Consider the following 57,671-nt stretch of genomic DNA (forward strand, 5'->3'; position numbering starts at 1 on the left):
CCCACCAGCTGTGCACCTATTCAAGGCCGGTGATACCCCTGTGGGAGCCGGCTTGCCGGCGATGAGGCCGGGGCAGGTCTGTCACCGTTCCCGCAACGCCTCGGTCCGCGCTTTCAGCACCGGTTTGAGCAGGTAATCCAGCACACTCTTCTGCCCAGTGATGATATCCACCGTCGCCACCATCCCCGGGATGATCAACAGCGGTTTGTTATCCCCACCCAGGTGGTTTTTCTCGGTGCGCACCTGGATCAGGTAAAACGCATTGCCTTTTTCATCCGTCACGGTATCGGCACTGATCAACTCAAGCTTGGCCTTCAGCCCGCCATAGATGGTGTAGTCGTAGGCACTGAACTTCACCATCGCCGGCTGCCCCGGGTGTAGAAACGCGACATCCTGCGGGCGCACCTTGGCCTCGATCAGCAGGTTGTCCTCGATCGGCACGATCTCCACCAGGTCGCTGCCCGGCTGCACCACGCCGCCGATGGTGTTGACCTTCAGCAGCTTGACGATACCGCGTACCGGCGACACCACCGTGGTGCGGTTGACCCGGTCGTCGATGGCGATGCTGGTGGCGGTGATCTTGGAAAGCTCGGTGCGTTTGTCATTCAGCTCCTTGGCGGCATCCGAGCGGAAGCTGGCGTCGGACTCCTGGATCTTGCTTCTGATCTCGGCCACGGCCGCATCGGCGCGGGGGATCGCCAGGCTGGTGGCGTTGAGCTGGCCGCGGGCTTCGACCGTGCGTTGCTTGAGGCGCAGGATTTCCACCGGCGAAATCGCGCCCTTGCTCACCAGCGGCGCCGACATGTCCAGCTCTTGCTGCAGCAAGCCGACGGCCGAGCGGTACTGGTCGACCTTGGAGCGGAATTCGGCCAGTTCTTGAGTCTTCTGGCGCAACTGCTCGTTGAGGGTCTGCTTTTCACTGGCCAGGCGGCGCTGACGCGAGTCGTACAGCGCCAACTCGTCGTTAGCCACCTGCGGCGCCTTGGCGCGGACTTCTTCGGACAGCACGAACGGCCGCCCCTCGGCCTCGGCCGACAGGCGCTCGACCTGGGCGGTCAGGGCATAACGGTCCGCTTCGCTTTCACCTTTGTTGGACTTGAACCGCGTATCGTCCAGGCGCAGCAGGGTGGCGCCTTTCTCCACCATCTGGCCTTCGCGCACGAAGATTTCGGTGACGATGCCGCCTTCAAGGTTCTGGATCACCTGCACTTTGCTCGACGGGATCGCCTTGCCTTCGCCGACGGTCACTTCGTCCAGCACCGCCAGGCTGGCCCAGGCCAGGGCTACCAGCAGTAACGCCGCCGCCAGCCACACCGTCAGGCGTGACAGGCGCGGCGAGTCCTGCAAGGTGGCGCTGGCCAGCTCCGGCATGTAGTCGCGCTCGGTGCGCTTGTCGGAACCGCTGTGGGTACTGCGCACGCTGTGGCCGATGGGCATGGCTTACCTCTCACGGGACGTGACGCTGTAGGAGCGGGCTTGCCCGCGAACACGGGCATGGCCCGTGCCAGGCACCGAGGTGTCATCTTCGCGGGCAAGCCCGCTCCTACAGTGATCGTAGTGTCTTGGGGTTCTACAACGCCGCGCCGATACGGCCCTTGCGCAGGGCGTCGATGACCGCATCCTTCGGCCCGTCGGCAACGACTTTGCCGTTGTCCAGTACCAGCAACCGGTCCACCAGGCTCAGCATCGAGGTGCGGTGGGTGACCAGCAGCAGGGTCTTGCCTGGCACCCAGTTGAGCAGGCGCTGGCGCAGTTGCTCTTCGCTGCTGTTGTCCATGTGGCTGGTGGGTTCATCGAGGATCAGGATCGGCGGCTCGAGCAACAGCGCACGGGCCAGCAATACGGCCTGGCGCTGGCCGCCGGACAGCAGCTGGCCCCGCTCGCCCACCGGGCGGTCAAACCCGTGCGGGTGCTGCCGGGCCAGGTCGCTGACGCCGGTCAGTTCGGCCACTTCGAGCATGCGCGCATCGCTGATGTGGCGGGCGCCGAGGGTCAGGTTGTCGCGCAGGCTGCCGGCCAGCAGGGGCAGGTCGTGGGCCACGTAACCCAGCTGGCTGCGCAGGTCGGCGATGTCCAGCTGGCGCAGGTCGAGGTTGTCCAGCAGCACCTGGCCTTCGTCCGGGTGATGAAAGCCCATCAGCAGCCGGCCCAGGGTGCTCTTGCCCGAGCCGCTGCGGCCGATGATGCCGATGCGCTCGCCGGGCTTGATGGTTACGCTCACGTCCTGCAGCGCCGGGCTGGTCTGCGCCGGGTAACGGAAGCTGACATGGCTGAGGGTCAGGCCGCCCTTGAGCGTGGTGTGCTCCAGCGCTTGCTGTTCGGCCTGGCGCTCTTGCGGCAGGGCCATCAGCGCATCGGTGCTGCGCATGGTCAACTGCGCCTGCTGGTAGCGGGTGATCAGCCCGGCGATCTGGCCAAGCGGTGCCAGCACGCGGCTGCCGAGCATGTAGCTGGCGACCAGGGCGCCGACGCTGAGGTTGCCGGCAATGATGCTGTATACCCCGGCGACGATAGTCGCCATGCCGCAGAACTGCTGGATGAACAGCGTGCCGTTGCTGGCCAGCGACGACAGGTTGCGGGCGTGGGCGTCGAGGCGGGCCATGGCGCCGTTGGTGTGTTCCCACTGGTATTGGCGCTCGCTCTCGGCGCCACAGGCCTTGAGGGTTTCCAGGCCACCGAGGGTTTCGATCAGCAAGGCCTGGCGCACTGCGCCGAGGCTGAGGCTTTTTTGCACGGTGTCGCGCAGGCGCGCCTGGATCACCAGCGCAAAACCCACCGCCAGCGGGAAGGCGATCAACGGGATCAGCACCAGCCAGCCGCCGAGCAGGCCGATCACCAGCAGCATCAGGGCGACGAAGGGCAGGTCGATGATGCTGGTCAGGGTGACTGCCGTGAGGAATTCGCGCAGGCCTTGAAAGTCGTGGATGCTCTGGGCAAAACCGCCAATGCTGGCGGGCTTGGCCTTCATGGCCATGCCGGTGATCCGCTCGAACAGGGTGGCGGAGAGGATCAGGTCGGTCTTCTTGCCGGCCTGGTCCAGCAGGTGGGCGCGGACCATGCGCAGCACCAGCTCGAAGGCCGTGCCGAGGAACAGGCCGGCGACCAGCACCCACAAGGTCGACAACGCCTGGTTGGGCACCACGCGGTCGTAGGTCTGCATGACGAACAACGGCACCATCAGGCCCAGGACGTTGATCAGCAAGCTGGCCAGCAAGGCGTCGCCGTACAGCCAGCGGGAATGGCGCAGGGTGTCGCGGAACCAGGCATCGACCCGCGGCAGCAGCGGCGAGCGTACTTCCTCCAGGGTGTGCCGGGGGCGTGCGAACAGCGCGTGGCCGCTATAGGCCTGCACCAGCGTTTCGCGTTCGACCCACTGCTCGCCGCCCTCGGCCTCGCAGGGCAAAATCAGCGCCCGGCCATCGTCGCCCCAGCGCTGCAGCACGGCGCTGCGGCCGTCGTTCAGCAACAGCAGCACCGGCAGGTTGAGGGGCGAGATGGCCTCCAGCTCACGCTGCAGCACGCGGCCCTGCAAGCCGGCGCGCGCTGCGGCGCGGGGCAGCAGGTCGGCACCCAGGCGCTGCTGCTGCAGGGGCAGGCCGCTGCTCAGGCTGGCACGGCTGGCCGGCCGGCCGTGCAGGCGGCAGAGGATCAGCAGGCCATCGAGCAGCGGGTCATCGACATCGGGGCGCGGTTGCGCGCTTTGCATACTGGTCACTGTGGACTACTCCCGCCGCGGTGGAAGGGGTGATGCCTGGCGCTCCCTGCCCGTTGCCAACCTGGCTCAACGCATGTCGGGCAACCGCGCTTCGGTACGCACTTCGTTGTTGGCAATGGCTTCCGGCGGCAGGGAGATGCGCTGCTTGCTCAGCAATTCACCCATGGTCGCCAGCACGCGGTACATCGAGTACTCCTCGGTGTAACGCACTTCGGTGTAACGACGGTTGGCGTTGTACAGCTCGTTCTCACTGTCGAGCACGTCGAGCAGGGTGCGCTGGCCGAGGCCGAACTGGTCGGCGTAGGCGGCGCGTACGCGTTGGGTGGTTTCGGCATATTCACGGGCAGTCGGGGTCTGCTTGCGCGCGTTGTTCATGGCGTTCCAGGCCAGGCTGAGGTTCTCGGTCAGCTCGCGCAGGGCATTGTTGCGGATGTCCAGGGCCTGGTTGATCTTGTGGGCGTCGGACTGCAGGCGGGCCTTGTCGCTGCCGCCGCGGAACAGGTTGTAGCTGAGCTCGACGCCGGCTTGCCAGTCGTTGTTGCTGTGGCCTTTCTCGCCGCCCAGGTTGTTGTTGGCGCCGGTGGCCAGTACCGCGTCCAGGCGCGGGTAGAAGGGCGACTTGGCCACTTCGTATTGCTGTTCGGCGGCGTTCACATCGGCTTGGGCCGACTTCAGGTAAGGGTTGTTCTGACGCATGCCTTCGCGCGCGGCATCGAGGGTTTCGGGCACTTCCACCTTGATCGATTGAGGCCCTTCGAGCTCATCGGGCAGGCGGCCGACCACGCTGTAGAAGTTGGCTTCGGCATCGGCCAGGTCGACTTCGGCGGTGTCCAGGTTGTTTTCTGCCAGGGCGCGGCGGGCGCGCGACTGGTCGAGGTCGGCGGTGCTGCCCACGCCCCGCTCGCTGCGCAGGCCGATCTGGTCGTTGACCCGCAGGTGGGCCTGCAGGTTGTTCTTGGCCAGGGTCACCAGCTCACGGCGCTTGAGCACTTCGAGGTACACCTCGATGGCGCGCAAGGCGACATCCTGGGCGACCGCCTGGGTGTAGTAGGCGCGGGAGGTGGCGACTGCCTGGGTACGGCCGACTTCGTTGGCGGTGTTGAAGCCGTCGAAGATCATTTGCCGAAGACGCAATTCCGACTGGGTGTAGTTGAGCGTCTCTTTGTTGTGGTTGCGTGTGCCGTCGGGGTTCAGGCCGCGGGTGTTGACGTTGTCCGAACGCTGCCGCCCGTAGCCGGCCACCAGGTCAACGGTCGGGTAGTACCCACCACGGGCGAATTTCACGTCTTCGTCAGCCGACAACCTGCTGTTGCGGTTGGAGCTGATTTCGGGGTGATAGTCCACGGCGCTCTGGACGGCCTCGTTAAGTGACATCGCCTGAACGTTGGCGCACGCCATGGCCAACAGAATTGCACTGGTGATGGGGTTGAAAACGCGCATGGGGTACTTCTCCCTGGTCTCAAAATGGTCCTGCTTCTCGCCAAAAAAATGACGATTTTTATAGTTCAAACCGTTTCATGTTTGTAACAACAGAGCTAAGAACATTTAACGCGCGAGCTAAGAAGATTTTTTCATAAGCCCTATGCGAAAAAAAACTTATGCGGTCTATCAAAAGCGAGACATTGTTTCCTTCAAGCGATTTCGGAAGCCGCCGCAGCATGCGAGTTTCCGGGTTCGCGGTGAGTTCCAGATTTTTTCCAGCTAAGGACGCGGAAAGGACAGGTGAAAGCGGAATTTGGCGACAATATTTTGGCATCTAATGATGGCAATTTAGGTTCTCACTATCGCCAACGTGGTATTCCGAGAGAACGAATCTCACCCCTGAGACAGTCGGACTCCAAGCCTTTGCCTCACCGCCATGTCGTTGGTTGAGTAACCAATCGGTAAGGGGAGGCGTGCGCTCATGGCGAAGTTAGTCGGTGTGGTCAGCAAGGTAGTGGGTGAGGTGTTCGCCGTTGGCAGTGACGGTAGCCGTCGCCCCTTGATCGAAGGTGACCGCCTGTTTGCGGGCGAGCAGTTGGAAACCGGTGCCGCGGGCGCCGTGGCCGTGCACCTGCAGAATGGCGCGGAACTGACATTGGGGCGCGACAGCAGCCTGGCCATGACCACGGACCTGCTGGCCAACCTGGCGCCCCCTGTGCAGGCACACGACGGGGCGCCGAGCGATGCGCAACTGAGCGATGTGGAGCGCATTCAGCGGGCGATTGCCGCCGGTGACGACCCCAGTACAACCGCCGAAGCACCAGCGGCCGGCCCTAACGGCAGCAGCGCACCGGGCGCCTTGGGCGGTGGCCACAGCTTTGTCTTGCTGACCGAAGTGGCCGACCGTGTCGACCCGCAAATCGGCTTCCCGACGGCAGGCTTCAATGGCATCCCTGAGCTGGCCAACCGATATGTAGGCGACCTGGGCAACACGCGGGGGCGCGACACGCTGGGAGCAGGCGACGGTGGTAGCGGGGGTGACAATGGCACCAACGGTGGCCTGCCACCTGGCCAACCCAACCCTCCAGGGCAGCCTAACCCGCCTGACCAGCCCAACCCGCCCGAGCAACCCAACCCACCGATCACCCCCATCGACCGCCCGGTCGAACTGCGCGGGCTGGATGTGAACCCGGGCGAGCTCGTGCTGGACGAGGCCAATTTGCCCTTGGGCTCGGTCAACAACCCGCCGGCATTGACCCAACACGGCGCCTTCACCGTGGTAGCACCGGACGGCGTGTTCAATCTCAGCGTCGGTGGGATCAACGTGGTGACCGCAGGTGTCGTCACCGGTGTCGGCCAATCGATCACCACCGGCTTGGGCAACACGCTGACCATCACCGCCTACAACCCGACCACCGGCGAGGTCAGCTACAGCTACACCCTGACGGGTGCCGAGCAGCATGCGGACGGCGCGGGGACCAACGCGCTGAGCGAGCACTTGCCGGTGCTGGTCAGCGACAGTGACGGCGATGTGGCCCAAGGCTCGCTGGATGTGATCATCCGTGACGACGTGCCCAGGGCAGTGGATGACAGCAACCCCATCACCGCCACCGAGCAGCACACCGAGCTGACTGGCAATGTGCTCGGCAACGACGTGCAGGGCGCCGACCGTGTGCCGGGTGGGCCGGTAATCGCCGGCACCTTCACCGGCACCTACGGCACACTGGTGCTCGCTGCAGACGGTTCCTACACCTACACACTCAACACCAACGACCCGGACTTCAAGAACCTGGGCGGTGGCGGCCAAGCGGTGGAGACCTTCGCCTACACGATCAAGGACGCCGATGGCGACACCAGCAGCGCGACGCTGACCTTGAACATCAGCAACCTCGACGACCCGGTGACGCTCGATGGCCTCGGCACTCAAGGCGGCGAGCTGACGGTTTACGAGAAAAACCTGCACGACGGCAGCGCCCCGGATGCTGCTGCCCTGACCCAGCAAGGCAGCTTCAAGGTTACCGCGCCTGACGGCCTGCAAAGCCTTACCGTTGGCGGCATCAGTGTGGTCAGTGGCGGTGTGGCGGTGGGCTTCCCGCAGTCGGTCGTCACGCCCGAAGGCAACACCCTGACCATCCTCGGTTACAACCCAGGCACCGGCGTGGTGAGCTACAGCTACACCCTGGTCGACAACGAGAACCACCCCAGCGGCCAAGGCAGCAACAGCATCAGCGAGCAGTTCACGGTGATCGCCAAAGATGCCGATGGCAGCACCGCCACCGGCAGCCTGGGCATAACCATCGTCGACGATGTGCCGCAGGCGCATGACGACTACACCAGCGTGGCCAAGGGCGACGTGGTGCGCGGCAACGTGATGTACAACGACGTGGTGGGCGCCGACACCCGTGGCGACGGCCAGTATGTGGTCGGCGTGCGCGCCGGCAGCGACACCTCCAGCTCGGCCATCGGCCAGTTGAACACCCAGGTGCATGGCCAGTACGGTTACCTGATCATCGACGCCCAGGGTAACGCCGAGTATCACTCCGACCCGACCATCGCTTCGCCCAGGGATGCCCTGGAAACCTTCGTCTACACCATCCGCGATGCCGATGGCGACGAGAGCACTACCACCCTCACCATCAACGTGCACAACGGCTTGATGGCCTGTGCCGACAGTGACGTCACCGTGTACGAAAAAGCGCTGGACGTGCACCAGGATGGCAATGACCTGGCGCCCGGTACTGTCACTGGCAGCGCGCCGGGCTCGACGCAGGAAACGGCCTCCGGAACGTTGGTCGGCTCGGCCAGTGGCGGTGTCGGTACACTTACCTACACGCTGGTCGGCAATGCCGTAGGCCAATACGGGCAGATTCAGCTGAGCGCAGATGGTTCCTACACCTACACCCTGACGTCACCGGCCAATTCGCCGACCCATGCCAACGATGGGCCGAACACGGTGACCGAAACCTTTACCTACCAGGTGCAGGACTCGCTGGGCAACGCCACCACCAGCACCATCGTCATCACCATCGTCGACGATGTGCCCACCGCCAACAGCGATTTCGTCAGCGTCTTCAAAGGCGACGTGGTCCGTGGCAATGTGATGTACAACGACGTGGTGGGCGCCGATACCCGCGGCGACGGCCAGTATGTGGTGGGTGTGCGTGCTGGCAGCGATACCTCCAGCTCGGCCATCGGCCAGCTCGATACGCAGGTCAACGGCCAGTACGGCTACCTGACCATCGATGCCTACGGTAACGCGCAGTACCACTCCAACCCCGCTATCGCCTCGCCTCGGGATGCCATCGACACCTTCGTCTACACCATCCGTGACGCCGACGGTGACGAAAGCACCACGACCATTACCGTCAATGTGCACAACGGCCTGATCGTCTGTGCGGACCGTGATGTGACGGTGTATGAAAATGCGCTGGATTTGCACAAGGACGGTAACGACCTGGCGGCAGGCACCGTCACCGGCAGCAACCCTGGCTCGAGCCACGAAACCGCCTCCGGCACGCTGACGGTCGGTGGCGTGGGTGCGTTGACCTTCACCTTGGTGGGCAATGCCGTAGGCCAATACGGCCAGATCCAGCTGAACGCGGATGGCTCCTACACCTACACGCTGACGTCGCCCGTCAATTCGCCCACCCATGCCAACGATGGGGCCAATACCGTGACCGAAACCTTTACCTACCAGGTGCAGGATTCGCTGGGCAATTCGGCCATCAATACCATCGTCATCACCATCGTCGACGACGTACCCACCGCCAACAGCGATTTCGTCAGCGTTGACAAAGGCGATGTGGTACGCGGCAACGTCATGTACAACGACGTGGTCGGCGCTGACACCCGTGGCGACGGCCAGTACGTGGTCGGCGTGCGCGCCGGCAGCGATACTTCGAGCTCTGCCATCGGCCAGCTCAACACCCAGGTCAATGGCCAGTTCGGCTACCTGACCCTCGATGCCTACGGCAATGCCGAGTACCACTCCAACCCCAACGTTGCCTCGCCGCGTGATGCCGTCGACACCTTCGTCTACACCCTCCGCGATGCCGACGGCGACGAAAGCACCACTACCCTCACCATCAACGTGCACAGTGCGCTGATGACCTGTGAGGACCGCGATGTGACGGTGTACGAGAAGGCCCTGGACCTGCACAAGGACGGCAACGATCTCGCGGCAGGCACCGTTACGGGTAGCGACCCTGGCTCGCCTCAGGAAACAGCTGCCGGCACGTTGGCCGGTTCGACCAGCGGCGGCGTTGGCGCGCTGACCTACACCTTGGTCGGCAATGCGGTAGGCCAATACGGGCAGATCCACCTGAACGCAGATGGCTCCTACACTTACACGCTGACTTCACCGGCGAATTCGCCGACCCACGCCAACGATGGCGCGAATACCGTGACGGAAAGTTTCACCTACCAGGTGCAGGATTCCGCCGGCCATTCGACCACCAGCACCATCGTCATCACCATCGTCGACGACGTACCCACCGCCAACAGCGACTTCGTCAGTGTGTACAAAGGCGACGTGGTGAGCGGCAACGTGATGTACAACGACGTGGTCGGTGCCGACACCCGTGGCGATGGCCAGTACGTGGTCGGCGTGCGCGCCGGCAGTGACACCTCCATGTCTGCCATCGGCCAGCTCAACAGCCAGGTGCATGGCCAGTATGGTTACCTGACCATCGATGCCCAGGGCAATGCCCAGTACCACTCCAACCCGGATGCCGTGGCGCCGCGTGATGCGCTCGACACCTTCGTCTACACCATTCGCGATGCCGATGGCGACGAGAGCACCACCACCCTCACCATCAATGTGCACAACCCGGCGCTGCAGCCGTGCGGCGACGGTGGCGTTTGGGTGTACGAGAACGCGCTGGACCTGCACAAGGATGGCAACGACCTGGCGGCCGGCAGCGTTATTGGCAGTGACCCCAGTTCAACCCGCGAGACGGCCTCCGGCAGCCTGGTTGGGCAGGTCGCTGGTGGCGTGGGGGCGTTGACCTACACCCTGGTCGGCAATGCCGTCGGCCAGTTCGGCCAGTTGCACCTGAACGCTGACGGCTCCTACACCTACACGCTGACCTCGCCGGCGAATTCGCCGACCCATGCCAACGACGGCGCCAATACCGTCAGCGAATCCTTCACCTACCGGGTGGAGGACACGGTGGGCAACTGGACCACCAGCACGGTCAATATCACCATCGTCGACGACGTACCGCAGGCTCATTGCGACTTCGTCAGCGTGGCCAAGGGCGACATCGTGCGCGGCAACGTGATGTACAACGACGTGGTCGGGGCCGACACGCTGGGCGACGGCGCCTACGTGGTCGGGGTGCGCGCCGGTCATGACACCTCCAGTTCGGCGGTTGGCCAGCTCGGCAGCCACGTCTACGGCCAGTACGGCTACCTGACCCTCGATGCCCAGGGCAACGCGGAGTACCACGCCAACCCCAATGCCGTGGCACCGCGCGATGCGATCGACACCTTCGTCTACACCCTCCGCGATGGCGACGGGGATGAAAGCACCGCCACCGTAACCATCAACGTGCACGACCAATCGCTGCATCCGTGCGGCGATGGCGGCGTCACCGTGTTCGAAAAAGCCTTGGACCTGAACAAGGACGGCCATGACCTGGCGGCCGCTAGCGTCAACGGCAGTGACCCAGGCTCGACGGCAGAAACCGCCTCCGGCAGCCTGGTCGGGCAGGTGGGGGGTGGCGTGGGGGCATTGACCTACACCTTGATCGGGAATGCCGTCGGCCAGTACGGGCAGATCCATCTGAACGCAGACGGTTCCTACACCTACACGCTGACCTCGCCAGCCCATTCGCAACCTCACGCCAACGATGGCGCCAATACCGTGAGCGAATCCTTCACCTACAGGGTCGAGGACACGGTCGGTAACTGGACCACCAGCACGGTCAACATCACCATCGTCGACGACGTACCACAGGCCCATTGCGACACCGTGAGTGTCAGCAAAGGCGATGAGGTGCGGGGCAACGTGCTGTACAACGACGCCATCGGTGCCGATGTGCCCGCCGACTGCGGCTACGTGGTGGGCGTGCGCGCCGGCCATGACACGTCCACCTCGGCCATCGGCCAGCTCGGCAGCCATGTGGCAGGCCAGTTCGGCTACCTCACCCTGGATGCCCAGGGCAATGCGGTGTACCACTCCGACCCGAACGTTGCGGCGCCGCGGGATGCCATCGACACGTTCGTCTACACCATCCGCGATGGCGACGGCGACGAGAGCACCGCGACCATTACCATCAATGTGCACGACAACTCGATGTCCGAATGTGGTGACGGTTATGGCAGGGCGCAGGAGCAGCGGGTGGTCGATCGCGGCGCGTTCACCCTCGATGCCAGCAGCATGACGGCAGCGTTGGTGGTGCTTGGCTACCTCGGGGCCACAGGCGCGGCTGCGGCGCCAGGCAATGCCGAAGAGGTGATCAACGTCAGCCTGCGCACAGGTGAAACCCTGCAGCTTAACCATGACCAGCACGATGGCAACTTGGCGCTTGAGTGGAAAGACGCCGGTGGCAGCTACCAGCCCATTGCCGCCGGGGACAGCTTCACGGCCAGCCATGACGGGGTGTACAGCATCCATGCAAGCGACCCGACGGGGGCGGGCAAGGCGGGTGAAAGCTACAAGCTGAGCCTGGTCTTGGACTACACCAATGCGCAGGCTGCGGCGCCGCACAGCAATGGCGCCAGTGAACACTCCGCTGCGGCCCTTTCCAGCCCGCTCGACATTGCTTCGCTGGAGGCGCCTGCACCTGCTGGCGATGAGCACAACGGCCACACTGCCAATTACGCACAGGCCAAGGCTGCGGTGACAATCGACCTGAGCCATGACGGGGCGCAGGACACCGGTGGTGCCGGTGTGGAGACCTTGAACGGCATCCACAACCTGGTCGGCTCGGACTACGGCGATACCCTCATTGGCAACAGTGCCGACAACGTGCTCGACGGCGGCGCGGGCAACGATGTGCTCAAGGGTGGGGATGGCAACGACACCCTGATCGGCGGGCCGGGCAACGACATCATGACCGGCGGCAACGGCAACGACACCTTCGTCTGGCAGAAGGGCGACACGGGCCACGACACCGTCACCGATTTCACCCCGGGGAGCGACAAGCTCGACCTGTCGCAACTGCTGCAGGGTGAACACGGCACGGCAACCTCACTGGACGACTACCTGCACTTCAAGGTCAGCGGCACCGGGGCCGATGTGGTCTCGACCATCGAGGTCAGCAGCGTGGCGGGGGCCGCGCCGGTACAGACCATCGACCTGGCAGGCGTGGACCTGGCCCAGCATTACGGGGTGTCGGCAGGGGCAGGGGGAGTGGTGTCGGCGGGGCATGATACGGCGACCATCATCAACGGGATGCTGGATGATCATTCGTTGAAGGTGGATACGGTGTGAGGTATCGGGGGCTTGCGTTGAACGGGCTTGCCCGCGATGAGGCCAGTACTGGCGACCACAGTAATTGACTGGGTAGCTCTAAATGGTTTTCATCAATGTGATTAGGTAAGTAACAGTTGGCAACATGGGTAACTCACCCAGGTTTGCGCAATGTCTTCTGCTTCAGGATATACAGGCTGACCAGCACCGCACTGGTCAGCATGAATGCCCGCGCCCAGAACAGCGGTACCAGGTAGCACGACAGGCCAATGCTCGCCCACATCAGGCCGATGGCGTAGACCTTGCCCTTCAGCGGGATGCCTTCACCGCTCAGGTAGTCGCGGATCCACGGCCCCAGCCTGGGGTGGTTGACCAGCCAGTGATGAAAGCGGGGCGAGCTGCGGGCGAAGCACGCGGCCGCCAGCAGCAGAAAAGGGGTGGTGGGCAATACCGGCAGGAAGATCCCCAGCACCCCCAGCGCGACGCTGAGCCAGCCGATGGCCAGCAGCAGGTAGCGCACGGCCGACTCAGTGGTGGCGTGGCTTGAGCAGCGCCGGCTTCTCGTCTGGGGCGTGCAGCAGCAGGAACAATGCGCTCAGCGCCTCCGGGATCTGCACGATCATGTCGTCCTGCAGGTTGGCATTGCTGGCGATATCGGCGAACTCGGGTTGTTCGTCGAACAGGCCCGAACCGACCATGATCGGCAGCAGCATCTCGCTGACTTCCTCTTCGGCGTTCTCGAACCACGCCTCTTCGCGCAGGAACACGCCCTCCATGAAGCCGATGCACCAGCCGCGCAGGTCGGAATCGTCCGGCTCTTCGGTCAGGTCCAGCTCGCATGGCAGGTCGAATTCTTCATCGCTGGCCAGCTGGCGGGCGATATGGCCCTTGAGTGCCACCAGGGTCGCTTCGATTTCGGTGCGTTGGGCATCGCTGGCGTAATGGGGCTCTTCGGCGAACAGCGCGTCGATCCATTCACGCTCAGGAACGTCTTCCGAGCTGATCGACAGCGCGGTCAGGTAGCCGTGGGCGGCGACGTAGTCCAGCGCTTCTTCGTGCAGCTCATCGGCGTCGAGGAAGGCTTGCAGGCGGGTGAGTTGCTCGGCGAAGGACATTACAGGGCTACCTTGGGGGAATAAACGATAATGAATTCTAGCACCTTGAGGCGATGGCGGGGCAAAGGGAACGTCTGTCACCGGGGCATCCTGCGAGGGATGGCACTGCGGTATACTTCGCGATTTTTCACCCAGGGGCGGGGTTTTCCGGCCATCTGGCAAAAGCCGCTTACGCATTTGGCGTGTGCGGAGCGGGTTTTTCGTCCAGCCTGTGCGCAGGGTGGTACGGCGATTTACGGAGTTGCACATGCTCGAACAGGCTCAGCGCGTTCTCAAGGATATCTTCGGCTACGACAGTTTCCGTGGGCGCCAGGCAGCGATCATCGAATGCGTGGCCAATGGTGGCGATGCCCTGGTGCTGATGCCAACCGGTGGCGGCAAGTCGCTGTGCTTCCAGGTGCCGGGGCTGTTGCGCCCGGGCCTGACGGTGGTGGTGTCGCCGTTGATCGCACTGATGGACGACCAGGTCGCCACCCTGGATGAACTCGGCGTCGCGGCCGCAGCCCTGAACTCCACCCTGAGCGCGGAGCAGCAGCGCGAGCTGGCCGGGCGCTTGCGCCGCGGCGAAGTGAAGATGCTCTACCTGGCACCGGAGCGCTTGGTACAGCCGCGCATGCTGGACTTCCTGCAGGGGCTGGACGTTTCGCTGTTCGCCATCGACGAGGCACACTGCGTTTCGCAATGGGGCCATGATTTCCGCCCGGAATACCTGCAGTTGGGCCAGTTGGCCGAGCTGTTCCCGCATGTGCCGCGCATCGCCCTGACCGCCACCGCCGACATGCGTACCCGCGAGGAAATCGTCCAGCGCCTGCACCTGCAAGGTGCCGAGCGCTTCCTGTCGAGCTTCGACCGGCCGAACATCTTCTACCGCATCGTGCCCAAGGAGTCGCCGCGCAAGCAACTGATGGCGTTCCTCGGCGAGCGCCGCGGCAATGCCGGCATCGTTTACTGCCTGTCGCGCAAGAAGGTCGATGAAACCGCGGCCTTCCTCTGCGAGCAAGGCTTCCCGGCGCTGCCGTACCACGCCGGCCTGGCCGCCGAGACGCGCTCCGCCAACCAGCACCGCTTCCTGAACGAGGAAGGCCTGATCATGGTCGCCACCATCGCCTTCGGCATGGGTATCGACAAGCCGAACGTGCGTTTCGTTGCCCACCTCGACCTGCCCAAGTCGCTGGAAGCCTATTACCAGGAGACCGGCCGTGCCGGCCGTGATGGCCTGCCGTCCGACGCCTGGATGGCCTACGGCCTGCAGGACATGGTGATGCTCAAGCAGATGCTGCAGAACTCCGAAGGGGATGAGCGCCACAAGCGCGTCGAGCAGCACAAGCTCGACGCCATGCTGGCACTGTGCGAAGAAACGCGCTGCCGCCGCCAGGCGTTGCTGGCCTATTTCGATGAAGTGCTCGAACAGCCGTGTGGGCACTGCGACAACTGTGTCGACCAGATCCAGACCTGGGATGCCACCGAGCCTGCACGCCAGGCCTTGTCGGCGGTGTTCCGCACCGGGCAGCGCTACGGGGTCGGCCACCTGGTCGACGTGCTGCTGGGCAAGGACAACGAAAAAGTGCGCAATTTCGGCCACGAGAAGCTGTCGGTGTTTGGCGTCGGCAAGGCGCTGGCCGAGGTGGAATGGCGTTCGCTGTTCCGCCAGTTGGTGGCGCGTGGCCTGGTGGACATCGACCTGGAGGGCTATGGCGGCCTGCGCTTGTCCGACAGCTGTCGGCCACTGCTGCGCGGTGAAGTGACCTTGCAGTTGCGTCGCGACCTCAAGCCGCAAACTGTGGCGAAGTCGTCTTCCGGCGGCGGCAGCCCGGCCAGCCAGCTGGTACGTGCCGAGGAGCGCGAGCTGTGGGAGGCGTTGCGTACCCTACGGCGCAAACTGGCCGAAGAGCACAGCGTGCCGCCTTACGTCATCTTCCCCGACTCGACCTTGCTGGAAATGCTGCGCAGCCAGCCGACCAGCCTGAGCGACATGGCCGAGGTCAGTGGTGTGGGTGCACGCAAGCTGGAGCGCTACGGCCAGGCCTTCCTCGAGGTGCTCAACGGCGCTGGCGGCACCGAGGAGGCGCCCAAGGTGGTGCTCGACCTGCGCCACGAGCTGGTCAGCCTGGCCCGCGCCGGCATGACTCCGATGCAGATTGCCGGCCAGCTCAATTGCACTGAGAAGAACGTCTACAGTCTGCTGGCCGAGGCCATTGGCCGCCAGGAACTGAGCCTGGACCAGGCCTTGGACCTGCCCGAAGAGCTGATGATGGAAGTGCAGGATGCCTTCCTTGACGGCGAAGGGGAGCTGCCGCCGGTCTCGGCCATTGCGCCGCTGTTCGGTGCGCGGGTTCCCGAGGGCGTGCTCTACTGCATCCGCGCGGCGTTGGCGGCAGAGTTCGAGCTCTGATCGGGGACATTTCGGACATCCACTGATCGTTGTCATCCTTTTTGACGATTATCGGACATTTGCGAGCAGGGCAGCCTTGCCTGATGGCCCGGGGCATGGTTAGCTGACTAACAATTAGTTCTAGTCAATGAGTTGCTTATGCCCCTGACCGACAATCAACACCGCTTCGGCATGCAGCTGGCACAGATGTCCCGCGGCTGGCGCGCCGAGTTGGATCGCCGCCTGGCCGGGCTCAACCTGTCCCAGGCGCGCTGGCTGGTGTTGCTGCATCTGGCGCGCTTTGAGGAAGCGCCCACCCAGCGCGAACTTGCCCAGAGTGTTGGCGTTGAAGGCCCCACGTTGGCGCGGCTGCTTGACAGCCTGGAGGCCCAGGGCCTGGTGCGGCGCCAGGCGGTGCTGGAGGATCGGCGGGCGAAGAAGATACAGCTGTGCCCGCCAGCCAAGCCCTTGATCGAGCAGATCGAAACCATCGCCAACGCGCTGCGCCTGGAGTTGTTCACCGGGGTGGATGAAGCGGATCTTGAGGTGTGCATGCGGGTGCATGCAAAGATTCTGGCCAACCTCGAAAAATCCTAAAACTCACGCGCCCATTCGCGGGGCAAGCCCGCTCCCACAAGGACAGCGCTGAACCTGTGGGAACGGGCTTGCCCCGCGAATGGGGCGCAAAGCGGCCCCTGCGGTTCAGAACGTATGCCCCAGGTTCAGGTACACCGCCTGCTCATGCGCACTGTTGGCCCCATACGTCAGGTTCAGCGGCCCCAACGGCGTGTCCAGCCCCAGGAACACGCTCGCCGCATTGATGTACCCGCTGTCGAATTCATTGTCGTTGTTCCATGCCCGCCCGCGCTCGAGCGAACCACCGACATACAACGGCAGGTCCAACGGCAGGTAGCCCCGCGGTGTCAGGCGCCGGTAATAGACCATACGCAGCAGGCTCACGTTTTGCCCAGACACCGAGTCCTGACGGAAGCCCGAAAGCTCCCGCGCACCGCCCATCACGAAGCTCGACGTGACCACCTCGGTCTGATCCAGCGTGCGCCCGTAGCGCCCGCCGAACACCCAGGTATTCGGCCCGCTGCTGATCGCCTTGTCCAGGTTGAGCAGCCACTGCCGGTAGTTGGCGTCCGAGTCGAGCGATTTGTCGTACTTGCGCAGGGTCAGGCCGATGTCTTCACCACTGTGCGGGAAGTACACGTTGTCGAGGGTGTCGAACGAGTACTTCAGCTCGTAAAACCCTTCGTTGAAACTCACCTTGGGCAAGTCCTGATCGCCGATGCGCACCTCGGCTTCGCCCCACGCCTTGCCCGCGCCCAGGCGCACTTCGCCATAGGTGCCGATCTGGCGGCCGACGTTGACGCCGAAGCCATAGCGCTCCAGGCGGTATTCGGCAACGGGGTCGTTGTCCAGCGTCGCCTCGATGTTCTGTGAACCGATGTCCAGGTAGGGCGCGATGAAGTAGCGCGAGCCCACGTCCAAAGGCTGGTAGAACTCGCTGTAAAGCTCTTGCTGGTCGCCGATCTGCGCGCGTGTCAGCCACTCAGCGCCCAGCTTGTTGATGCCATTGACGCGGTAGCTGGCGCCCAGGTTGAAAGCGCTGTCACCGCGCAGGTCGTCCGACAGGTTCAGGCCCAGGCGCAGGTAGTCGGTACCGCCGCGCTTGCCACGGGCGTTGATCACCAGGGTGTTGTCGTCGCCTTTGTGCACCACGCGGTACTGCACGCGGTCGAAGTAGTCCAGGCCATACAGCGTGCCCATGTCGGTCTGCAGGCGGTCGAGCTCCAGCGGTTCGCCGATCGGCTGGCGGATGTAGTAGCGGATCACGTCGTCGCTGACCTTGGAATCATTCTCCACCCTGATTGCAGTGATGACCGGCGTGCGCTGGTGCGGGGAGCGTGCCACGGCCAGTTCGGCATCGCCTTCGGGTTGGCGCAATGCGGCCAGGCGCGGGTCGAGCAGGCGCGCGGCGCGGTAGCCGGCGTCGATCATGTCGCGGGCGCGGCCGAAATCGGTGACGCCGTAGGCGGCCAGCTGAGGCTGGATCAGGATGTCGTCGCGGTGCAGACTGGCCAGCTGTTCTTCGGAGTTGCGCCGGGTCATCAGGGTGATCGACTGGTTCAGCACGTCGACCACCGTGGCCAGTTGCTTGCGGTCGCGCAGCGGGGTGCCGATGTCGACCACGATGGCCAGGTCAACGCCCATCTCCCGGGCCACGTCCACGGGGATGTTGTCGACCATGCCGCCATCCACCAGCAGCCGGCCGTCCAGTTCGACTGGGGCGAACACCGCAGGGATCGACATGCTGGCGCGGATCACCTGGGGCAGGTGGCCGCGGCTGAACACCACTTTTTCGCCACTGGCGATGTCGGTGGCCACGGCGCGGAACGGGATCGGCAGCTTGTCGAAGTCGCGGGTGTCGGCGGTGTGGGCCAGTTTGCTTTCCAGCAGCAGTGCCAGGTTCTGGCCCTGGATTACGCCCAATGGCAGGCCAAGGCTGCCGTCGTCGCGAAAGCTCAGTTTCTGTTTCACCAGAAAGTCGCGGTCATCCTGCTTGCGCCTGAACGGCACGTCCTTGCGCGGCGGCGCGTCGGAAAGCGCCTGCTGCCAGTCGAGGGTGGTGGCGAGGTGCTCCAGCTCCTCGACGCTGTAGCCGGACGCATACAACCCGCCCACCACCGCACCCATGCTGGTGCCGGCGATGGCATCGATGCGCACGCCCTGTTCCTCCAGGGCCTTGAGCACGCCGATGTGGGCCAGGCCACGGGCGGCGCCGCCAGAGAGCACCAGGCCGACCTTGGGCCGGGTTTGCTCGGCGGCGAGCACGGAGAGGGAGGTGAGCGTCAGCAAAAGGCAGAACAGCAGGCGGCGCATCGTGAGTCTCAAACCGAGGGCGAAAGACCGCTAGTATAAGCGGCCACTTACCTGGAGATCGCTCAGCATGGCAGACAACAAGCCGGAAATAGTCATCACATATTGCACCCAGTGCCAGTGGCTGCTGCGCGCCGCCTGGCTGGCTCAGGAACTGCTCAGTACGTTCTCCGACGATTTGGCCCAGGTGGCGCTACAGCCGGGCACCGGCGGCATCTTTCGCATTACCTGCAACGGCGAGCAAATCTGGGAGCGCAAGGCCGACGGTGGTTTCCCCGAGGCCAAGGTGCTCAAGCAGCGGGTGCGTGACCAGATCGACCCGCAGCGCGACCTGGGCCACAACGACCGCTGATCAGGCCCCCTCGGCGACTGCCGGTCGCTTGGGTGGCTGCTCGGCCGCCAGGCGGCTGGACAAGACGATGGCGAAGATGATCAACGCACCGCCCAGCAGCATGCGCAGGGTCGGCGTTTCGGCGAACACCGCCCAGGCCACGGCAATGCCATAGATCGGCTCCATGCCGAATACGACTGCGGCGGTGCGCGCCTTGATCACCGCCAGGCTGGCGACGAACAGGCTATGGGCAACGCCGGTGCAGAACACCCCGAGCAGCCCGATCCATAGCCAGTCCATCGGCGCTACTGCGCTCAAGCCCGGCGCGGCCACCGGCAGCAGGCACAGGCCGACCACCAGGTTTTGCCATAGGGCGGCCTGCACGGCGGGCAAACGGCCCGAACCTGCGCGGTTGGTCAGCGACAGTAACGAGAACAGCAGGCCCGAAAGCAGTGCCCAGAGCAGGCCGCCGGTGGCTTCGCTGGCCAGGTCGAAGGAAGGCGCCACCAGTACCAGGCCGATGCTCACCAGCACGACCAGGATGGCTTCGTTGCGGCGGATGCGTTCGCGGAACAGCAGCCCTTCGAGGATCACGGTAAAGGCCGGAAAGCTGGCAAAGCCCAAGGTGGCGATGGCCACACCGCCAACTTTCACCGCGACGAAGAAGCTGACCCAGTGCCCGGCCAGCAGCACGCCGCCGAGCAACAGGCGGCGCACGTCCGGGCCGCTGAGGCGCTGCCAGCCCGGGCCGGCCAGGCTGGCGAAGAGGGCCAAGGCGAGCACCGCGAAGGCGGCGCGGCCAAAGACGATGATGGCCGGGCTGGCGCTGGCGGCCAGTTTGCCGAAGACGCCGGTCAGGCCGAAGAATAGCGCGCCGATATGCAGGGCGCCCAGGGCAGTGCGGTGGTTCATGGTGGTCCTTGGATCTGTGTAAGAGCGGGTTTACCCGCGATGAGGCCAGCACAGCCAGTGTAAAGCCCCAGACATACACAGTCTGTCGCCACCCTAGCGTGCCTTATCGCCAGACTCTCGCCGCAGCGCCCCCGGCGTACACCCGAACGCCCGCAGCATCGCCGCCGAAAACGCACTCTGCGAGGCATAACCGACCTGTGCCGCAATTTCACCCATGGGCAACAACGTCTGGGTTAGCAACCGCCGCGCCATGAGCAAACGTCGCTGGCGGACGTAGTCCATCGGCGTCATCGCGCATTCAGCGGTAAACCGCGCATGCAACCGCGCAACCGACAGCCCGGCAATCCGCGCCAGGTCGGCAACCTGCAGCGGATACGCCGCATGCTCCTCGATATGGCTGTCGAACGCCGCATAGGGCAGGCGATGGCTGGGTGTGACGATGGCCGACGCCGTCGGGTTGAGGCTGGCCAGCAGCAGCACTGCACCCTGCCGGGCAATCAGCGGGTCGTCCATCGGGCTTGCCGCCAGCCAGTCCACCAACTGCTGCTGGCGATTGTCCAGGCCCACGGCGGCCGGGCGGTCCAGCAGGCGTTGGCTGGCGTCGGCATGCTCGCCCAGTTGTTCATGCAGCCAGTGCTGGCTCGGTACATCGAGCACCAGGCAATGGCTGCCGGCATCACTGCCGCAGGTGTGATGCGCCCCCGCGGGCACCACCATGAGGCCTTGGCGGTCGATGCGCGCACCGTGCCCCTGCACCTCGAAATCCAGGCGCCCGCGCAAGCCGAACACCAGCTGTGGGTGTTCGTGGCTATGGGCTATCAGGTCTTCGCGGTAGTGGCGCAGCGAAAGTATCGGGCCGGCGGCCATGGTGCGTCCTCGCAGGGCAGGGCACCATTGTGCCGCATTAATGGCAGGCCATCACCGGTCACATCGTTGCCGTCGACGGCGCCGCCGATGTGCTGCGCGAACCTGCCTCGTGCGCCTACAGGCTGATCCTTCCCAGCAGGATGTCGCGGAACATGGCGAAATCGCCGATCAGGCTGTACAGCGGATGCTTGAAGGTCGCCGGCCGGTTCTTCTCGAAAAAGAAATGCCCGACCCAGGCGAAGCCGTAGCCGAACACCGGGACCGCCAACAGCAGCAACCATTTGCCACTGCCGATGGTGTACGCCAGCAGGGCGATGACCAGGCTGGTGCCGACAAAGTGCAGGCGCCGGCAGGTAGGGTTGCTGTGCTCCCCGAGGTAGTAGGGGTAGAACTCGGCAAAACTGCGAAACTGCGCTGTGCTGTTCATGAGCAGTGCTCCGGGATTAACACTTTTTGACAGGATACACGGCGTGGAGCCTGAATCGAGTCTAGAGTCATTGGCGGGGCCGGCCAGTGACAATGGGCGCCAATTGAGTATCCTTCGAGTTCACCGCATGAAGCGGTCAGCATAAGAAGCTTGCCATGAGTGAGAGAACCACGTCAGCCAGCTGGGCATCAGGGATTGTGAAGGCGCTCGAGCTGGAGGGGCTGGATTGCCCGGCCATGTTCAAACAACTCGGCCTGGATTTCGCCGCCCTCGACGACCCGGACGCGCGCTTCCCTCAAGACGCCATGACCCGCCTCTGGCAACTGGCCGTGGAGCTGTCGGGCAACGAAGCCATCGGCCTCAACATGGCGCGGGTGGTGCGGCCGGCGTCCTTCCATGTGGTGGGCTATGCACTGATGTCCAGCCGCACCCTGGCGGAAGGCTTCGAGCGCCTGGTGCGTTATCAGCGCATCATTGCCGAAAGCTCCGACCTGAGTTTCCGCCTGGGCCCTGAAGGCTATTCGCTGATCCTCACCGTGCACGGCGACCACCTGCCACCCACCCGGCACAGCGCCGAAGCCTCGCTGGCCTGTGCGCTGGCGCTGTGCAAGTGGCTCAGCGGGCGGGCCATCCAGCCAAGACGGGTGCTGGTGCAGGGGCCGCAACCAAAAAACGTCGAACCCTACAAAGTGGCATTTCATTCACCGCTGGTGTTCGATGCGCCGCACGATGCACTGGTGTTCGAGCGCGCCGACATGGAGGCGCCGCTGCCGACCGCCAACGAGGCCATGGCCATCCTGCACGACCGTTTTGCCGGGGAATACCTGGCGCGCTTCTCGGAAAGCCGGGTGACCCACCGCGTGCGCCAGGTGCTGTGCCGCATCCTGCCCCAGGGCGAGCCCAAAAGGGAAACCCTGGCCCAGGCGCTGCACCTGTCCCAGCGCACCCTGCAGCGCCGCCTGCAGGAAGAGGGCACCAGCTTTCAGGCGCTGCTCGACGATACGCGGCGCGAGCTGGCCGAACAGTATTTGGCCCAGCCCGGCATGACCCTGCTCGAAACCGCCTATTTGCTGGGCTTCGCCGACCCGAGCAACTTCTACCGTGCCTTCCGCCGCTGGTTTGACGTGACGCCCAGCGAATACCGTGCCCGTATGGGCACGGGCCCCGAAGAGGCTAGTGACGCCAGAACGCCGGCATGCACAACACCAGCACCGTGATGATCTCCAGGCGGCCGAGCAGCATGCCGCCGGCGAGAATCCATTTGGCAGCGTCCGGCAGCGTGGCGTAGTTGCCTGAAGGGCCGATCACTTCGCCCAGGCCCGGGCCGACGCCCGAGACGGTGCCGGCGGCGCCGGTCAGTGCGGTCATCCAGTCCACGCCCAGCAGCGACAGCAGCAAGGCCATCACACAGATGGTGATGGCAAAGAAGAACGAGAAGGTCAGGATCGAGCGCACGATCTCTTCGTCCAGGCGGTGGCCGTTGTACTTCTGCTTGATCACCGCGCGTGGGTGAATCAGCTGGTTGAGGCTGGCCTTGAGCAGGATATAGGCCACCTGGAAGCGGAAGATCTTGATGCCACCGGCGGTGGAACCGGAACAGCCACCGACGAAGCCCAGGTAGAAGAACAGCATCAGCGAGAAGTTACCCCACAGGCTGTAATCGCCCAGGGCAAAGCCCGTGGTGGTGACCACCGAGGTCACGTTCAGCGCCACGTGGCGCAAGGCATCCAGCCAGTGCAGGTTGGTGGTGGCCCAGTACCAGGTGCCCAGCACCAGCCAGGTGACCACCAGCATGCCGAGCAGCCCCTGCACCTGCTGGTCGCGGATCAGCGCCTTGCGGTTGCCGCGCATAGTGGCCACGTACAAGGTGAACGGCAGGCTGCCGAGGATCATCACCACCACGGCGACCCAGTGCACGGCCGGGATGTCCCATTTCGCCAGCGACTGGTCAGAGGTCGAGAAACCCCCGGTGGAAATCGCCGACATGGCGTGGTTGATGGCATCGAACGGACTCATGCCGGCCCACCAGAAGGCCAGTGCGCCGAGTACCGAAAAACCGACGTACACGCCGACGATCGACTTGGCGACCATGTGCGAGCGGGGCATGACCTTTTCCGAACGGTCCGATGATTCTGTCTGGAACAGGCGCATGCCACCGATGCGCAGCAGCGGCAGAATCGCCACCGCCATGGCGATGAAGCCGATACCGCCGAGCCAGTGCAGCATCGAGCGCCACATCAGGATGCCGGGTGACATGTTGTCCAGCCCGCTGAGCACCGTGGCGCCGGTGGCGGTGATGCCGGACATGCTTTCGAAGAAGGCGTCGGTGTAGCTGATGTGCTGGGTGAGCAGGAAGGGCAGGGCGGCGAACACGCACACCACCAGCCAGCTGCTGACGGTCAGCAAATACATGTCGCGCGGGCGCAGGTGCACATGCTCGGGGCGGCCCTGGACCACCATCAGCAGGCCGGCGACGAAGGTGATCAGGCTGGCCCAGAGGAACGACGGCATGTCGCCTGTGCGTTCGAAGATCACCAGGGTCGCCATGGGCACGACCATGCTCACCGCCAGGGTGATCAGGAAGATGCCGATGATGAAACCAATGATCCGTAAGGTCGGCAACGCCATGTGATCTGCTCTGACTCTGAACGAAGGGCGCCATTCTACCTATGGGTCTGGTGATGTAAACGCTAGAATGGCCGCACATTCACCTGCCAGGAGGGTAGCCGATGGAGGCTCTCGACGCATTGCTCAACCGTGTTTCCGTGCCACGCCTGACCGAACCTGCGCCCAACGAGGCCCAGCGCGAGGCGTTGTTCCAGGCAGCGCTGCGCGCGCCGGACCACGGCCAGCTGCGGCCATGGCGCTTCCTGACCATAGAAGGCCAGGGTCGCGAAAAGCTTGGTGAGCTGTTTGCCGAAGCGGTGCAGCACAAGGGCGATGCCAGCCAGGCTGCACTGGACAAGGCCCGCGCCATGCCGCTGCGTGCACCGCTGCTGATCGTGGTGATTGCCAAGCTGCAGGACCACTTCAAGGTACCCAAGTCGGAGCAGCGCCTGGCGGCCGGGTGTGCAGCGCATGGCATTCTGATTGCGGCGCATGCCCAGGGGATTGGCGCGGTGTGGCGGACTGGGGACATGGCGTTCGATGCGCATGTGCACAAGGGGCTGGGGCTGGGCGAGAACGAGGAGTTGATCGGTTACCTGTATGTCGGCACACCGGTGAACGAGCCGCGCACGGCGCCGGTGCTGGAGACTGCCGAGTTCGTTAGCGTCTGGGGCGAGTAACGCAAGGGCCGCTGTGCGGCCCAATCGCCGGCAAGCCGGCTCCCACAGGTGTAGCGCAATGCTGAAACCTGTGGTGATTCTGTGGGAGCCGGCTTGTCGTGGCGACGAACCGCGGCGATTGGGCTGCACCGCAGCCCCCTTCGAATTCAGCTGCCAATCTCCACTACCAGTGGCAATTCCAATCGAGCCACAAACCCACCCTGCGGGTGATTCCCCAGCACCAGGCTGCCGCCATGCCGCTCGGCCGCCTTGCGCGCAATTGCCAGGCCCAGGCCATGCCCCGCCGCATCCTGCCCCGGCGCCCGGAAGAACGGCTCGCCGAGTTGCGCCAGGTACTCGGCTGACACGCCTGGCCCATGGTCACGCACGCTTACGATGATCCGTTCCTGCTCACGCTCGGCACGCACCTCGATCGGCTGCCCCGCGGGGTTGAAGCGCAGGGCATTGCGCAGCAGGTTATCCACCGCGCGTTCGATCAGCGTCGGCCAGCCTTGCAGGGTCAGGCCCGGTTGCGCCTCCAGGCGTACCTCCTGCTCCGGCGCGCTGAGCTGGGCGTCTTTGCGCACGCTGCCCAGCAGGGCGTTGAGGTCGACAGGTTCGGCATGGGGCTGCTCGGCATCGACCCGGGCCAGGGTGAGGATTTCGCTGATCAGGTCTTCCAGGCGGTCGCATTCGCGGGTCAGGCGCGGCCACAGGGCCTGGCGCTGCTCGGCTTCGGCGCGTTCGGCCAGGGCCAGGGCGATACGCAGGCGCGCCAGCGGGGAGCGCAGTTCGTGGGACACGTCGCGCAGCAACTGCCGTTGGCTGCCGATCAGGCTCTGCAGGCGGGCGCCCATCTTGTTGAAGTCCTTGGCCAGCACGCCGAACTCGTCACGCCGGGCGGCCAGCCGGGCCAGGCTGTTCTGCTGGTAGCTGGCCTGGCCAAGGTCGTGCACCGCACCGCGCAGGCGGCTGAGCGGGCGGGTAATGGACAGGGTCACCAGCAGGCTGAACAGGGTGAGTACCACCAAGGCAATGCCTAACGCACTCAGCGGCCAGAGCAGGCTCTCGCGGTGCCAGGCGTCCAGTTCAGGGTGCGGTATACGGTAGATCAACAGGTAGGTTTCGCCGCTGTCGGGGCTGGTGTACTCCTCGGTCAGGCGGCGCCACGGCAGGCGGCGTTCGTCATTGTGCTGGCGCGCCTCGAAGGCGGCGGCGCGGCGCGGGAAGGTGCCGGGCACCACGGCATCGCCGCTTTCGTCGAGCACCTGCACGTCGATCTTGAAGCGCTGCTTGCGGCGTTCGAGGAACTGCTGCGCCGACTCCAGGCCTTCCTGCTCATAGTGCTTGGCCCAGTGGCTGGCCAGGGTGTTGAGGCCTGGGTGGCGGCTGAGAATCCAGGCGTCCTGGTTGAGCATGTGGCCCAGCAGGATCGACAGGCCTGCGACCAGGGTGATAGCCAGCCAGAAGCTGGCCAGGATGCGCCAGAACAGAGAACGCAAGAGCACCTCCTGTAAACGGGAAAAGCCCGGCCCGCTTGTGGGCGGGCCGGGCGTTGGGGGGACAGCTTACTGGGCCTTGCCGGCTTTTTCAGCTTTCCAGGCCTGGAATTCCTTCCATTCAGCCTTGCGCGCTTCACGCGCTTTCTGCAGTTCGTCGAACTTCTTCTGCTGCTCGGGCTTGAGCAGTGCGCGCACCTGGCTGTCGGTCTTGTCGTGGCTGGCCTTGAGCTCGTCCTTCATGGCCTTCTGGTCGGCGGCTGGCAGTTTGGCCAGGTAGCGTTCGGTGATGTCGCGGCGGTTTTTCATCTGGTCGCCCATCAGCTTGCCGATCTGTTGGCGCTGATCGCGGCTCAGGTCCAGTTGGGCGAAAGGCGCGTCACCGCGATGATGCGGGCCGTCGTGACGCGGGCCGCCTTCTGGCATGGCCATGGCCACGGTCGGCAGAGCAGCGGCGAACATCAGGGCGATTAGGGTCTTGCGCATGGTGTCTCTCCTGTCATGGGCCGGTGGTTACCGGATGAGCTCAGTCTAGGGAGATCAAGGTCAAGCGCAGTCAGCGGAGGGTAAAGGCTCGGTAAAGATGGCCAGGGCCGCACCGCGCGCCATCGCCGCGGTTCGTCGCCACGACAAGCCAGCCCCCACAAGTACTCCATGGGCTGAAAAAGCGGCGTAGTGCGGCCCCGTCAACCTTACAGGCTGTAGTAATAACCGCGGCTGCGCAGCGCAACGATGCGCGGGCGGCCATCGGCGTGCGGGCCGACCTTCTTGCGCAGGTTGCTGACGTGCATGTCCAGGCTGCGGTCGTAAAGGGTCAGCTTGCGGCCCAAGCCGATTTGCGCCAGTTCCTGTTTGTCCAGCGGCTCGCCCGGCTGGCGCAGCAGCGCTTCGAGGATGCGGCTTTCCGAGAGGGTCAGGCTCATCTCGCGGCCATCGATGCTGACCACGCCGCGCACCGGGCTGAAGGCCAGGTCGCCGATCTCGACTTGTGTGGTGGTGGCAGTCGGGTGGCTGCGGCGCAGTACGGCGCGCAGGCGGGCGGTGAGTTCGCGCGGGTCGCAGGGCTTGGCCAGGTAATCGTCGGCGCCCAGTTCCAGGCCCAGAATGCGGTCTAGCGGCTCGCCGCGGGCCGACAGCATCAGCACCGGCAATTCGGCATGGTCGCTGCGCAACTGCTTGAGCAGCTCGAGGCCGCTGCCATCGGGCAGCATCACGTCGAGCACCACGGCCGCTGGCGCTTGTTCGGCCAACGCCTTGCGCGCGCTCTGGCCATCGTGGCAGGCACGTACAACGAAACCTTCCTGGGTCAGCCAGCTGCCGAGCAGCTCGCAGAGTTCCTGGTCATCATCAATCAGTAACAGCTCGCTCATGACTCACTCAATTCAAATCGACGGCGTCTGACGCGCTCGCCAGTGGCAAAGATACCGCAGACGCCGAGAATTTATCGATCAGGGCAGAACTTGCTTGAATGGCTTGACGATCACCTTGTCGTACACGCCCGCCGCAATGTACGGGTCGGCGTCGGCCCAGGCCTGGGCAGCGGCCAGCGAATCGAACTCGGCGACGATCAGGCTGCCGCTGAAACCGGCAGCGCCTGGGTCGTTGCTGTCGATGGCCGGGTGCGGCCCGGCCAGCACCACACGGCCTTCGGCCTTGAGTTGCTGCAGGCGCTCGATGTGTGCCGGGCGTGCGGCCAGGCGGTTTTCCAGGGAATTCGCGACGTCGCTGGCAATGATGGCGTAAAGCATGTCAATCCTTGGTCTTGGTGGTGGAAGGGTCGTCGTGCAGGTGACGCGACAGGTACACGCCCTGCGCCACGAGGAAGAGCACGGTCATGCCCAGGCTGCCGAACACTTTGAAGTCGACCCAGAACGCCTGGAAGGTGAACGCAACGAACAGGTTGGCCGCGCCGCAGAACAGGAAGAACGCGATCCAGGCCACGTTCAGGCGGGTCCAGATGGCATCGGGCAGGGTCAGGGCGTGGCCCATGATGCGTTTGATAAGCACCCGGTCGCCAATGAAGTGGCTGCCGGCAAAGCCCAGGGCGAACAGCCAGTTCACCACGGGTGCTTTCCATTTGAGGAAGGTTTCGCTGTGGAAGGTCAGGGTCAGGCCGCCGAACACCAGGCAGGCGATCAGGGTCAGCCACTGGCCTTTCTCCAGCTTGCGCTGGCGCAGGAACAGCGCGCCATACACCACCAGCGAACTGATGATGAGCATTGCCGTGGCGCTGTAGATGCCGCCGAATTCGAAGCTGTGGCCAGCCACTTCCACCGGGCGCGGGTCGAGCTTGTAGGTGATGAAGAACAGCAGCAGCGGGATGAAATCGATGAATTGTTTCACAATGGCAGCCAGAAAACGGGATGTGACGGCATAATAACAAACATCGATTACAGCGGTAGCGCTCCTCCATGAATGTTGATCTGCACTGTCACAGCACGGCCTCCGACGGCGCCCTGTCGCCCACGGCCCTTGTCACCCGGGCCCATGAGCACGGGGTGCAGACCTTGGCACTGACCGACCATGACACCCTCGAAGGCTTGGCCGAGGCCCGCCAGGCCTGCGCCGAGCGCGGCATGCGCTGGGTCAGCGGGGTGGAACTGTCGTGCACCTGGGGTGGCGCGACCATCCATGTGTTGGGTTACGACTTCCCGCTGGATGCACCGCCGCTGCTCGAAGCGATCGAGTCGCTGCACCGTGGCCGCTGGTTGCGCGCCGAGGAAATCGACAAACGGCTGGCCGCCAAAGGCATGCCCGGCACCCTCGACGGCGCCCGCGCCGTGCAACAGGAACTTGGCGACAGCGGTAACGCCCCGGCGCGCCCGCATTTTGCCGAATACCTGGTGCGCGCCGGCCACGTCAAGGACCGTGGTGAAGCCTTCCGCAAGTGGCTGGGTGCCGGCAAGCTCGGTGACGTCAAACTGCACTGGCCGACCCTGGAGGAAACCGTCGCCACGCTTCGGCGGTCCAAAGCCTGGGTGAGCCTGGCCCATCCGATGCATTACGATCTGACCCGCAGCAAGCGCAGACGGCTGATTGCCAACTATATTGAGGCAGGCGGGCAGGCGCTTGAAGTGGTCAACGGGATGATGCCGGCAGAGCAGGTGGGCACGATGTCCATCCTCACCCGTGAGTTCGGCCTGCTGGCAAGCGCTGGCAGCGATTTCCACGGCCCCGGCACCTGGGGCGAGATCGGTGCCTACCGGCCATTGCCTGAGGATCTGCCACCTCTGTGGCGCCGATTCAGCCATGAACAGCCTATGGCGATATGAACAGGAAGACTTCGTGAGCCAATTTTTCCAGATTCATGCGGAAAACCCGCAAGCGCGCCTGATCCAACAGGCCGTTGAAATCATTCGCAAGGGCGGCGTCGTGGTGTACCCCACCGACTCGGCCTACGCGCTGGGCTGCCAGATCGGTGACAAGGCGGCCATCGAACGGGTGCGCCGCCTGCGCGGCCTGGACAAGACCCACAATTTCACCCTGATGTGCTGCGACATGTCGCAGCTGGGGCTGTACGCCAAGGTCGATACCGGCACGTTCCGCCTGCTCAAGGCCCATGTGCCGGGCCCGTACACCTTCATCCTCAACGGCACCCGTGAGGTGCCGCGGCTGCTTCTGCATGAAAAGCGCCGTACCATCGGCCTGCGCGTGCCCTCCAACCCGATCGTGCTGGCGCTGCTCGAAGAGCTGGGCGAGCCGTTGATGAGTGTGAGTTTGATCTTGCCGGGCGACGAAGAACCCATGACCGACCCGTACGAGATCCGTCAGCGCCTGGAGCACCATGTCGACCTGATCATCGATGGCGGCTTCGGCGACCTCAAGGCGTCCACCATCATCGACCTGACCGGCGATGAACCTGTACTGGTCCGCGAAGGCTGCGGCGACCCTTCACCGTTTCTGGTCGGCGCGTGAGCCAGGTGGATGCCCCTGAGGCACCGAGCATCGATGCTGAATTGCCGCAACAGTTGCAGTTGGCCCTGGTCTACGGCGAAGCCCTGACCGAAATGCCGGTGGACCTGTACATTCCGCCGGACGCGCTGGAAGTCATCCTCGAAGCGTTCGAGGGCCCGCTCGACCTGTTGCTGTACCTGATCCGCAAGCAGAACATCGACATCCTCGACATCCCGGTGGCGGAGATTACCCGCCAGTACATGGGCTATGTGGAGTTGATGAAAAGCGTGCGCCTGGAGCTGGCCGCCGAGTACCTGGTGATGGCCGCCATGCTCGCCGAGATCAAGTCGCGCATGCTGTTGCCGCGCTCTGCCGAAATCGAGGAAGAAGAAGGCGACCCACGTGCCGAACTGATCCGCCGCTTGCAGGAGTACGAACGCTTCAAGGCCGCCGCCGAGGGCATCGACGAACTGCCACGGGTCGGCCGCGATGTGGTCGTGCCACGCCTGGAAGCGCCCCAGGCCAAGGTGCGCAAGCTGCTGCCCCAGGTCAGCCTGGAAGAGCTGCTGGTGTCCATGGCCGAGGTCATGCGCCGCAACGACCTGTTCGAAAGCCACCAGATCACCCGCGAGACGTTGTCCACCCGCGAGCGCATGAGCGAAGTGCTGGAGCGCCTCAAGGGCGGTGGTTTTGTGCCCTTCGTCGAGCTGTTCGCGGCCGAGGAGGGCAAGTTGGGTGTGGTGGTGACGTTCATGGCGATTCTGGAGCTGGTCAAAGAGTCGCTGATCGAACTGGTGCAGAATGAGCCTTTCGCCGCGATCCATGTCCGGGTGCGTGCCGAGCCTGTCGAAGAATTTGATGAATCTGAATGAACCCCGCGACCTGGCGTCGCTGATCGAAGCCTTTCTGCTGGCCTCGGGCAAACCGCAATCCCTCGAACGCCTGTACGAGTTGTTCGAGGAGGCCGAGCGCCCCGAGCCGAAAGTTTTCAAGAAGGCCCTGGAAGTGCTCGGCAAGTCCTGCGCCGGCCGTGCCTTCGAACTCAAGGAAGTCGCCAGCGGCTACCGGCTGCAGATACGCGAAAACTATGCCCCGTGGGTAGGCCGCCTGTGGGAAGAACGCCCGCAGCGCTATTCCCGTGCGCTGCTCGAGACCATGGCGTTGATCGCCTACCGGCAACCGATTACCCGTGGCGAGATCGAGGATGTGCGGGGGGTGGCGGTCAACAGCAATATCATCAAGACCCTCATCGAGCGTGAGTGGATACGTGTGGTCGGCTACCGCGAGGTGCCCGGGCGGCCAGCGATGTTCGCCACCACCCGGGCGTTTCTCGACCACTTCAATCTCAAGAGCCTCGACGAGCTCCCGGCGTTGGCCGAGCTGCGCGAAATGGAACCCGAACCTGAGCCGTTGCTCGACCCGGACGATGCCCCGGTGCCGGCGCACTTGCAGGCATTGGCCGATGCCAGCCTGGATGACGCAGAGGAGGGTGCCGAGCCGAAGGAGGAGACCAGCTTCCGCAGCCTGCTGGTGGAGCTGGATGCCATGGAGGAGGGGCTGAAGACCGACTTCGAGGACCTGCGCGACGATGAAGTGGAGCCTGAAGCCTCCGTGGAGAGCGCGGGCAAGTTGCCGTAACCGACCTACCTGCAGGCCTGCCAGTGCCCGCGCATGAGCTGCCCGCGTTGCGAAGGCAGCCCGTTGCGTCAGGGTTTGCTCAGCGTCGCACCTGCTTGAGTGTTTCGGCAATCAGGAAGGCCAGTTCCAGTGACTGGTCGGCGTTCATGCGTGGGTCGCAGTGGGTGTGGTAGCGGTCTGACAACGCATCTTCGGTAATCGGTCGCGCGCCGCCGATGCATTCGGTAACGTTCTGCCCGGTCATCTCGATATGGATGCCGCCGGCATGGCTGCCCTCGGCCTGGTGCACCTGGAAGAACTGCTTCACTTCATCGAGGATCTGCGCAAAATCGCGCGTCTTGTAGCCGCTGCTGGCCTTGATGGTGTTGCCGTGCATCGGGTCCGAGCTCCACAGTACCTTGCGCCCCTCGCGCTCGACGGTGCGGATCAGCCCCGGCAGGTGCTCGCCCACCTTGCCGGCGCCCATGCGCACGATCAGGTTGAGGCGGCCGGGGTCGTTACTCGGGTTGAGGGTGTCGATCAGGCGGATCAGTTCTTCAGGGTTCATGCTCGGGCCGACCTTGACCCCGATCGGGTTGTGCACGCCGCGCAGGAACTCCACGTGGGCACCGTCGAGCTGGCGGGTGCGGTCGCCGATCCACAGCATGTGCGCCGAGCAGTCGTAGTAATCGCCGGTCAGGCTGTCCTGGCGCACGAAGGCTTCTTCGTAGTTGAGCAGCAACGCCTCGTGGGCGGTGAAGAAGCTGGTTTCGCGCAATTGCGGGGCGCTGTCCAGGCCGCAGGCGCGCATGAACGCCAGGGTTTCGTCGATGCGGTTGGCCAGTTGGTGGTACTTGTCGGCCAGCGCCGAGTTGGCGATGAAGTCGAGGTTCCACTTGTGCACCTGGTGCAGGTCGGCGAAACCGCCCTGGGCAAAGGCGCGCAGCAGGTTGAGGCTGGCGGTGGCCTGGTGGTAGGCCTGCAGCAGGCGGTCTGGATCGGGGATGCGGCTTTTTTCATCGAAGCCGATGCCGTTGACGATGTCGCCGCGGTAGGCCGGCAGGGTGACGTTGCCAATGGTTTCGTCACCCGACGAGCGCGGCTTGGCGAACTGCCCGGCCATGCGCCCCACCTTGACCACCGGGCAGCCGGCGGCAAAGGTCATGACGATGGCCATCTGCAGCAGGACCTTGAAGGTGTCGCGGATCTTTGCGGCGGAAAACTCGGCGAAGCTCTCGGCGCAGTCGCCGCCCTGCAACAGGAAGGCGCGGCCTTCGGTGACCTCGGCAAACTGCCGGCGCAGCTCGCGCGCCTCCCCGGCGAACACCAGCGGCGGGTAGCTGGCCAGGGTCTGCTCGACCTTGAGCAGATGCGCGGCATCAGGGTAGGTCGGTTGCTGCTGGATCGGCAGGGCACGCCAGCTGTCAGGGCTCCACGGTCGGTTCATCACAGGCTCGGTATTGTCGGTTATAGGCTGTCTGCCATGGTAACAGTTGGCGCTGAGCTTGTTGCATCGAGGGTGTTGACGGACAATGCGCGTTTTTGCGCAGGCAGGTGGCAGGTACATGGCGACGGAGCGGGAAGAGCGGCTGCTGGCTCGGGTCGAGGATGCCTTTGGCGTCATCAGCGTGTACGAGGTGGATGACTACCGCTTTCTCGAGTTTGGCGATGCCATCGAGCAGAGCTGCGTGTTCACCGCCGACCCCAGCTGGCTGGAGTACGACTACACCCGCGCGATGCTGGTGGGCGCGTTGTGCCACGAGCAGCCCGAGAGCGCGCTGTTTCTTGGCTTGGGTGCAGGCACCCTGACCCAGGCCTGCATGAGGTTTCTGCCGCTGGACGACATCGAGGCCATCGAGCTGCGCCCGGACGTGCCGCGCCTTGCCATGGAGTACCTGGGCCTGGACGACGACCCGCGCCTTTATGTGCGCGTCGGCGATGCCCTGGAGCTGCTGCCCACGGCGGAAAAAGCCGACCTGCTGTTCGTCGACCTGTACACCGACCACGGGCCGGGCATCGGGCACCTGGCCTGGACCTTCCTGGAAAACTGCCAGAAGCAGCTCAACCCCGGGGGCTGGCTGGTGATCAACCAGTGGGCCGGGGATGACGGCAGGCCGCTGGGCGCGGCGCTGTTGCGCGGGCTGTACCACCGGCATTACTGGGAACTGCCGGTGAAGGAGGGCAATGTGATCCTGCTGGTGCCGGCGGACCTTGAGCAAACACTGGACCTGGACGGCGTGCGAGCGCGGGCCGAGGCACTGGCGCCGCAATTGGGTTATAGCCTTGAGGCGTTGATCCGGGTGATTCGGCCGGCTACCTGAAGACCGCAAACCGGCTTTCATAGAACAAACGCTAACTTACTGATTTGGCGGGGATCCTGTAGGAGCGGCTTCAGCCGCGAACACCGGCGAAGCCGGTGCCATCCACCGCGGCGCCTGCTTCGCGGCTGAAACTCCTCCCACAGGAATTACGTCGGCCTCCCCAAAATGTGAGGCAGTTTTCCGCAACGTTCTCGCCTTGCCTGTGGGCGCCGGCATAATCACCCGGGCATTAACGTTTCAGCCCGTGTTGCTTGATGGCCCTGTACTGGCAGTTCAGAGCGAAAATTTTCCTCACCCCTTCTGTTAATTCGGGTATAGTACGCGCCGGTCTTTTAGCGGACCTCAAAATCAGGTGGTGCAAATCCTCCGAGTCCAGCTTCGGCTGCACGTCCGCTAGGCGGACCTTCCCAAGTTTTTCTTTTTCAATCGTTTTCGCAAATCCCCGCCGCCAAAGCTGCCTGGGTGACCTTCTGGTCTTTCAAGGCATGTGCAGCTTTGGAGCATGGGTCTTTGCGGATGCACCTAGAGGCAGACCCATGACCCAGGAAACCGGCGGATTCGCCGCTCTCGATCTCAATCCGAATATCGTTGCAGCTGTCGTAGCCACTGGCTATGAAGAGCCGTCCGCTATTCAGCATCAGTCGATCCCGATCATCCTCGCCGGTCACGACATGATCGGCCAGGCGCAGACTGGCACCGGCAAGACCGCTGCCTTCGCCCTGCCGATCCTCAACAAGATCGACGTGAGCAAGCGCGAACCGCAAGCCCTGATCCTGGCGCCAACCCGTGAGTTGGCGCTGCAAGTCGCTACCGCTTTCGAAACCTACGCCAAGCAAATGCCAGGCGTTAACGTGGTAGCTGTATACGGCGGTGCCCCGATGGGCCCGCAACTGCGTGCCATCCGTAACGGCGCGCAAATCGTCGTCGCTACCCCAGGCCGTCTGTGCGACCACCTGCGTCGCGACGAGAAAGTGCTGTCGACCGTACAGTACCTGGTACTGGACGAAGCCGACGAAATGCTCAAGCTGGGCTTCATGGACGACCTCGAAGTGATCTTCGATGCCATCCCGGCCAGCCGCCAGACCGTACTGTTCTCCGCAACCCTGCCGTCGTCGATCCGCTCGATCGCCGAACGTCACCTGCGCGAACCGAAGCACGTCAAGATCCAGAGCAAGACCCAGACCGTTACCGCGATCGACCAGGCCCACCTGATGGTCCATGCCGACCAGAAGATCCCGGCTGTTCTGCGTCTGCTGGAAGTGGAAGAGTTCGACGCGCTGATCGCCTTCGTGCGTACCAAGCAAGCCACCCTGGACCTGGCCGCCGCGCTGGAAGCCAAAGGCTACAAGGCTGCCGCGCTGAACGGTGACATCGCCCAGAACCAGCGTGAGCGCGTCATCGACTCGCTCAAGGATGGCCGCCTGGACATCGTCGTCGCTACCGACGTCGCTGCCCGTGGTCTGGACGTACCGCGCATCACTCACGTGTTCAACGTCGATATGCCGTACGACCCCGAGTCCTACGTTCACCGTATCGGCCGTACTGGCCGTGCCGGTCGCGAAGGCCGTGCGCTGCTGCTGGTCACCCCGCGTGAGCGCCGCATGCTGCAGGTCATCGAGCGTGTTACCGGTCAGAAGGTTGCCGAAGCGCGCCTGCCGAACGCTCAAGCGGTGCTGGATGCACGCATCAAGAAGCTGACTTCGAGCCTGGCGCCGCTGGTTGCCGACGCCGAAGCCACTCATGGTGAGCTGCTGGATCGTCTGACTGCTGACCTGGGCTGCAGCCCACGCGCCCTGGCCTCGGCCCTGCTGCGCAAAGCCACCAACGGCCAGGCGCTGGACCTGGCTGCCGTAGAGCGTGAGCAGCCGCTGGTTCCGGGCTTTGCGCCACGTGGCGAGCGCACCGAGCGTCCTGACCGTGGCGAGCGCAGTGACCGTGGCGGCGACCGTGGTGACCGTGAGCGTCGTGCGCCAATGCCGCTGGCCGAAGGCCGTGTGCGTTGCCGTACCGCCCTGGGTGCCCGCGACGGCATCGCCGCCAAGAACCTGCTGGGTGCGATCCTCAATGAGGGTGGCCTGGCCCGTGATGCGATCGGCCGCATCCAGGTTCGCGACAGCTTCAGCCTGATCGAGCTGCCCGAAGACGGCCTCGAGCGCCTGCTGTCCAAGCTCAAGGACACCCGCGTGGCCGGCAAGCAGCTGAAGCTGCGTCGCTACCGCGAGGATTGATCCTGGCGCAATAAAAAATCCCCGGCCCAGGCCGGGGATTTTTTTTGCCTGAACTGGCCCATTCGCGGGGCAAGCCCGCTCCCACAAGCACCGCGAAGACTGGGACATATTTGTGGGAGCGGGCTTGCCCCGCGAAGAGGCCCTTCAGTCGAACCTATAAATATCCATCCCCAGCGCGCCGAGGGTGAAGCCTTGGTGGACGATACTGAATTTGTCACCAGCCCCAAGCGCAAAGAACAGCGGCAAGAAGTGCTCGTCACTGGGGTGGTTGCGAGCGGCAAAGGGCGCCTGCCGCTGAAAGTCCAGCAGCGCAGCCTGATCATCATCACCCAGTTTTTCCACCACCCAATCGCGAAACGCCAACGCCCACGGTTCGATCACATCGGGCCCGGCATGCCAGTCAAGCTCGCCCAGGTTATGCGTGATGCTCCCGGAGCCTATCAGCAGGATGCCCTCGTCACGCAGCCCCGCCAGTGCTTGGCCGACCTCGAGTTGCAGCTCAGGGCCACCGTGGCTTGGCAGCGAAACCTGGATCACGGGAATGTTCGCATCCGGATACATCAGCGACAGCGGCACCCACGCCCCGTGGTCGAACGGCCGTTGAGCGTCCAGGCGCGCCGCCAGCCCGGCAGCGTTCAGCAGTGCCTCGACCCTGCCTGCCACTGCGGGCTCCCCCGGCGCCGGGTACTGCACTGCATAGAGCGCAGCGGGGAAACCATGGAAGTCGTGCCAGGTTTGTGGTTTTGCGCCCCCGGTCACCAGCAGTTCGCGGCTCTCCCAATGCGCCGACACCACCACGATTGCCTTCGGGCGGGGCAGGCCATTTGCCAGCCGGGCCAAAGCCGGCCCGCTGGCACCCGGTTGCAGGGCGAGCATGGGGGAGCCGTGGGAGATGAACAGGCTGGGCAGCATGGTGGTGTCCTGAAGGTTAAGATGCAGTCATCTTCGATCAGTCAAAGATCGATATCCAATATAAGATTTTTGCGCAATCCATCGAAAAACCAGGAGGAAACATGGAGCCGGCGTTTTGGCATCGAAAGTGGGCCGACAACCAGATCGGCTTTCACCAGGCTGAGGCCAGCCCTTATCTGCAACGCTATTGGCCAGCACTCGGGTTGGCAGTGGGCAGCCGTGTCTTGGTGCCGCTATGTGGCAAGAGCCTGGACCTGGCCTGGCTGGCAGGGCAGGGGCACAGGGTGCTGGGCGTCGAGCTGTCGCGGCGGGCGGTGGAGGATTTCTTCCTGGAGCATGGGCTGGCTGCGCAGGTGTCCCAGCATGGCGCCTTCGAGGTGTGGCGCAGTGGTGATGTTGAGCTGTGGTGCGGCGATGTCTTCGCCTTGCAGGCCGAGGACGTAGCGGACTGTGCGGGGCTGTATGACCGTGCAGCCTTGATTGCACTGCCAGCGCCGATGCGTGAGCGTTACAAGGCGATGCTTACGACGCTGATGCCGGTTGGAGGCAAGGGCATGCTGGTGACGCTTGATTACGACCAGGCGCTGTTGGCCGGGCCGCCGTTTTCGGTGGGGGATGCCGAAGTTAGCCAGGGCTTTGCTGGTTGGAGGATTGAAGCGCTGGAGGCTAATGAGCTGATCGACGAAAGCCCGAAGTTCCAGCAGGCCGGCATAACGAGCCTGCTGGAGCGGGTTTATCGCTTGCACGTCTGACAAAAAGAAAGGGCGACCGAAGTCGCCCTTTTTTTGCCTGAGGATCAACCGCGGCGGCGCAGGGCCTCGATACGCTCTTCCAGCGGCGGGTGGCTCATCAGCAGGCCAGCCAGGCCATGCTTGAGGCCGCCATTGATGCCGAAGGCCTTGAGGGTGTCGGGCATCTGCACCGGCAGGCCTTGCTCCACGCGCAGGCGCTGCAGGGCGCCGATCATCGCGGCAGTGCCGGCCAGCTGTGCACCGGCTTCGTCGGCGCGGTATTCGCGGCGGCGCGAGAACCACATGACGATCATGCTGGCAAGGATACCGAGGATCAGTTCGGCGACGATGGTCGCCACGTAGTAGGCAATGCCCTGGCCTTCTTCGTTCTTGAAGATGACCTTGTCGACGAAGTTGCCGATGATGCGGGCGAAGAACATCACGAAGGTGTTCACCACGCCCTGCACCAGCGCCAGGGTGACCATGTCTCCGTTGGCCACGTGGCCGATCTCGTGGGCCAGCACGGCGCGCACTTCATCGGGCGAGAAGCGCTCCAGCAGGCCCTGGGAGACAGCGACCAGGGCGTCGTTGCGGTTCCAGCCGGTGGCGAAAGCATTGGCCTCGTAGGCCGGGAAGATACCTACTTCGGGCATCTTGATGCCGGCTTCGCGCGACAGCTCTTCGACCGTCTGCAGCAGCCACTGTTCGTGGCGGGTGCGCGGCTGCGAGATGATCTGGGTGCCGGTGGACATCTTCGCCATCCACTTGGAGATGAACAGCGAGACGAGGGAGCCGGCAAAGCCGAACACGGCGCAGAACACCAGCAAGCTGCTGAGGTTGAGGTCAACCCCGTTGGCGGCCATGAACCCGTTGAAGCCGAACAGGCTCAGGGTAATGCTTGCAACCAGCACCACCGCAAGGTTGGTGGCTACAAACAACAGAATGCGCATCATGGTTGTTACGTTCTCCTGACGGATGAGTGTGTTGCGTATGCGGGGTATATAAGGGGACGGTCGCTCGGATTCAATCAGGCGACTATTTCAAACTGTGTACGGCGGAGTATGGCAGAGGATGGGGTGGGGGCTGTGAGGTAGAGCATTGCAGGATGTAAGAATCGGTTTGTGAGATGTGTAGGGGGCTGCCTTGCAGCCCAATCGTCGGCAAGCCAGCTCCCACAGTAATCCCACAGCCTTCAGGCCTTTGGTGATCCTGTGGGAGCCGGCTTGCCGGCGATGAGGCCTTCAATTACTGCGAATACGTCCGCAGGAAATTCCCGATGCGCCCAATTGCCTGCTCCAAATCATCCACCCGTGGCAAGGTCACCACGCGGAAGTGGTCCGGCCACGGCCAGTTGAACGCCGTACCCTGCACGATCAGCAGCTTTTCCGACAGCAGCAGGTCCAGCGCGAACTTCTCGTCGTTAAGGATCGGGCAGACCTTGGGGTCGATCCGCGGGAACGCGTACAGCGCACCCATCGGTTTGACGCAGCTCACGCCCGGGATGGCGTTGAGCAGCTCGTAGGTACGGTTGCGCTGCTCCAGCAGGCGGCCTGGCGGCAGCACCAGGTCGTTGATGCTCTGGTAGCCGCCCAGTGCGGTCTGTATGGCGTGCTGGGCCGGCACGTTGGCGCACAGGCGCATGTTGGCCAGCATGTCGATGCCTTCGATATAGCTCTGGGCGTGGTGCTTGGGCCCGGAGATGATCAGCCACCCCGACCGGAAGCCCGCGACCCGGTACGACTTGGACAGGCCGTTGAAGGTCAGGCACAGCAGGTCGGGGGCCAGCGAAGCGGTGCTGATGTGCACGGCCTCGTCGTAGAGGATCTTGTCGTAGATTTCGTCGGAGAACACCACCAGGTTGTGCTGGCGCGCCAGTTCCAGCATGCCCAGCAGCAGTTCCTTGGAGTACACCGCGCCGGTCGGGTTGTTCGGGTTGATGATCACCAGCGCCTTGGTGTTTGGGGTGATCTTGGCCTTGATGTCCTCAAGGTCGGGGAACCAGTCGGCCTGCTCGTCGCACAGATAGTGCACGGGCTTGCCGCCGGCCAGGCTCACGGCAGCGGTCCACAGCGGGTAGTCGGGGGCCGGGATCAGCACTTCATCGTTGTTGTTGAGCAGCGCCTGCATCGACATGACGATCAGCTCGGAGACACCGTTACCGAGGTAGATGTCCTCGATGGTGACGCCTTCGATTTCTTTCTGCTGGCAGTACTGCATCACCGCCTTGCGCGCGCTGAACAGGCCTTTGGAGTCGCTGTAGCCCTGGGCGGTAGGCAGGTTGCGGATCACATCCTGGAGAATTTCGTCCGGCGCTTCGAAGCCAAACGGCGCCGGGTTGCCGATGTTCAGCTTGAGGATGCGGTGGCCTTCCTCTTCCAGGCGTTTGGCGTGCTTGAGCACCGGGCCGCGAATGTCGTAGCAGACATTGGCGAGCTTGTTCGATTTGCTGAACTGCATGATGTGATCCCGATTGAGAATACGCGGTGCGCCGCCGTCGAAAGGTTTGAAAGGGCGGGGCGCGGGTGCCAGACTTGGAGCCCGTGCACACGAAGCCAACTAATATACGTGCCACCCGCGCTACGGAAAAGACGGCGCGAGGTGAAATTCAGCCTGCCGAGGTCCCCACATGCAAAAGATCGACAAAACCCTTGAAGAATGGCGTGCGATGCTCGACCCGGAGCAGTACCAGGTGTGCCGCCTGAAGGGCACCGAGCGGCCGTTCAGCGGCAAGTACAACAGCGAGCGCCGTGAGGGCATCTACCACTGCATCTGCTGCGACCTGCCGCTGTTCGATTCGAGCACCAAGTTCGACTCCGGCTGCGGCTGGCCGAGCTTCTATGCGCCCCTGGCAGAAAGCGCGATGATCGAGATTCGCGATACCTCCCACGGCATGATCCGCACCGAGGTCACCTGCGCCCAGTGCGACGCCCACCTGGGCCACGTGTTCCCAGACGGCCCGCCACCGACCGGCCTGCGCTACTGCATCAACTCGGTGTGCCTGGATTTCAAACCGCGTAACGGAGCCTGAACATGGCTGGATCGATGCTGGACATCCCCTGCGTGACGATCGGCGGCGAGCACAAGGTGCTCGGCGATTTTGCCGGCAAGGCGCTGCTGGTGGTCAACACCGCCAGCCAGTGCGGTTTCACCCCGCAGTACAAAGGGCTGGAGCAGCTGTGGCAGCATTACCGCGAGCGAGGCCTGGTGGTGCTGGGTTTCCCGTGCAATCAGTTCGGCAAGCAGGAACCGGGTGACGCGCGCGAGATCGCACAGTTTTGCGAGCGCAACTTCGGCGTGAGTTTTCCGCTGTTTCGCAAGGTCGAGGTCAATGGCCCCAGCGCCCATCCGCTGTTCGTCGAATTGAAGCAGCGCGCACCGGGCCTGCTAGGGTCGCAGAAGATCAAGTGGAACTTCACCAAGTTCCTGGTCGACCCTGCCAGCGGCAAGGTCGTGCGCTACGCACCGACCACCAAGCCCCAGGCCCTGGAAGCCGATATCGAGCGCCTGCTCAGCCGCTGAGCGGTACCCAGTGGTCGATCAGTGCCAATAGCTCTTCGCGGCGGAACGGCTTGGCCAGGTAGTCGTTCATGCCCGCCGCCCGGCAGCGTTCGCGTTCCTCGGGCAGGGCGTTGGCGGTCAGGGCGACGATCGGCAGCTCTGGCCAGCGGCCACTCTGGCGGATACGCCTGCTAGCCTCGTAGCCGTCCATCACCGGCATGTTGCAGTCCATCAGCACCATGTCGAAATCCGCCTGCTCCAGCCATTCCAGCGCCTCGGCGCCTTGGGTGGCCAGCTGCACCTGGCAGCCGAGCTTGGCCAGCATGCCTTTGGCCACCAGCTGGTTCACCGGGTTGTCTTCCACCAGCAGAATGCGTGCGCGGCCGCTAGCGGCGGTTAGCGATGGCGTGGCCAGCGGGTGCTCGGGGGCATGGCCCTGCAGGGTACGGCGCAGGGTCTGGTACAAGGCATTGCGCGCCAGTGGGCGGGCCAGCTGGTGCAGAGGCGCCAGCTGCGCTGACTGCTCGGCGGGCAGGAAGTTGCCATAGGCGGTCACCAGCAGGATCGGCGTTTTGAGCGCAGGGCGCAGCTGGAACAGATGCTCCAGGTCGTCGGTGATCAGCAGGTCGATTGCGCGGCCATCCAGTGCCGCCGTGCTGTCATGCCGTTGGTACGCCAGCCCCCAGGCCGGCAGCACGTTCTGCAGCAGTTCGCACAGGCCGCTGCCTGCGTTGCTCAGGGTCACGACCCGGCCTTGCAGCGGTGCCGGCGGGATGGCTTCGGTATGGGGGGTGAGCGGCAATTCGGCGCTGAACACGCTGCCAAAACCTGGTTCGGAGCGGATATGCAGGTGGCCCTGCATGGCCTTGCACAGGTTGCGGGTCAGGGCCAGGCCCAGGCCGGTACCGCCATACTGGCGGGTGATGCCGGCGCCCGCCTGGGTAAATGGCTGGAAAATCCGCGCCTGGGCGTCTTCGGGTATGCCGATACCGGTGTCGCGTACCTCCAGGCGCACCCCGCCAACGATACGCGCCAGGTGCAGGTCGACGCGGCCGAAGCGGGTGAACTTGAGGGCATTGGACAGCAGGTTGCTGACCACCTGGCGCACGCGGGTGGGGTCGCCCAGCACCGAGCTTGGGAAGTCGCGGGCGATCAGGCAGGTCAGCTCGACGCTTTGCGCGGCGTTCTGTGACAGCAGGTTGGCGGTGTCCTCGACCATTGCGCCCATGTCGAAGGGTATCCGTTCGAGTTCCAGCTGCCCGGCGTCGAACTTGGACAGGTCGAGGATATCGTTGAGCAACTCCACCAGCACCTTGCCCGAGTCGTGGGCGATGGACAGTTGCTGGCGCTGCTCGCTGGCCAGGGGGCTGTCCAGGGCCAGGGCGATCATGCCGAGCATGCCGTTGAGCGGGGTGCGGATTTCGTGGCTCATGTTGGCCAGAAAGGCCGCGCGGGCCTGGGCCATGTCAAGGGCGCGCTGGCGGGCTTCGACCAACTCCTGGTTGGACTGGCTGAGGCGGCTGTTGCTGGCCTTGAGTTCTTCGGTGCGGGCCGAGACGATATCTTCCAGCTCGTTGAGGTACTGCGTCAGGCGATTTTCGGCGCTGCGCCGCTGCTGGATCTCGGTAGCCATGCTGACGAACTGCTGGTTGGCGACCTTGACCAGCACGCCGATCTCGTCCAGCTCATGGCCATGGGGGCACTCCAGGCGGGTTTGCCCAGGCTGGCGCGGATCACGCCCGCTGAGGGCGCCGATTACTGTCACCAAGGGCTTGGTCAGCATCATGTAGAACAGCGCCAGGAGAATGCCGGTGAGCACCAGGCTGCGGGCAAAGCCGTTGAGCAGGGTGACCCCGGCACGCTCGAGGAAGCGGCTGCCAAAGGCGTAGGTGTCGACGTCCAGGTACAGGGTGCCGAGGTATTCCTCGGGCATGTGGGTGAGGTAAAGACGCTCCTTGAACTGGCGCTGCTCGCCGAACAGAAAGTCGCTCAGGGGCCGGTAGCGGTCCTGCAGGGCCGCGCGCTGCACATCGGCCAGCACCGTCTCGTTGTTGTCGATCAAGCGCGCCCGGATGATCGCCGGCGACTGCAGCAGGCCGCGGGTCAGCTCCAGCGCCAGTTCCGAGTCGATGTTGTAGGCGATGCGCGAGGCCGGGTTGTGGCTGATTTGCAGCAACGCCTGCACTTCGCGGTTGATGGATGCGTCTTCGCTGGCATAATCGATGCCGATCTGGATGAGACTGAGCAATGTTCCCAGGATGAAGCCGACCAGGACTGTCAACCGGGCTTGCTTGTATGACAGGCGATTGGTGAACTTGATATCCATGGGTCCCGAGCCGGTTTCACATCCCTTGCGCTGCGCAAGCATAGCCGATCAACCCCGGCTGCTGGTGGGCCTGTCACACATTCAGCCTTGATTGCTCAACTGTCAGTGCGGGCCTCTCGCGGGTAAACCCGCTCCTACAGGTCATATGCGTACCTGTGGCAGCGGGTTTACCCGCGAGAGGCCCGCACTGCAGCCCTGAACCTGAATTGCTAGGAGTCGTCATGGACGCCCGCTTGAATAGTTTTCTGGAACGCGCCGAGTCCGTGCTGGCGCGCCTTGAGCCTTTGTTGCCGGCCCTGCGCCCGGACATCGACTGGGCCACCACCCTGGCCGCGCGCTGGCAGCGCGATGGCCGCAGCGGTTACCTGATGCCGTTGCAAGTCAGCCTGGACATTCGCTTGACCGACCTGATCGGCGTCGACAAGCAGCGTGACCAGCTGGGCCGCAACACTCACCAGTTCATCAATGGCCTGCCGGCCAACCACGCCCTGCTGTGGGGTTCGCGCGGCACCGGCAAATCGTCACTGGTGCGTGCCTTGCTGGCCGAGCACGCGGGCGCCGGGCTGCGCCTGATCGAGATCGAGCGCGATCACCTGGCCGACCTGCCGCGCGTGGTCGAGCAGCTGCAGAAGCTGCCGCAGCGCTTTATCCTGTTCTGTGACGACCTCTCGTTCGAAGCCGGGGAGGGCGACTACCGGGTGCTCAAGAGCGTGCTCGATGGTTCGCTGGAACAGGCGCCGGATAACGTGCTGCTGTACGCCACCTCCAACCGTCGCCACCTGGTGCCGGAGAAGGAGAGCGACAATGAGAACTGGAAGCGGGTCGATGGCGAACTGCACCCCAGCGAAGCGGTAGAAGACAAGATTGCCTTGTCCGACCGATTTGGCTTGTGGCTGTCGTTCTACCCGTTCACCCAGGAACACTTCCTCAGCGTGGTCGAGCACTGGATCGGCCAGCTGGCGCAGCCTGCCGGGCTGGCCTGGCAGCGCACCGAAGCCCTCGACATCCTCGCCGTGCGCTGGGCTACCGGCCGCGGCAACCGTAATGGCCGTTGTGCCTATCAGTTCGCCCGCTACTGGGTCGGGCTGCAATTGCTGGAGCAGAAATAAATGATCGACCTCAATGCCAGTGGCGCTGGCCTCGACGGCTATGACCTGCTGGCTGCGCAAGTGCAGGCGCTGTTTGCCGACGAGCGCGACTTCATCGCCAATGCCGCGCAGTTTTCGGCGTTCCTGTACAGCCAGGTGGACGACCTGAACTGGGCCGGGTTCTACCTCAACCGTAACGAAGAGCTGGTACTGGGCCCGTTCCAGGGCCAGGTGGCCTGTGTGCGCATACCGTTCAGCCGCGGTGTGTGCGGCGCGGCAGCGGCCAGCCGGCAGACACAGCGGGTCGAAGACGTGCATGCGTTCCCGGGGCACATCGCCTGTGACAGTGCGTCCAACAGCGAACTGGTGATACCGCTGGTGAAGGAGGGCAGGCTGATTGCTGTGCTCGACCTGGACAGCCCGAAGGTCGGGCGATTCAGCGAGGCGGACCAGGTGGGGCTGGAGCGGTTGGCGGCGGTTTTTCTGGAATTGACTGACTGCTGATCGAGGTTGCCTGGGCCGGCCTCATCGCGGGCAAGACAGACCGCGATGAGGCCGGGACAGGTTGAAGCATCAGTCGTAGATCACCTTCTTCTTCCAGGTCTCTTCCTCATCGGTCTTGAGGCCATCGGTCAATTCGTTGTGCTCGTTCTCGGCTGGCTCCATCTGGTCCAGCACCTGGGCATTGGCACGCGCCAGCAGTTTTTCCAGGTACGTCAGCTGCTCTTCGTACACTTTCGGCTCAGGCTGCTTGCGCAGGTACTGCACGCCGCGCTCGAAGGCCAGGCGGGCCTGGCCCGGCTGTTCCTGTTGCAGGGCCTGTTGGCCGAGGTTGTTGAAGAATTCGATGTGCAGCAGCACCAACAGGTGGCGGATTTCCTTGACCCAGTGCTTGCCCTCGCTGGTCTGCAGGACGTTCTCCTGGGTGGCCTTGACGATCTGGGTGTGCAGCGCCTCCAGCAGGAAGCGCACGTCCTTGGCCTTTACCTCGGTCTGGATCGGGTTGGGCGGGTTGTTCACCGGGATGCTGTCGCCGAGCGCGATCAGCCCTTCAAGCTCGGCGATGCGCGCCTTGAGCTCGGCATTGTGCTTGTCCAGCGCCAGTTGGCGCTGGTTGAGGTTCAGCTCCAGGCGGGTGAGCAACAGCTTCAAGGCCGGGGTCATGAACTGGCCGGGGAAGGTTTCGGTGATTTCGCCACAGCGGCGCAGGCGGTCCGCCAGCTCGATCTTCAGCCGTGCGCGTTCCAGCTTGCTGTTTTCGACCACATTATTGAGGTAGCCGATCACGATCAGCAACGCGATGCCCGCCACGATGAGCAGGGTGATCAGAAGTGGTGTCACCGTTAATGCCTCATTGAAGAAGAATTACAGCCTTGAGTGTAGTGAGTTCGCCTGGGGACGAACAGCGCCTGTGCTGGCCTCTTCGTGGCTAAAGCCGCTCCCGCAGGCAGTGCATCGGGCTCGACCTCGGCGCGGGCCCTGCAGGGGCGGCTTCAACCGCGAAGAGGCCAGCACAGCGCTCCCTCTCTCTATATCGACAACGCGGCCCGCATCTGCACCCCCATCCACCCGGAAGTCATTGATTTAAATAAATTTCTACAAAGGGGTTGACGGGTGTTCGAAGCATCCATAGAATGCGCGCCACTTGCAGCGTAAAGCACACAGCGAAACGCGGCAGGGAGTGAAAGCAGGCAGTAATGCCAGCAGCGTGTCCCCTTCGTCTAGTGGCCTAGGACACCGCCCTTTCACGGCGGTAACAGGGGTTCGAGTCCCCTAGGGGACGCCATATTGCGGGAATAGCTCAGTTGGTAGAGCACGACCTTGCCAAGGTCGGGGTCGCGAGTTCGAGTCTCGTTTCCCGCTCCAGTTTCTCCGGCAACGCTTAACGGCGAGGCAGGAAAAGAAAGCCCAGGTTGAATCGTGAGGTTCAATATCTGGCGCACTGAAAAGTGTTGTGTGTCCCCTTCGTCTAGTGGCCTAGGACACCGCCCTTTCACGGCGGTAACAGGGGTTCGAGTCCCCTAGGGGACGCCATTTGCGGGAATAGCTCAGTTGGTAGAGCACGACCTTGCCAAGGTCGGGGTCGCGAGTTCGAGTCTCGTTTCCCGCTCCAGTTTAAATACTGTGGCGTCTATGCGGTGCAGTGGTGGTGAAGGTCTTCATGGCGCTTCACGCCGATTAGCGGTAAAGCTTCACAATGCGGGAATAGCTCAGTTGGTAGAGCACGACCTTGCCAAGGTCGGGGTCGCGAGTTCGAGTCTCGTTTCCCGCTCCAAATCGAAGAACGAAGAAAGGGACGTAAGTCCCTTTCTTCGTTCTGCATGCCCGTTTTTTAATCTCACCTCGCTGGCCGTCATTCGCGCAACGGGCCAGGCCTGCCCGTTGCGCCCATCATCCTCGTTCGGTCTTACTTGTAATATATCGTGAAGTTGAGTGCGCTCTTGGCGACCCCGGTCGTAACACTGGGCGCCACCTGGTAGTAGCGGGCGTTGAAGCCTATGCGCATGTCCCCGGGGGTGATCGGGCTCACGTCCAGCTCCTGGCCAAGCTCGGCAGGTGTCACGCCGTCGGCTCGTAGCAGCTGCACGCCCAGGCCGGTCGCGCTACGAGGGTCGGGTGAGAGACTGAACAGCCCTTTGTCGGCATCGATCACAGTTGCGCCCTTGGCAACCTCCAGTTGAATGTGCACCCGTGCCTTGCCACCGGCCGGGTCGTCATCGCAGTTGTTCAGGTTGATGTGGAAGGGGATTGCAGCTGTGGCCGAGCCTTCGCCGGTAAAGCTGCTCAGGTCATGGTTTTCAAGATCTACCGGGTCGGCGCTGACTGCATCGGTTCGCAAGGAGCATTGCGCCTGCATTATCCTGCCGTGCAAATTGGCCTTGAGCACGCTGCCTACGCCGGTGAAATTGCCGGTGAACAGCTCCTGGCCGGCAAAGTCGTGCGGGCCCGGCGGTATTTCGCCAGTCTTGATTACGGTGATGTAGGTTTCCAGGTAGGTCGTGCGGATGGCCAGGGGGGCCGGATTGTCCTGGTAGCCAGTGTAGGGGACTGAAACAGCGGTCCGTGGTATCCAGTAGTTGTTCCATCCACCCTCGTACGGGGCACCCAGACGCACGTGCACGCCGACGCCGGGTATGTTGGTTTCGAGCACACGGTCGGTTTCGACGCCACCGATAGGTGGCAGCGGGCCGGGGAAGATTCTTGCGGTATTTGGCAGGTTGACTTCGGCATAGTCGCCAACGACAGCCACCGGGCAGAGGAGGACCTGGCCTGTGGCGTTCGTCGTTCTCATGCGGCTGGCGGTACGGATTACGCTACCCACGGGCGCATGGCGCGGTACCCAGAGGTTATCCAGTTGAATGTTGTACAGCAGTTGCCCGCTGGGGGCGCCGCCGTCCCATCTGCAAAGGGCAAGTGCGTCGCTACTGGCGAGCAGGCCTGTCAATGCCAGCGGCAGGATCGCGCGTCGGGTGAATGAGGCGTTCATGGGGATAGGTTCCGGTGCGTCAGAGGGTGGGGCAATTGAGCGTCTGTTGGTGGTAGCCCAGGGCCTGGTCCATGTGGGCGGGCTCGATCTGCAGCTGGCAGTGCTCATCGCTGGCTTCGCCCCAGCGCAGGTGTAGCGTCTGGGCTTTGTCTTCGACCGCCAGCAAGGCCTGGCCGGCCTGGCCGACTACCCCCAGCGACGTGCCTGCGTCGTCGTTGACCTGGGTGCCGAAAGGCAGTGGCTGGCCGTTGGCCCGGAGCAGGGTGAGGATTAGCCGGCTGACCTTGCGTGCCTGGAATTCGGCCAGCACGATCGCGCCGCGACGCGGTGTCAGGTGCTGGGCGCCGTTGTCGATCTGCACCTGCGGGCCGAGGTCGTCGGTGTCGAGTTCCAGCGAGTTGTTGCGGTAAGGCCGAAGGTAAGGCACCAGCAGGTGGCCGCTGCTGTCGCTGCGGCTGCCGGGGGCGTTCTTCACGCCGACCCCGGCGATTTCGGGCACGTGTACCAAGGCATTGGTTTCGCCCAGATAGCGGCCGCTGGTCAAGCCGCCCTCATGCAGCAACAGGCTGCCGCTGGCGTTGAGTGACAGCGCACGGTAATCGTCGCTTTGCGTGTAGCCGGCGCCAACACTGGCCCTGGCCCCCTGGTAGCCGACCGAGAAGGCGGAGGTCTGGTTGTGCCGTTCGTCCCGGCTGGTCGAGGCGACGTAGCTCAGGCGATGGTCCAGGGCGCTGCTGGAGAGGCTGGCGCGCTGGCTGTGGGCGCCGTTGCGTGACTGCAGGTCGAGGTTGGCGCTGGAGGCGCGGCCGAAGCCCAGCGGCAACGACACGCTCAGGCCGAACATGCGGTCGTTGTGGTTGCGCTCGTTCAGGGACTGCGAGGCGTACAGGTTGTAAGTGACATTGTGCAGGTGGGTGCTGAACTGCAACTGGTACTGACGCGACTGCTGGTTGCTTTGCCAATAGTCGTCCTGGGTCATGGTAAAACTCAGTGAGCTGCGGCTGCCCAGGCGCTGGTGGGCGGAGGCCTCCAGGCGGCTGCGACGGCTGCCTCGGTACGCGCTGTAGGCATTGCGTTCGCGTACGGCCTCGTCGTAGTCGCGATAGCCTTCGGTGGAGTAGCGATAGCCGGCGAAGCGCAAGTTGGTGCCGGTGTCGAAGGCCTTGCCGTAGCGTGCGGCGAAGCTGTGCCCGTTAACCTTGCCCAGGGTGCTGCCCAGGTCGCTCTCGGCGCGGGTCACATCGAATGACAGTGCGCCGATGTTGCCCAGGTCACGGGCGCCGCCCAGGGTGCCTGCGCGGTAGTAGTCGCCGCCTTGCACGCCACCATACAGGGTGGTGTTCCAGGCGCCGCCACGGGCCAGTGTCGCCTGCCACAGCAGTGGCGAGTCGAGGTCTTCGGCGCCGTTGTAGCGGCCCAGGGTGGCGCTATAGCGCCACACGCCTTCGCGCAGCAGGTTACTCAGGCTGGAATAAGGCTGGATGAAGCGCCTGACCTGGCCGTCGGCTTCGGTCAGGACGATTTCCAGTTCGCCGCTGCCGCTGCCAACGGCGAGGTCGTCGATTTCATAGGGGCCTGGCGCGACATAGGTGCTGTAGATGGGGTAGCCATTGTGCAGCACTTCGAGTTTGGCGCGGGTTTGCGCCACGCCGCGGATGATGGGCGCGTAGTTTTGCATCACGTCGGGCAGCATGCCCAGGTCGGAGGCCAGTTGCAGGCCCTTGAATGGCTGGCCCCGGAATACCTCGCCGTTGCTGAAGGTTTCGCCCAGGGTGAGGGTGCCGAGGCTGCCGGGCAGGTCGCGCTGGGCGTAGGTGTTGGTATGGCTCCAGCGGCGGCTGCCGTGTTCGTCCTCGCGCAGCGACTGGCTGCTGCGCAGGCGCCAGGGGCCTAGGTTGAGGCCACTGTTGAGGTACAGGTCCTGGCTGCTCTGGCTGCCGCCATGGGCCTGGCTGCGCATTTGCGCCGAGGCCTGGTAGTTGATGAAGGCGGCATTGATGCCGTAGTCCCACTGCTCGGCGCTGGGCATGCGCGCCGTATCCCGGCTCAGGAAGGCCTGGGGAATGGACAGCTCCAGGCGCAGGCGCCGGCTGTCGAGCTTGGCCGTGGCGCCGGGGGCGATGGTTTCGAGGTCCAGGCAGCGGTCATCCTCGGGCAAAGGCTGCGCCAGGCTCTGTTCGCGCAGGCCGGCCTGGCGCAGCAAGGCGGCGCTCAGGCAGGGTTGCAGGATGTGCTGGCCATCGTTTTTTTGTAGCAGTACATCGCGTTCGGCGAGGAACACCAGGTTGCCCCAGACTTCCAGGCGATAGCGGCCAGCGGCGAGTGGGGTTTCGGCGGCCAGGGACTGCAGGGCCAGGGCGCCAGCTTCGGCGGGCTGGTCGGGGGCCTGGCGCATGAAGCTGGCGTCGAATGTTGCATCGGCGCTCTCGGCTATTACCAGGCGATGGATAAGTAGCAGCATGGTGCCTGACCCAAGCGCCATGAGTTTGGGAAAGCGTAGGCGCGACGATTTAGGCCTGCGCTTGTAGGGCAGGAGCATGATGTGATCCTTTGTATCGGCGATTCATTTACCGTCTGTTCGGCTGGTTCTCGAGCAGGGTGCGAGATCGCCGTTGACTGGATGAGCCCAGGGCGAGGACGGGCGTGTTGCGGCCACGTTAGGGAATACGTGCTGACGGGTATGTAGGAGATATCCGGAGGGGTGGGTGAATTTGCCGGCAAATCAGGTTTGAAGGGAAAGGGGGCCGCAGAGCGGCCCCGGATTCATCAATGATGCAGAGATTTATCTCCTCCCCCGGTGTCAGGATAGACATCATGGGTTATTTGGTGCGCTACAACCTCAAGCGCCTCCACAGCTACAACGGCTATGAGACCCCGGTAGCCATGGAGGAAAAGCTCAGGGCAGCGGCATGAACCTTAACCGGTGTCCAAAATTACTTGACCAGCTCAATGGGTACCGTGCTGCTGAATCCTGATCGAACAACAGCACGTGAAGCAAGCCGCATAGTTGGATGGTTGACGCGACAACTACCTTGAAGAACGCCGGCTCAATGTGCCATGTCCTGCGTTATCCCCCGGGAATCTGTTGAACCAACGAAAGTTGACACGTCGCAATCCCAAATGGTCGACAAAACTGGTCGTATCGATGCCATTTGACGCTACAGACGGTGCAGGACTTGGCGGTGGACTTGGTGGCCGATCAACAACAACGCTCTCCACGGAATTTGATCTCGAGCCAGCGGAACTACCATAGTCAACTGAAGGCTCTGATGGGGTGAGGCTCCCCCGTGAACTAGCTGGGGGGGATTGGCTGGCGATGCTATTTTGGCGCGACACGACCGGCGATGGTGCCGGCGTGGCCGCACGCGATGGTACCGGCGTGGCCGCAGGCGATGATATCGAAGGGGTGTCTGTAGGGCCCGGCGCTGCACTCCGTCCAGCCCTCCACTGTTTAACCCCCTTGCTGGCTCCCGCAAAGAGCATTGTCGAACCGGCACCGAGCAAGAATCCGCCGACGGCGTTCAAGATCATTGCTTTCGTCGGATCCTCCTCCCGGGCCGCAAGCATCGTTGCCGTCGCGCCGCCCGCAACAGCCAGAACGCCGAGCACCATCGCACCCACCGGGGGGAGAAATACAGTGAGTAGAGCTCCGACAGCAAAGCCTGCAATCCCGGCAATGATCGGCAAAATTGTTCCCCAGATGCTTGGTTTCTTAGGCTCCTCCATCGGGTCGATATAGGGGGGTTTCGGATCCCTGCTCGGTATCGGCGAGGACCTGTGGCCGGTCGGGTCGCGCCAGTTCACCGGATTGCCCAGGGCATACAGGTAGGGGTTCACCCCCACGTCTTCCTGAGGCAGCGAATCGGGGCTGTGGAAACGCATCAGCCCGGGGTTGTAGGCACGGTAACCACGCCCCAGCAGGTACCAGTCGAGCTGCTGTTCGCGTACTTCCCCGTTGAAGGCCAGCAGGCTCTGCAGCGTGTCATCGTCACCGCGTTCACCATACAGGCTCAAGTGCGCCTCGCTGACCCCGGCGGCACCATACTCGGCAGTGACCGAAGCGGCGTTGTCGGTCAGCAGCAGGCGCGTGTCTTGCGGTTTGGCCGGGTTCTGCAGCCCAAGCGGGTGAGCATCGCCGTGCAGGTAATGGGCCTGTTCGCCGCCCTGGCTCACTGTGCTCAGGCGGTAGCCTTCGTAGCGGCGCAGTTGTTCGGCTTGTTGATCGTGGGTTACGCCCACCAGATGATCGTGCCCATCGTAGCGGTAACGCGCGATAACAGTATTGCCATCCTTGCTGCTCACCTGCTGCAGGCGCCCGTGCTCATCGTAGGCGAGCCGGCGTCCCCACTCATCGTTGTCTTGGTTGCCATCAGCGTCATAGGTGAACGTCTGCGTCGGCGGGTAGTCCGGCTGCAAGGTGTGGGTCAGCACACGCAACTGGAACATGTCGTGGAGGTCGCCCGCGCTCGCGGCGCCGTAACTGAAGCGGGCGTCATCCGTTTCGCGGTCACTGAAGGAAGTTTGGCAGCGGATCAGGTTGTTCCAGTCGTCGAAGCGGAACACCTGGCTCGTGATGGAACGCCCGGCCCGGTTACGCGGCAGGTAGGCCTCGGCGTCGTTCTCGTCGTCGAGCGTATAGGTAACTTTGTCCAGCCGGTTCAATTTGTCATAGCGGAACGTTTCGAGTAGGCGCTGCTCGCCGTCTCGCAGCGTGGCGCGGCTGTGCAGCAGGTCGTCGTCACGCCACACCGTTTTCACCGTGCGCGTGCTGCCGTCATCCAGCGCCACGCTACGTTCGCATTCACGTCCCAGATCGTCATAAAGGACGGTGCTGATGACCTGCCGCTTACTGATGCTGTCAACGGTGGTGGTGGTATGCAGGCGCCCATCCGGGTCATAGGTGAATGTGGCGTTGAGGTTGCCTTGCGTCGTTTCTGTCAATCGCCCTGCTTCGTCATACGCGTGCCGGGTCAGGGGGCCGTCGCTGATCTTGCGCTCTATCGGGCGGCCCTGAAGCGATGCAGTGTGGTCGATGTGGTAGTTCCCGGCCGATTGTTTGTCCGTCCAGGTTTCCTTGAGCAGGTACCCCTGGTCGGTATAGACATAGTCCCGCTTGCCAGCGGCGTTGTCTGCCAACGTGATCGCCGCATCGGGGCGGTCGTAACCGAAGGTGGTTTCGTCGTTGGCGGCCTTTGCGTCCTTGAGGGTGATCGAAGTTGGCTGCTGGGTCAGTTCGGGTGTGTAGGCATACTTGAGGGTGCGTCCCGAGGCCTTGTCACGTTCGTCGACCAGCGTCATCTGGCCTTGATAGCGGAAGGTCTCGGTCCGGTTGCCGACGGTCAGGCTGGTGAGCCGTTCCAGGCCATCGAACGCGCGCTTGCAGACAATGCTGCTTGCCCCACCGTTCGCGGGTGAAAGTTCCAGTTCGGTGGTCAGCTCATTGGTGCTGTGGCTGGCAAAGCGGCGTAGCAATAGGCTGCCATCGGGGCGTTCGGTGCTGGCCATGCGGTCCCACACGTCGTAGCTGAACCGCGTGGTCTGCTCCAGTGGTGGTGCCTGCAGGTCCAGTGGGTCACGCAGTTGCTGCACCTCGCGCACGCAACGGCCAGCCCCGTCGTAGTGGTAGCGCTTGCTGCCCACCAGCTGGCCGTCGAGGTCCAGGCGACGGTCGCTGAGCGGTTTGTCGAAACGGTTGAATTCAGTGCTGACAAACTGCCGGCGCTTGCGTGGCCTGGCTTCGTCCGAGCGCTCCTGCCAGTGCTGTACGACGAACCCTTCCTCGCCGAAGGGCGAGCGCTCAGTGCATGCCACGATACCGTCCGGCAGCAAGCTGGTGACGCGGTTGCCCCAGCCGTCATAGGTAAAGGTGCTGGTCAGCGTGCGTGTATCGCTTTCCAGGTAGTCGTAGGAGGTTTGCGACTCGACCCGGCCTGCGCTGTCGTACACGGTGGTCTGCACGTCGTGCCAGTTGCGCTGGCCAGTTTGCTCATCCTTGGTTTGCCGTTCCTGGCGGATGGGGCGGTTATAGCCATCGAACCAGGTCCGGGTGACCACGCCGTTGACATCTTTCGCGGTTTCGTTCGCTTTCGCGCCGAGTTCATAGGTGTATTCCCGGGCGGCTGCGTTGGCCGTGCCGGGGGCGATGATCTCGGCCGTCAAGCGGTTGAGCACATCGTAGCGGTAGTGGGTTTCGACCTTGTTGAAGTCCTGGTCGCGGCACAGCAGGCCGGTATGCACAGAAACCGCACTTGCGACCACCCGCTCTGCCAGGTCATGCCCCTTGAAGGTCTCGCGCATCTGCAGCAGGGTCTTTTGCTGGTTGTCGTTGTCGACCAGCGAATGGAAGAACGTCGATGTCGCAGTCTTGTCCTTGGCTGCGTCGCTCGGGTGCTTGAGTGTCAGCACCTGTTGGTCCAGGCGGCCATGCAGGAATGCATTGTGGTCGCTTTCCTTGAGGAAGCGGCGCGTGGTGTTCTGCAGGAGTTGCTCGTGGTCGTCGTCCACCTGGAACAGGTCTTCCTCATCGGCCGCCAGGAAGCCCGTGGCCCCGCTTGACCCGCTCAGTGCCGGCACGTGCTGGTAACGGTAACGGGTCTGCAGGGTGGCCGCCTGGCCTTCGCCATTGGCGGCCGGGTGCACGGTGCTGGTCTTGCGGCTGCGGGTGAACAGCTGCGGGTCGGGCGGGCAATCGCTGCCCTCGCCAGTATGCGGGTAGTAGGTGTGCCGGGTGTGGATCGTGGTTGCCAGGGTGGCGCCCTCGTTGATCGCATCGCCCTGGTACACCGGCGCTGCGGCCTGGGACTCCAGGGCCAGGTTGCCATGCTCGTCGTACTGGGTGATGACCACTTCTTCCCGTAGCCGGCTGGCATCTTCCTTGATTTTCCAGCGCTTGAGCTGGTGCTTGGGCAGCTGGAAGGCGGCCGGCTGCAGGTCGAAGCTGGCGCTGGTTTCGTGGTAGACGGTCTCGACCTCTTCGACGCAGGTTTCGCGCCGTGGCTGCGCGGCGTGTTCGTCGTAGACCTCATGGGCCTGCTCGGTCGTTTGCAGGGTCAGCAGGTGGAAGCGGTTGAAGCTGCGGGTGATGCTGCGCAGCGGCGTATCGCCAGCGAGGTAAGTGGCGGTCGAGCCATAGCTGAACTGGGTGCCGGTGAACTGGTAGAGGTTGTCTTCACCGTTGTCGCGCCAAGTGATGCCGCTGCCCATGCCGAGGAAATTGTTGCTGGTGTAGGCGTAGGTGGTGACCATGTCGGGCTGGTCGAAGCCGGGCTTGATGGTGTGCCTGGTAACCCGGGGCAGCGGGTCACGAGCGTTGCCGGGGAAGGGGTGGCCGGCATCGTCGTAATCGATGGTCTCGACGCCGCCCACCGGCGTATGCACGTCGGTCAAGCACACCACACCACGTACCTTGTCGTAGCCGAGCCTCCAGCTGGCCTTGTCGTCGCTGGGCAGGACGATGGTATGGGGCAGGCGTACCGCAGGGGTGAAGCGCTGGTCGAGTTTGATCGTGTAACTGGCCAGCGGGGCGCCGCCGGGGCCGGAGTCGGGGTGCAGCTTGAGGCTGATTTCAGCGCTGGTATAGTCGATGGCCAGCAGCGCGAGCCCGGTGTCGTCCTTGATGCCGACCAGGCACGGGGCACCCTGGAAATTGCTGTAGCTGAGGGTGATGCCATGGCCCGAGGGCGCCTCGACCCGGGTGGGCAAGGCCACGCGATTGTTGCTGGGGCCTTGCAGTTCGAGCAGTTCGACCAGGCCGGCCTTGTGCTCGACGCGATAGCCAGTGCCGTGGTCATGGAAGTGAAAGCTTCTGAGCTTGCGCTCCTTGAACACCTTACCGGTGCCGTCGCTGGCGTCGCCGCCGGTGACTTTGAAGCTTTCACCGGTGTGCAGGTGCAGCAGATTGGTGGCGGGGTCGTATTGGCTGAGGTTGAGCGTCCAGCCCATGCCAAAGCCCGAATCCTGGATGTTCATCGGGTTGAAGCCGATGCGCAGGGGCAGGGACGGGCCGCTGAGGTTGTTGGCGACCAGCTCCGGCAGCTCGATGGCCAGGGTGTACTGGCCGGTGCGGGGGTCGACGCTGTTGTTGAGGAAGCTCAGGAAGTTGAAGGCGTTGGAGGCTGTATTCGTGGTGATAGTCATGGCAAGTCAGCTCCCTATTCATTGTGCCGTGGCGCAGCGGTAACGGGTTGGCCCGTGCTCATCATCATCATGAAAACGGCCGACAAGGAACTCCCCGGTGGGGCAGACGTAACTGCTACCACTCTCCTTTTGTGATTTCGACCAACCGTCGGACCAGAGAACCGACAGTTTCTGATCACCGTTTTTAAGTTCGCTACACAGATAGCGGGTCTCGCCATTTTCATCGTTCCAGTGATCCCGGCCGCTCATGACGGTGTCGGGGGGGCACATGAAGTAAATACCATCGCTTTCAACGAATCTTTCTTCCCATTTGTCATTGCTCCGTGAAAGATCAGTCGAACCCTGCTTGAAGGTCGCGCAGGTATAAGTACTTTGCTGTTCTTGTTCATCGCCCCTGTGCCCGCGCCCAATCATTACTTGATTGAGACCACACTTGAACTCGTCTCGTGGTTTTAGACCGCCATAGAAGGTGCTTTCATTAAGTGTCGCCGGCACAGGTGTAGGAGGGGGGGTAGTGGACGAGGTGATCACACGCACGCAGGAAGTGCTATCCCTGGCAAGGTTGGATTGCTTTACATTTTTGTCAAGCATTTGCAGGCCGGGAGAAATAATCTCGTCCTTGGGGTAGCTGACCAGGTCATCGAATTCGTACCAGTCGCTGGAGGTTAATTTCCTGGTGGTGCGGAGTTTAACCCAAAAATTTCGGGTGTCGTCACCTTCTGCCTGGCCTTCCTGAGTGCCGCAACCGTAACCATCGGTAATAAATATTTGCGCGGCGGATGGAAGCCCATCGAATTTTATCCTGCGCGGTTTTATCTCTTTGCAGTCGGAGTCGGGGAGGTTGAATTCGTACTGCACGCGCTTGCCTGTGCCTTCGCCGGGAACCGTCAGTGAACACTGCGCGTTGTCTTTGTCGAGTATCAGTATTGTGCCCTCTTGCGCCGCAGCATACACAGCTTGCGGAATGTTACTCAGCAGCAATGGCAGCGCAAGGATACCAAGTTTTATTGAGATCGGCATGATGAGGTCTCGGGTGCTGGTTTAGAATAATTTGCTGCAATGGTATCTGGTTTGATCGTTTTCATCGCCGAAGCGGGACATGCCCCAAAGCACTTCGTTTTTGAAGCAGGGCAAATCGTGGGCGTTTTCGCGGCCCTCTCGAGTGCTGGTATGTGTTGGAACCAACGGCTCTTCCCAGCTATCCC

42 protein-coding genes, 5 tRNA genes and 1 pseudogene (1 of these 48 running past the window's edge) are annotated in these 57,671 nt (G+C 63.5%); 22 read left to right on the forward strand and 26 right to left on the reverse strand.

The window, feature by feature from the left end:
• Positions 1–81: 81 nt before the first annotated feature.
• The 3 genes from ACNQPL_RS08620 to ACNQPL_RS08630 form a co-directional block, all read right to left on the reverse strand.
• Complete coding sequence (locus ACNQPL_RS08620) at positions 82–1,437, reverse strand: HlyD family type I secretion periplasmic adaptor subunit (protein ID WP_416466452.1); 1,356 nt, start codon at positions 1,435–1,437, stop codon at positions 82–84.
• Positions 1,438–1,570: 133 nt separating this feature from the next.
• On the reverse strand, positions 1,571–3,706 hold the full coding sequence (locus tag ACNQPL_RS08625; RefSeq protein ID WP_416466539.1) for a type I secretion system permease/ATPase: 2,136 nt from the start codon (positions 3,704–3,706) through the stop codon (positions 1,571–1,573).
• 75 nt (positions 3,707–3,781) lie between these two features.
• Positions 3,782–5,155 (reverse strand): TolC family outer membrane protein, encoded by a 1,374-nt coding sequence (locus tag ACNQPL_RS08630; protein WP_346615182.1) that lies wholly within the window; start codon positions 5,153–5,155, stop codon positions 3,782–3,784.
• Between the two features lie 463 nt (positions 5,156–5,618).
• Here ACNQPL_RS08630 and ACNQPL_RS08635 point away from each other — a divergent pair, with 463 nt between their 5' ends.
• Positions 5,619–12,575 carry a retention module-containing protein gene (locus ACNQPL_RS08635; RefSeq protein WP_416466453.1) on the forward strand — a complete coding sequence of 2,319 codons (6,957 nt, stop codon included), beginning with the start codon at positions 5,619–5,621 and terminating at the stop codon, positions 12,573–12,575.
• 133 nt (positions 12,576–12,708) lie between these two features.
• Here ACNQPL_RS08635 and ACNQPL_RS08640 read toward each other — a convergent pair whose 3' ends face one another.
• Positions 12,709–13,074, reverse strand: coding sequence for a YbaN family protein (locus ACNQPL_RS08640; RefSeq protein WP_346615180.1), 366 nt, complete (start codon positions 13,072–13,074; stop codon positions 12,709–12,711).
• Positions 13,075–13,081: 7 nt separating this feature from the next.
• Entirely contained in the window at positions 13,082–13,669 is a 588-nt protein-coding gene (locus ACNQPL_RS08645; RefSeq protein WP_346615179.1) for a YecA family protein, read from the reverse strand.
• 247 nt (positions 13,670–13,916) lie between these two features.
• Here ACNQPL_RS08645 and recQ point away from each other — a divergent pair, with 247 nt between their 5' ends.
• Positions 13,917–16,061, forward strand: coding sequence for a DNA helicase RecQ (gene recQ, locus ACNQPL_RS08650; protein WP_416466454.1), 2,145 nt, complete (start codon positions 13,917–13,919; stop codon positions 16,059–16,061).
• 138 nt (positions 16,062–16,199) lie between these two features.
• Positions 16,200–16,637, forward strand: coding sequence for a MarR family transcriptional regulator (locus ACNQPL_RS08655; protein WP_346615177.1), 438 nt, complete (start codon positions 16,200–16,202; stop codon positions 16,635–16,637).
• A gap of 105 nt (positions 16,638–16,742) precedes the next feature.
• Here the strand turns inward: ACNQPL_RS08655 and ACNQPL_RS08660 are convergent, their stop codons facing one another.
• A complete protein-coding gene (locus ACNQPL_RS08660) occupies positions 16,743–18,929 on the reverse strand; it encodes a patatin-like phospholipase family protein (protein ID WP_416466455.1) in 2,187 nt (728 codons plus the stop codon).
• A gap of 67 nt (positions 18,930–18,996) precedes the next feature.
• Here ACNQPL_RS08660 and ACNQPL_RS08665 point away from each other — a divergent pair, with 67 nt between their 5' ends.
• Complete coding sequence (locus ACNQPL_RS08665) at positions 18,997–19,278, forward strand: SelT/SelW/SelH family protein (protein ID WP_416466456.1); 282 nt, start codon at positions 18,997–18,999, stop codon at positions 19,276–19,278.
• On the opposite strand, the gene ACNQPL_RS08670 is transcribed toward ACNQPL_RS08665, so the two are convergent.
• The 3 genes from ACNQPL_RS08670 to ACNQPL_RS08680 form a co-directional block, all read right to left on the reverse strand.
• A complete protein-coding gene (locus tag ACNQPL_RS08670) occupies positions 19,279–20,169 on the reverse strand; it encodes a DMT family transporter (protein WP_416466458.1) in 891 nt (296 codons plus the stop codon). It lies immediately after the preceding gene.
• A 93-nt stretch (positions 20,170–20,262) separates the two neighbouring features.
• Positions 20,263–21,036, reverse strand: a complete 774-nt coding sequence (locus tag ACNQPL_RS08675; RefSeq protein ID WP_416466459.1) for an AraC family transcriptional regulator — start codon at positions 21,034–21,036, stop codon at positions 20,263–20,265.
• 115 nt (positions 21,037–21,151) lie between these two features.
• Positions 21,152–21,463: a DUF962 domain-containing protein gene (locus tag ACNQPL_RS08680; protein ID WP_346615172.1), complete on the reverse strand. Its 312-nt coding sequence runs from the start codon at positions 21,461–21,463 to the stop codon at positions 21,152–21,154.
• 155 nt (positions 21,464–21,618) lie between these two features.
• Here ACNQPL_RS08680 and ACNQPL_RS08685 point away from each other — a divergent pair, with 155 nt between their 5' ends.
• Positions 21,619–22,680, forward strand: a complete 1,062-nt coding sequence (locus tag ACNQPL_RS08685) for an AraC family transcriptional regulator (protein ID WP_346615171.1) — start codon at positions 21,619–21,621, stop codon at positions 22,678–22,680.
• Here the strand turns inward: ACNQPL_RS08685 and ACNQPL_RS08690 are convergent.
• Positions 22,637–24,091 carry a TrkH family potassium uptake protein gene (locus ACNQPL_RS08690; protein WP_346615170.1) on the reverse strand — a complete coding sequence of 485 codons (1,455 nt, stop codon included), beginning with the start codon at positions 24,089–24,091 and terminating at the stop codon, positions 22,637–22,639. The two genes, ACNQPL_RS08685 and ACNQPL_RS08690, sit on opposite strands and share 44 nt — an antisense overlap.
• A gap of 101 nt (positions 24,092–24,192) precedes the next feature.
• Here ACNQPL_RS08690 and ACNQPL_RS08695 point away from each other — a divergent pair, with 101 nt between their 5' ends.
• Positions 24,193–24,750 carry an NAD(P)H nitroreductase gene (locus tag ACNQPL_RS08695; RefSeq protein ID WP_416466460.1) on the forward strand — a complete coding sequence of 186 codons (558 nt, stop codon included), beginning with the start codon at positions 24,193–24,195 and terminating at the stop codon, positions 24,748–24,750.
• Between the two features lie 146 nt (positions 24,751–24,896).
• Here the strand turns inward: ACNQPL_RS08695 and ACNQPL_RS08700 are convergent, their stop codons facing one another.
• The 5 genes from ACNQPL_RS08700 to ACNQPL_RS08720 all read right to left on the reverse strand — a co-directional run bounded on the left by ACNQPL_RS08700 (position 24,897) and on the right by ACNQPL_RS08720 (position 28,571).
• A complete protein-coding gene (locus ACNQPL_RS08700) occupies positions 24,897–26,237 on the reverse strand; it encodes an ATP-binding protein (RefSeq protein WP_416466461.1) in 1,341 nt (446 codons plus the stop codon).
• A gap of 60 nt (positions 26,238–26,297) precedes the next feature.
• Complete coding sequence (locus ACNQPL_RS08705; protein ID WP_039604113.1) at positions 26,298–26,714, reverse strand: Spy/CpxP family protein refolding chaperone; 417 nt, start codon at positions 26,712–26,714, stop codon at positions 26,298–26,300.
• Between the two features lie 206 nt (positions 26,715–26,920).
• On the reverse strand, positions 26,921–27,598 hold the full coding sequence (locus ACNQPL_RS08710; RefSeq protein ID WP_346615167.1) for a response regulator transcription factor: 678 nt from the start codon (positions 27,596–27,598) through the stop codon (positions 26,921–26,923).
• 78 nt (positions 27,599–27,676) lie between these two features.
• Positions 27,677–27,976 carry a YciI family protein gene (locus ACNQPL_RS08715; RefSeq protein ID WP_346615166.1) on the reverse strand — a complete coding sequence of 100 codons (300 nt, stop codon included), beginning with the start codon at positions 27,974–27,976 and terminating at the stop codon, positions 27,677–27,679.
• 1 nt (position 27,977) lies between these two features.
• On the reverse strand, positions 27,978–28,571 hold the full coding sequence (locus tag ACNQPL_RS08720; protein WP_346615165.1) for a septation protein A: 594 nt from the start codon (positions 28,569–28,571) through the stop codon (positions 27,978–27,980).
• 68 nt (positions 28,572–28,639) lie between these two features.
• Between ACNQPL_RS08720 and ACNQPL_RS08725 the strand changes: the two genes are divergently transcribed.
• From ACNQPL_RS08725 to scpB, 4 genes are all read left to right on the forward strand, one after another.
• The gene (locus ACNQPL_RS08725; protein ID WP_346615164.1) at positions 28,640–29,500 is read left to right on the forward strand and encodes a PHP domain-containing protein; all 861 of its coding nucleotides are present in this window, start codon (positions 28,640–28,642) and stop codon (positions 29,498–29,500) included.
• Between the two features lie 13 nt (positions 29,501–29,513).
• On the forward strand, positions 29,514–30,143 hold the full coding sequence (locus tag ACNQPL_RS08730; RefSeq protein ID WP_416466462.1) for an L-threonylcarbamoyladenylate synthase: 630 nt from the start codon (positions 29,514–29,516) through the stop codon (positions 30,141–30,143).
• Positions 30,144–30,268: 125 nt separating this feature from the next.
• Entirely contained in the window at positions 30,269–30,994 is a 726-nt protein-coding gene (locus ACNQPL_RS08735; RefSeq protein WP_346615221.1) for a segregation and condensation protein A, read from the forward strand.
• The gene (gene scpB / locus ACNQPL_RS08740; RefSeq protein ID WP_416466463.1) at positions 30,981–31,760 is read left to right on the forward strand and encodes an SMC-Scp complex subunit ScpB; all 780 of its coding nucleotides are present in this window, start codon (positions 30,981–30,983) and stop codon (positions 31,758–31,760) included. Before ACNQPL_RS08735 ends, scpB begins: the two co-directional genes overlap by 14 nt.
• 79 nt (positions 31,761–31,839) lie before the next feature.
• Here scpB and ACNQPL_RS08745 read toward each other — a convergent pair whose 3' ends face one another.
• A complete protein-coding gene (locus ACNQPL_RS08745) occupies positions 31,840–33,186 on the reverse strand; it encodes a class II 3-deoxy-7-phosphoheptulonate synthase (RefSeq protein ID WP_346615161.1) in 1,347 nt (448 codons plus the stop codon).
• 118 nt (positions 33,187–33,304) lie between these two features.
• Between ACNQPL_RS08745 and ACNQPL_RS08750 the strand changes: the two genes are divergently transcribed.
• Positions 33,305–34,060 carry a spermidine synthase gene (locus tag ACNQPL_RS08750; protein ID WP_346615160.1) on the forward strand — a complete coding sequence of 252 codons (756 nt, stop codon included), beginning with the start codon at positions 33,305–33,307 and terminating at the stop codon, positions 34,058–34,060.
• A gap of 502 nt (positions 34,061–34,562) precedes the next feature.
• Positions 34,563–36,288: pseudogene (locus ACNQPL_RS08755) on the forward strand (DEAD/DEAH box helicase).
• A 144-nt stretch (positions 36,289–36,432) separates the two neighbouring features.
• On the opposite strand, the gene ACNQPL_RS08760 reads toward ACNQPL_RS08755, so the two are convergent.
• Positions 36,433–37,200, reverse strand: a complete 768-nt coding sequence (locus ACNQPL_RS08760; protein WP_346615159.1) for a class III extradiol ring-cleavage dioxygenase — start codon at positions 37,198–37,200, stop codon at positions 36,433–36,435.
• 101 nt (positions 37,201–37,301) lie between these two features.
• On the opposite strand from ACNQPL_RS08760, the gene ACNQPL_RS08765 reads away from it, so the two are divergent.
• A complete protein-coding gene (locus ACNQPL_RS08765) occupies positions 37,302–37,952 on the forward strand; it encodes a thiopurine S-methyltransferase (RefSeq protein ID WP_346615158.1) in 651 nt (216 codons plus the stop codon).
• 44 nt (positions 37,953–37,996) lie between these two features.
• Here the strand turns inward: ACNQPL_RS08765 and htpX are convergent, their stop codons facing one another.
• Both htpX and ACNQPL_RS08775 read right to left on the reverse strand, forming a co-directional pair.
• Positions 37,997–38,884 carry a protease HtpX gene (gene htpX / locus ACNQPL_RS08770; RefSeq protein ID WP_346615157.1) on the reverse strand — a complete coding sequence of 296 codons (888 nt, stop codon included), beginning with the start codon at positions 38,882–38,884 and terminating at the stop codon, positions 37,997–37,999.
• A 292-nt stretch (positions 38,885–39,176) separates the two neighbouring features.
• Complete coding sequence (locus tag ACNQPL_RS08775; protein WP_346615156.1) at positions 39,177–40,388, reverse strand: pyridoxal phosphate-dependent aminotransferase; 1,212 nt, start codon at positions 40,386–40,388, stop codon at positions 39,177–39,179.
• Between the two features lie 169 nt (positions 40,389–40,557).
• On the opposite strand from ACNQPL_RS08775, the gene msrB reads away from it, so the two are divergent.
• Both msrB and ACNQPL_RS08785 read left to right on the forward strand, forming a co-directional pair.
• Entirely contained in the window at positions 40,558–40,959 is a 402-nt protein-coding gene (msrB, locus tag ACNQPL_RS08780; protein WP_346615155.1) for a peptide-methionine (R)-S-oxide reductase MsrB, read from the forward strand.
• Between the two features lie 2 nt (positions 40,960–40,961).
• On the forward strand, positions 40,962–41,450 hold the full coding sequence (locus ACNQPL_RS08785) for a glutathione peroxidase (RefSeq protein WP_416466464.1): 489 nt from the start codon (positions 40,962–40,964) through the stop codon (positions 41,448–41,450).
• Here ACNQPL_RS08785 and ACNQPL_RS08790 read toward each other — a convergent pair.
• Positions 41,440–43,797 (reverse strand): response regulator, encoded by a 2,358-nt coding sequence (locus ACNQPL_RS08790; RefSeq protein WP_416466465.1) that lies wholly within the window; start codon positions 43,795–43,797, stop codon positions 41,440–41,442. The two genes, ACNQPL_RS08785 and ACNQPL_RS08790, sit on opposite strands and share 11 nt — an antisense overlap.
• A gap of 179 nt (positions 43,798–43,976) precedes the next feature.
• Here ACNQPL_RS08790 and ACNQPL_RS08795 point away from each other — a divergent pair, with 179 nt between their 5' ends.
• On the forward strand, positions 43,977–44,864 hold the full coding sequence (locus tag ACNQPL_RS08795) for an ATP-binding protein (RefSeq protein ID WP_346615152.1): 888 nt from the start codon (positions 43,977–43,979) through the stop codon (positions 44,862–44,864).
• Entirely contained in the window at positions 44,865–45,347 is a 483-nt protein-coding gene (locus ACNQPL_RS08800; protein ID WP_416466466.1) for a GAF domain-containing protein, read from the forward strand.
• 69 nt (positions 45,348–45,416) lie between these two features.
• Here the strand turns inward: ACNQPL_RS08800 and ACNQPL_RS08805 are convergent, their stop codons facing one another.
• Positions 45,417–46,184, reverse strand: a complete 768-nt coding sequence (locus ACNQPL_RS08805) for a hypothetical protein (protein ID WP_346615150.1) — start codon at positions 46,182–46,184, stop codon at positions 45,417–45,419.
• 369 nt (positions 46,185–46,553) lie between these two features.
• Here ACNQPL_RS08805 and ACNQPL_RS08810 point away from each other — a divergent pair.
• From ACNQPL_RS08810 to ACNQPL_RS08830, 5 genes are all read left to right on the forward strand, one after another.
• Positions 46,554–46,629 (forward strand) — tRNA-Glu (locus tag ACNQPL_RS08810).
• Positions 46,630–46,633: 4 nt separating this feature from the next.
• Positions 46,634–46,709, forward strand: a tRNA-Gly gene (locus ACNQPL_RS08815).
• A 92-nt stretch (positions 46,710–46,801) separates the two neighbouring features.
• Positions 46,802–46,877, forward strand: a tRNA-Glu gene (locus tag ACNQPL_RS08820).
• 3 nt (positions 46,878–46,880) lie between these two features.
• A tRNA-Gly gene (locus ACNQPL_RS08825) sits at positions 46,881–46,956 on the forward strand.
• A gap of 86 nt (positions 46,957–47,042) precedes the next feature.
• Positions 47,043–47,118: transfer RNA gene (locus ACNQPL_RS08830), tRNA-Gly, on the forward strand.
• A 132-nt stretch (positions 47,119–47,250) separates the two neighbouring features.
• On the opposite strand, the gene ACNQPL_RS08835 is transcribed toward ACNQPL_RS08830, so the two are convergent.
• The 5 genes from ACNQPL_RS08835 to ACNQPL_RS08855 all read right to left on the reverse strand — a co-directional run.
• Positions 47,251–48,330: a fimbrial protein gene (locus tag ACNQPL_RS08835; RefSeq protein WP_416466468.1), complete on the reverse strand. Its 1,080-nt coding sequence runs from the start codon at positions 48,328–48,330 to the stop codon at positions 47,251–47,253.
• Between the two features lie 19 nt (positions 48,331–48,349).
• Entirely contained in the window at positions 48,350–50,869 is a 2,520-nt protein-coding gene (locus ACNQPL_RS08840) for a fimbria/pilus outer membrane usher protein (RefSeq protein WP_416466469.1), read from the reverse strand.
• A gap of 488 nt (positions 50,870–51,357) precedes the next feature.
• Positions 51,358–56,466 (reverse strand): RHS repeat-associated core domain-containing protein, encoded by a 5,109-nt coding sequence (locus ACNQPL_RS08845; RefSeq protein ID WP_416466470.1) that lies wholly within the window; start codon positions 56,464–56,466, stop codon positions 51,358–51,360.
• Positions 56,467–56,484: 18 nt separating this feature from the next.
• Positions 56,485–57,486 (reverse strand): hypothetical protein, encoded by a 1,002-nt coding sequence (locus tag ACNQPL_RS08850; protein ID WP_346616224.1) that lies wholly within the window; start codon positions 57,484–57,486, stop codon positions 56,485–56,487.
• Positions 57,487–57,507: 21 nt separating this feature from the next.
• Positions 57,508–57,671, reverse strand: the final stretch of a protein-coding gene (locus ACNQPL_RS08855; RefSeq protein ID WP_346616225.1) for a hypothetical protein. Its footprint extends 367 nt past the window's final position; 164 of the gene's 531 nt are visible here — the last part of the coding sequence; the start codon falls outside the window, past its right edge — the gene reads right to left on this strand; its stop codon occupies positions 57,508–57,510.

The sequence above is a fragment of the Pseudomonas sp. LFS044 genome, from assembly GCF_047978245.1.
Lineage (GTDB): Bacteria > Pseudomonadota > Gammaproteobacteria > Pseudomonadales > Pseudomonadaceae > Aquipseudomonas.

Coding starts and splice junctions, on each gene's coding strand:
- ACNQPL_RS08800 (WP_416466466.1), top strand. CDS start 44,865: ATGATCGACCTCAATGCCAGTGGCGCTGGCCTCGACGGCTATGACCTG.
- ACNQPL_RS08635 (WP_416466453.1), top strand. CDS start 5,619: ATGGCGAAGTTAGTCGGTGTGGTCAGCAAGGTAGTGGGTGAGGTGTTC.
- ACNQPL_RS08765 (WP_346615158.1), top strand. CDS start 37,302: ATGGAGCCGGCGTTTTGGCATCGAAAGTGGGCCGACAACCAGATCGGC.
- ACNQPL_RS08840 (WP_416466469.1), bottom strand. CDS start 50,869: ATGCTCCTGCCCTACAAGCGCAGGCCTAAATCGTCGCGCCTACGCTTT.
- ACNQPL_RS08690 (WP_346615170.1), bottom strand. CDS start 24,091: ATGGCGTTGCCGACCTTACGGATCATTGGTTTCATCATCGGCATCTTC.
- ACNQPL_RS08745 (WP_346615161.1), bottom strand. CDS start 33,186: ATGAACCGACCGTGGAGCCCTGACAGCTGGCGTGCCCTGCCGATCCAG.
- ACNQPL_RS08760 (WP_346615159.1), bottom strand. CDS start 37,200: ATGCTGCCCAGCCTGTTCATCTCCCACGGCTCCCCCATGCTCGCCCTG.
- ACNQPL_RS08845 (WP_416466470.1), bottom strand. CDS start 56,466: ATGACTATCACCACGAATACAGCCTCCAACGCCTTCAACTTCCTGAGC.
- ACNQPL_RS08665 (WP_416466456.1), top strand. CDS start 18,997: ATGGCAGACAACAAGCCGGAAATAGTCATCACATATTGCACCCAGTGC.
- msrB (WP_346615155.1), top strand. CDS start 40,558: ATGCAAAAGATCGACAAAACCCTTGAAGAATGGCGTGCGATGCTCGAC.
- scpB (WP_416466463.1), top strand. CDS start 30,981: ATGAATCTGAATGAACCCCGCGACCTGGCGTCGCTGATCGAAGCCTTT.
- ACNQPL_RS08785 (WP_416466464.1), top strand. CDS start 40,962: ATGGCTGGATCGATGCTGGACATCCCCTGCGTGACGATCGGCGGCGAG.
- ACNQPL_RS08620 (WP_416466452.1), bottom strand. CDS start 1,437: ATGCCCATCGGCCACAGCGTGCGCAGTACCCACAGCGGTTCCGACAAG.
- ACNQPL_RS08625 (WP_416466539.1), bottom strand. CDS start 3,706: ATGCAAAGCGCGCAACCGCGCCCCGATGTCGATGACCCGCTGCTCGAT.
- ACNQPL_RS08695 (WP_416466460.1), top strand. CDS start 24,193: ATGGAGGCTCTCGACGCATTGCTCAACCGTGTTTCCGTGCCACGCCTG.
- ACNQPL_RS08795 (WP_346615152.1), top strand. CDS start 43,977: ATGGACGCCCGCTTGAATAGTTTTCTGGAACGCGCCGAGTCCGTGCTG.
- ACNQPL_RS08715 (WP_346615166.1), bottom strand. CDS start 27,976: ATGCTTTACGCCATCATTGCCAGCGACGTCGCGAATTCCCTGGAAAAC.
- ACNQPL_RS08630 (WP_346615182.1), bottom strand. CDS start 5,155: ATGCGCGTTTTCAACCCCATCACCAGTGCAATTCTGTTGGCCATGGCG.
- ACNQPL_RS08675 (WP_416466459.1), bottom strand. CDS start 21,036: ATGGCCGCCGGCCCGATACTTTCGCTGCGCCACTACCGCGAAGACCTG.
- ACNQPL_RS08680 (WP_346615172.1), bottom strand. CDS start 21,463: ATGAACAGCACAGCGCAGTTTCGCAGTTTTGCCGAGTTCTACCCCTAC.
- ACNQPL_RS08710 (WP_346615167.1), bottom strand. CDS start 27,598: ATGAGCGAGCTGTTACTGATTGATGATGACCAGGAACTCTGCGAGCTG.
- ACNQPL_RS08670 (WP_416466458.1), bottom strand. CDS start 20,169: ATGAACCACCGCACTGCCCTGGGCGCCCTGCATATCGGCGCGCTATTC.
- ACNQPL_RS08685 (WP_346615171.1), top strand. CDS start 21,619: ATGAGTGAGAGAACCACGTCAGCCAGCTGGGCATCAGGGATTGTGAAG.
- ACNQPL_RS08835 (WP_416466468.1), bottom strand. CDS start 48,330: ATGAACGCCTCATTCACCCGACGCGCGATCCTGCCGCTGGCATTGACA.
- recQ (WP_416466454.1), top strand. CDS start 13,917: ATGCTCGAACAGGCTCAGCGCGTTCTCAAGGATATCTTCGGCTACGAC.
- ACNQPL_RS08850 (WP_346616224.1), bottom strand. CDS start 57,486: ATGCCGATCTCAATAAAACTTGGTATCCTTGCGCTGCCATTGCTGCTG.
- ACNQPL_RS08660 (WP_416466455.1), bottom strand. CDS start 18,929: ATGCGCCGCCTGCTGTTCTGCCTTTTGCTGACGCTCACCTCCCTCTCC.
- ACNQPL_RS08645 (WP_346615179.1), bottom strand. CDS start 13,669: ATGTCCTTCGCCGAGCAACTCACCCGCCTGCAAGCCTTCCTCGACGCC.
- ACNQPL_RS08750 (WP_346615160.1), top strand. CDS start 33,305: ATGGCGACGGAGCGGGAAGAGCGGCTGCTGGCTCGGGTCGAGGATGCC.
- ACNQPL_RS08775 (WP_346615156.1), bottom strand. CDS start 40,388: ATGCAGTTCAGCAAATCGAACAAGCTCGCCAATGTCTGCTACGACATT.
- ACNQPL_RS08790 (WP_416466465.1), bottom strand. CDS start 43,797: ATGCTTGCGCAGCGCAAGGGATGTGAAACCGGCTCGGGACCCATGGAT.
- htpX (WP_346615157.1), bottom strand. CDS start 38,884: ATGATGCGCATTCTGTTGTTTGTAGCCACCAACCTTGCGGTGGTGCTG.
- ACNQPL_RS08705 (WP_039604113.1), bottom strand. CDS start 26,714: ATGCGCAAGACCCTAATCGCCCTGATGTTCGCCGCTGCTCTGCCGACC.
- ACNQPL_RS08725 (WP_346615164.1), top strand. CDS start 28,640: ATGAATGTTGATCTGCACTGTCACAGCACGGCCTCCGACGGCGCCCTG.
- ACNQPL_RS08655 (WP_346615177.1), top strand. CDS start 16,200: ATGCCCCTGACCGACAATCAACACCGCTTCGGCATGCAGCTGGCACAG.